Genomic DNA, 57,671 nt, shown 5'->3' on the forward strand with positions numbered 1-57,671 from the left:
GGCAGGCAAAGGCGCTGGTCAACCAGGACACATCGGCAATAAATCCCTCATAGCCTTCAAGATCGCGGCAATTGCCCGCCAATCCTTGCAAATTCGGCACCGCCTCATCGCTGCCCAGTTCCACCACCAACGAATCGGCTACGGGCTCGTTGAGCGAAACCAGCAAGGCGCCGAATTCGGCAATATGCAGGGGTAATTGCCGCTGCCACAGCGCCAGATTTACGCCCTCTTCGAGGATTTCAGACAGCGCCAACGGGGTTTCGCCGCGGGTCTGGCGAATCAGCGGACGCAAGGGCGGCAGTGCAGCGAGCATCAGGCCACCTCGTCGTACCAAGGGCCAAAAGGATCGGCCAGCAAGCGCCATCCATCGACACCCAGGGCCATTTCTTCATCAGTGAGCAAGCATGCATCCAACTCGGCGCGTAGCTGGGCAAAGTCGATGTGTTGCCCGATAAACACCAGTTCCTGACGGCAATCGCCGTTGCTCAGTTGCCAATTGCCCATGATTGCCGCGACGCTTTCTTCATCCTGCGGCCACTGGTTTTTCGGCACGAAACGCCACCAGCGCCCGGCGAATCCATGGCGCATCAAGCCACCGGCCTGGGACCAACTGCCCGCATCCTGATGCTTGCTGGCCAGCCAGAAAAAGCCTTTGGAACGCAGCAATTTGCCGTTGACCCAGGGGCGGTCAATAAAGTCGTAGAAACGCTGCGGATGGAACGGGCGCCGCGCACGATAAGCGGTGGACGCGATACCGTACTCTTCGGTTTCCGGCACATGCTCGCCGCGCAATTCCTGCAGCCAGCCGGGCGCCTGGGCGGCGCGCTCGAAGTCGAAGCGGCCGGTGTTGAGGATCTGGTCCAGAGGCACCTCGCCAATCACCATCGGGATGATCTTGGCGTGAGCGTTGAGGCGCTCAAGGATCGCCATCAACTCCTCGCGCTCGTGCTGGCTGATCAGGTCGATCTTGCTGATCAGAATCACGTCGGCGAACTCGATCTGCTCGATCAGCAGGTCGGTGATCGAGCGCTCGTCCTCTTCACCCAACGTCTCACCGCGCGAGGCCAGGCTTTCGGCAGCCTGGTAGTCGAGCAGGAAGTTGATGCCGTCGACCACGGTGACCATGGTGTCCAAACGTGCGATATCCGCCAGGCTTTGCTGGTTTTCATCGCGGAAGGTAAAGGTTTCGGCCACCGGCAGAGGCTCGGAAATACCCGTGGATTCGATCAGCAGGTAATCGAAGCGCCCGTCCCTGGCGAGCTTGGCGACTTCTTCCAGCAGGTCTTCACGCAAGGTGCAGCAGATGCAGCCGTTGCTCATCTCCACCAGTTTTTCTTCGGCGCGGTTGAGGGTGACATCGCGCTGCACTTGGCTGCCGTCGATGTTGATTTCACTCATGTCGTTGACGATCACCGCCACCCGCAGGTTGTCGCGGTTGCGCAGGATGTAGTTAAGCAGCGTACTTTTACCGGCGCCGAGGAAGCCGGACAGCACGGTAACGGGGAGTCGATTGGGCATCAGGTCATACTCATCAGGCCGCCCGTTCGAATCGGGCTGTTATTAATGTTATAGTATAACAACACAAATAAGCCAACCCCCGCTTGCTCAACGTGATGAAGACGGCAATGCTGGCGCCTGCTGATGTCGAGAACGCCCATGAACTATCTGCCGTATGGCCTGCTGCTGATTTTCGCGACCCAGGCCAATGCCCAAACGCCAAGCCTGTTGGCCAATTGCACGCGCAGCGCCAACCTGCTGGCCTGCGTAGACCCGTTGGGCAACGCCTACAGCGTAGCGACGGTTGGCAGCACCACGTATTTGCGTGGTTTTGAGGTGATAGGTAAACGCTACTGGGCGCAGACCAACAGTCGCTACGGACAATTGACGTTCTTCACCGGGCTGGCGTCGGACGGTGAAGCGTGGGTCGGTTACACACGCAGAGTCGGTTGGACCACGATCAACCGCTTCTCCAGTTCCGGGGGCGCCGGCGCCACCTTCACCTGCAGCCGTCTCACCGGCTGCTAAGCACGGGCGTTTTCTGGTCTTGCACCCAGGCCATATAGCTGTTGATCGGCGGATTCTTCTGGAAGTAATTTCTCAGGCCCTCGAATAATCCGTCAGCCACAGCCTGCTGGTGACGTGCAGTCACCAGCCGCTGCGCGTCCCGGGCATTGGAGATAAACCCGGTCTCCACCAAAATCGACGGCACATCCGGTGACTTGAGCACCGCAAACCCCGCCTGTTCCACACGCTTCTGATGCAACGACGTGATGCTCTGCAAGCTGCCCAGCACCGAACTGCCCAATTGCAGGCTGGAAGCGATGGTGGCGTTCATCGACATATCAAGAATCACCCCTGCCAGCATCGGGTCCTTGTCCTTGAGATTGAGCAGCGTGGTGGCGCCCAGCAGGTCCGCGCCGTTTTCGCGCTGAGCCATAAAGCGCGCCGTGGCGGAGGTGGCGCCGCCTTCGGACAACGCATACACCGAAGCCCCCGACGCGGTCAGGCGTGGCGCGGCGTCGGCGTGTACGGAGATGAACATATCGGCTTTGTGTCGACGGGCGATGTCCACGCGCTTGCGCAGCGGCACGAAGAAGTCGTCGTTGCGTACCAGCTTCACATCAAAGCCCTTTTCGCGCTTCAAGCGCTTGGCCAGCAGTTGGGCGATGGACAACACCACATCTTTTTCGCGCTGGCCCTTGGAGCCAATGGCGCCGGGATCTTTGCCGCCGTGACCGGGGTCGACCACTACGATGATGTCGCGCTTGGGATGGGCTTTGTCCACCGAAGCCACTAACGGCGCCGATTCAGCTGCGATTTGACGGGGCGCCTGGGTCGCGCGGGTCAGGTCCAGCACCAGACGGTGCCCTTGGCCATCCTGGGGCGGCAGCACAAAGCTGTTGAGCTGCATCGGCGCCGCCAGGTCCAGCACGATGCGCGTGTCGTTCTGGCCGAAATGTCCCGAGCGAATCGAAGTGATGCCGCTGTTTTTCAGCACCAGCTGCGAAAAATCCCCACTGAGCCCGGCGCCGCTCAGGTCGATGATCAAACGCTCCGGCGCGGTCAGCGAGAAGGTCTTGTACTGCACCGGGCCACTAAGGTCGAACACCAGCCGTAGCTTGTCGTCCGAACGCCATAAGCGCGCGTTGCGGATTTGCGTGGCGTGAACCGTGAACGGCAGGACGAAAAGGGGGCTGGCCAAGAGCAGGTTAAGAAGCTGACGTCTGTGCATGACAAATACCGCGAATAAAGGAGCGTCCCTGCTCGACATGGCTGAACAAAGGCTGGCGTAGAAAATTCATCGTCGACTTGATTGTTATACTATAACATGTCGAATTATTTCCAACGATGGACCTGCTTATGAACGCGCTGACCTTGCCGGACATTGCCGCGCAGGCTTCACGCCAAGCCTTGCCACTCGACTGGGTCGGCATGTGCGGCATTGCCCTGCCAATTCTGATAGACGGCCAGCGCCTGGCCGCCACCGCCGACGCGGGTGTCAGCCTCGACGACGGCACCGCACGCGGCATCCACATGTCACGCCTGTACCTGGCACTGGAGATGCTCGACCAGCAGCCCCTCACCCCTGCACTTCTGCGCACTGTACTGCAGCGTTTTCTCGACAGTCATGAAGGTTTATCTAAGAACGCTTACCTGCGCATCCACACTGATTTGCTGCTCAAGCGCCCAGCGTTGGTCAGCCCTCTGACCGGCTGGAAAAGCTATCCGGTCAGCATCGAAGCGCAGTTGGAAAACCAGATGTTCCACGTGGAACTAAAAATTGACGTCGCGTACTCCTCGACCTGCCCATGCTCGGCCGCGCTCGCCAGGCAGTTGATTCAGCAGCAATTTATCGAGGATTTCGCCAACACAGCTTTGCAGCATGCAGACGTACTGACCTGGCTCGGCAGCGCCAAGGGGATTGTCGCCACACCCCACAGCCAGCGCAGCAGCGCGCAACTACATGTGCACCTACAAGGTGAGCAGCTGCCCTTGGTCGAACTGATCAACGACGTCGAAGCCGCACTCGGAACCGCCGTGCAAACCGCGGTGAAACGCGCCGACGAGCAAGCCTTCGCCCTCGCCAACGGGCAGAACCTGATGTTCTGCGAAGACGCCGCCCGCCGCGTAAACCTCGCCTTGAAACGCTCGGACGCGATCAACGCCTTTCACCTCAAAGTGATCCACGCCGAAAGCCTGCACGCGCACGATGCCGTGGCTGAAAGCCGCTGGACGAGACACTCTGCATGATCACCTGCACCGCTTTGCGCTGGGGCGCGCCCGGCCAACCGCTGACGCCACCTGTGGATTTCACCCTTGAAAAAGGCAGCCTCACCGGCGTGATCGGCGCCAATGGCACCGGCAAGAGCAGCCTGCTCAAAGTCATTGCGGGCCTGCAAAAGCCGTTGACCGGTAAGGTCAGCGTGAACGTGCCGCGACGTGGCGGCCTGGCGTTGCTGCCGCAGCAACAGCACTTGGACCGGCAGTTTCCCATCAGCCTGCAAGAACTGGTCGCCGCCGGTTTCTGGGGTTTGCAACTCAGCCCGCAACAGCGCAGCCAGCGCCTGCAAGCCGTACTTGAAGACTGGTGCCTCAGCGGCCTGGAACAGCGCCCGTTAATGGCCTTGTCCGGCGGCCAGTTGCAGCGTGCGCTGCTGGCACGCATGAGCCTGTCGGAGTCGCCGGTGCTGCTGCTCGACGAACCCCACGCCGCCCTTGATGAAGAGGGCCAGGCGCTGTGCTGGAAACACATCCATGCCTGGCACGCGTCAGGCCGCACCTTGGTGGTGGTCTGCCATGACCTGGCATCCGTGCGCCATCACACTCAAAACGTGTTGCAGATCAAAAGCACCGGCTGCTTGTTGGGCCCGAGCAAAGAGCTGATCCGACCCCAGCCCCAAATGCAGGTGGCCTGATGCACTTCGCCGCCCACCTGTGGATGCCATTCTTTGACTTCGTGTTTATGCGCCGCGCACTGATTGGCGGGCTGGTGCTGGCGTGCAGCACCGCGCCGCTGGGCGTGTTCCTGATTCTGCGGCGCATGAGCCTGATCGGTGACGCCGTGGCCCACGGCATCCTGCCCGGCGCTGCTCTGGGGTTTTGGTTCGCCGGTTTGAGCCTGCCGGCGCTGACCCTCGGCGGACTCGGTGCCGGCCTGGGCATGGCCGGATTGTCGGCGTGGATCACCCGCCGCACCGGCCTGCGCGAGGACGCCAGCCTCGCCGCCATCTACCCCATTTCCCTCGCCGCCGGCGTGTTGATCCTCGGCATCGCCGGCAAACGCCTGGACCTGTTGCACCTGTTATTCGGTTCTGCCCTGGCGGTGGATGAAACCACCCTTACCGGCATGCTGTGGGTGTCAGGGTTCAGCCTGATCGCCATGGCGCTGATCTACAAACCGCTGCTGCTGGACACACTCGACCCACTGTTCCTGCAAACCGTCAGCCGCCTCGGCCCTCTGGCTCACGGGCTGTTTTTGACCCTGGTGGTGCTGAACCTGGTGATCGGTTTCCAGGCCATCGGCGCGCTGATGGTGGTGGGGTTGATGATGCTGCCGGCCATCGCTTCACGGTTCTGGAGCCGGCGCCTGCCGGTGTTGATCGCGGTATCGGCGGTGCTGGGATGCCTGTCGGTATGGCTTGGCTTGTTGCTGTCGTTCTACTACTCGTTGCCCAGCGGCCCAGCAATCGTGCTGGTGGCGGGCGCCGGGTACTTGTTGTCTGTGGTCTTCGGTCCGGTGCACGGCTTGCTGCGCCGCCCGCCCCTACTGTCATCCCAATGAGGTGTTTGCCGATGCGCGCTCTACTCGTGCTGTTCAGTTTGCTGCTACCGCTGTCGATGGCCCAGGCCGCCGACAAACTCCAAGTGGTCACCAGTTTCAGTATTCTCGATGACATCACCCAACAGATTGGTGGCGATCACATCCAGATCAGCAATATGGTCGGCCCCGACGCCGACGCCCATACCTACGAGCCCACCCCGGACGATGCCAAGGCGCTGCTTAAAGCCAAGCTGATTATCAAGAACGGCCTGGGCTTCGAGCCGTGGCTGGACCGCCTGGTGGCGAGTACCGAAACCCGGGCCACCGTGGTCACCGCCAGCAAAGGCGTGATCTCTCGCACCATGGAAGAAGACGGCGAAACCATCCCCGACCCGCACGCCTGGCACAACCTGGCCAACGCCGAAATCTATGTGAACAACATCACCAAGGCGCTGATAGCCGCCGACCCGGCCAACCAAGCCGATTACCAGCGCAACAGCCAAGCCTATCTGAAACAAATCTACCGCCTTCTGGCCGAAGCCAAAGCCAAGTTCGGCGCGCTACCGCCGGGTAATCGCCGCATCGTCACCTCCCATGATGCCTTCGGTTACCTGGGCCAGGCCTATGGCATTCAGTTCCTCGCCCCCCAAGGTTTGTCCACCGAGCGGGAGCCTTCCGCAGCCGAAGTCGCCGCGCTGATTACGCAGATTCGCAAGGACAAGGTCAAAGCGGTGTTTATGGAGAACATCAAGGACGCGCGCCTGCTCAAGCAGATCGCCGACGAAAGCGGCGCACAGATCGGCGGGACGCTGTACTCCGACGCCCTCGCCGCCGAAGGCCCGGCCAGCACCTTTATCGGGCTGTTCGAATACAACCTCAACACCCTGTGCAACACATTGGGCAAGCCATGATCCGTAAGAACCCTTCAGGCGATCTGCCGGTGATTGCCGAATCGGCCTACGTGGATAAAACCGCGATCATCTGCGGCAAGGTGATCATCGGCGAGAACGTATTCGTCGGCCCTTACGCCGTGATCCGCGCCGATGAGGTCGACGCCAGCGGCGCCATGGACCCGATCACCATCGGCGCCAACTCCAATATCCAGGACGGGGTGGTGATCCACTCCAAGTCCGGCGCGGCGGTGACCATCGGCGAGTTCACCTCCATCGCCCACCGCTCCATCGTCCACGGGCCTTGCACCGTGGGCGACCGCGTGTTCATCGGCTTCAACAGCGTGTTGTTCAACTGCGCAGTGGGTGACGGCTGCGTGGTGCGGCATAACTCGGTGGTCGACGGCCGCGATTTACCGGACGCCTTCTACGTACCCTCCACCACCCGCATCGGCCCGCACACCGACCTGTCGCAGTTCCCGCCGGTCAGCATCAGTGCCTCGGAATTTTCCGAAGACGTGGCGCGCACCAATGTCGATCTGGTGCGCGGCTACAAAGCCCTGCAAAACGAGTTCTGAACCATGAGCCGGCTGCTGATTCGCAACGCACGCTTGGTCAACGAAGGCCAGGTCCGAGACGCCGATGTGCTGGTCGCCAACGGCCGCATCGAAAAGATCGCCAACAGCATCACCGGCTGTAACGCCGCCGTGGCGATCGACGCGCAGGGCCAGTGGCTGCTGCCCGGCATGATCGATGACCAGGTGCATTTCCGTGACCCCGGTGCGCCGGACAAAGGTAGTTTCTACAGTGAATCGCGGGCGGCGGTGGCCGGGGGTATCACCAGCTTTATGGACATGCCCAACACCTCCCCCGCCACCTTGAACCTGGCGGCCCTGGCCGACAAAAAGCGCCGCGCGGGGCTGCATTCGGTGGCCAACTATGGCTTTCACTTTGGCGTCAGCCACGACAACCTCGATAAGGTCGCCGCTCTCGACCCGCGCGAGGTCGCCGGGGTCAAAGTGTTTATGGGTGCCTCAACGGGCAATATGCTGGTGGACGACCCGCGGATTCTGGAGCGGCTGTTCGCCGAAGTGCCGACTCTTCTGCTCGCCCATTGCGAACACAGCCCCAGCATCCAGGCCAATGAGCAGCGCCTGCGCGCACGCTTCGGCGATGGGATCCCAGCGGTGGCGCACCCGCTGATCCGCGATGCCGAGGCGTGCTATCGCTCGTCGTCTTATGCGGTGGAGCTGGCCAGGCGGTACGGCACGCGGCTACATGTGCTGCACCTGACCAGCGCCCGCGAGCTGGCGTTGTTCGAAGACAAACCCCTGACCGAAAAACGCATCACCGCCGAAGTATGCCTGCACCATCTGCTATTTGATGACCGCGACTATCACCGCCTCGGCCATCAGATCAAATGCAACCCAGCGATCAAGACTCGCGCCGACCGCGACGCACTGCGCCAGGCCTTACTCAGTGATCGTCTGGACGTGATTGGCAGTGACCATGCGCCGCATACCTGGGCACAGAAACAGTTGGGTTATCGCGAGGCGCCGGCGGGCTTGCCTCTGGTGCAGCATGCGCTGCCGGCGTTGATGGAATTGGTGGCCGATGGGCTATTGCCGTTGACCACGCTGGTGGCCAAAACCAGCCACCGAGTGGCCGATCTTTTCGCCATCCCGGATCGAGGCTATGTACGCGAAGGCTATTGGGCCGACTTGGTGCTGATCAAACCTGAGCCCCAAGGCAAGCCGGTCAGTGAGGAACCGATCCTGGCCCGCTGCGGCTGGACGCCCTTCGCCGAGCGCCGCTTTCGCCACAGCGTCAGTACCACGTTAGTCTCCGGCCACCTGGCGTGGCACAACGGCCAGGTGGTCGACAGTTGCCAAGGCTTGCCGCTGTACTTCCAGCGTTAGGCGCGCGGCTTGACGGTGCCGCAGTCGTTGCCCAGCCATTGGGCATGGCTGTCCAGGCTGCCCTTTTGTTGCATGCCGGTGGCATTGAAAGTGCCATTGACGGTGGTGGTGAATTCTTTCTGGCTCTGGAAGGTGGCCACGCCCGTACCCTGGGCTTTGGGGCAACTGAAGCGGAATTTCCACTGGTTGCCGGTCTTGTCGGTCACTTCCTGGCGGCAGCCCGATTGTGGGTCGGTCAGGGGGATCGAATCGGACGCCACCTGCGCCGGCGTCAGACACACCTGCACGCCTTTACCGGCCATGGTGATGCCCTGTTTTTCCAGCATGGCGCGCTGTTCGGGGGTCATCTGTTGCTTGAGCTGGCCGAGGATCAGCGACAGATCCGGCAGTTCCTGGTTATCGACTTTCATATTGCTGGTGGTCACTTCCCACAAGCCCGGCGCCAACATCTGGGCCTGCGCCGCCACGGGCAACGACAAACCAACAACCATGGTCATACACAGCAGACGAGCATTCATCGGGTAACTCCTGGGTAAAGGTGGAGCGTTAGACGCCGCAAAACAGCCAGTGTTGCACGGCAAATAAAATAGCGACATTCGTGGCCGAACATGGTCTGTTAGGCACTGGATTGCCTGGAGTAATGTCGTCCATGGATTTTTTTGGCCCGCACCTGCTGGCGTACTTTATCGCCACCCTGCACTTCTTCGGCACCCTAGCTGCAATCCACGCGGTGCTGACCGTCCGGACCGCCCAAGGCTCCATCGCCTGGGCCTTGTCGCTGATGTTCATGCCGTACCTGACCCTGATCCCTTACCTGATTTTCGGCCGCAGCACCTTCGATGCGTATATCCAGGCGCGCCGCCAGGCCAACCAGGAAATGCACAGCGCCATCGCCGCGCTCAACTGGCGCCCGTGGGTCGAGGAAGCACTGGCCGCGCGTCACTCCAGCGCCTACGGCTCATTGCGCGCCATGCCCAAACTGGGCCGCATGCCGTGCCTGGCCAATAACCAAGTGCAACTGCTGGTCAATGGGGATGCCACTTTCACCGCGATTTTCGACGCCATCCGCAACGCCAAGTCCGCTGTGCTGTTCCAGTTTTTCATCATTCATGACGACGAACTTGGCCGGCAATTGCACGCCCTGTTGAAGGAAAAGTCCGCGCAAGGCGTGGCCATTCATGTGCTGTACGACCGCATCGGCAGCCACGCCCTGCCCCATCACTACGTGCAATCACTGCGTGACGCGGGTGTGCAGATCAAAGCCTTCGCCACCCGCAGCGGCTGGCTCAACCGCTTCCAGGTCAACTTCCGCAACCATCGCAAGATCGTGGTAGTGGACGGCATCACGGGGTTTGTCGGCGGGCACAACGTGGGGGACGAATACTTGGGCAAAAAGCCGCCGCTGGCACCGTGGCGTGACACCCATGTGCAAGTCACCGGCCCGGTGGTGGCGTGCCTGCAGGAGTCGTTTGCCGAGGACTGGTTCTGGGCCGCGCGGGAACTGCCGCCGCTGATCCTGCCGGATGCCTATCCCGAGGACGGCGTGCTCTGCCAATTGCTGTCCAGCGGTCCGGCCGACCCGTACGAAACCTGCTCACTGTTTTTCGTCGAGGCGATTCACGCCGCCACCGAACGGGTGTGGATTACCAGTCCGTATTTCATCCCCGACGAGGCCGTGTTCGCCGCCCTGCGCCTGGCGGTGTTGCGCGGCGTGGATGTGCGCCTGCTGCTGCCATCGCGCCCCGACCATCGCATCGTCTACGCCGCCTCCAGCCTGTACGCGATTGAAGCCGTGCGCGCTGGGGTGCGCGTGTTCCGCTACATCCCCGGTTTTCTGCATCAGAAAGTGGTACTGGTGGATGGCGAAATCAGCGCCATCGGCAGTGCGAATATGGACAACCGTTCGTTCCGCCTGAATTTTGAAGTGATGCTGCTGACCGTCGACGAAGCCTTCGCCCAGCAGGTGGAGCAGATGTTGCTCGACGATTTCGCCCAAGCCCATGAAGTCAGCCAGGAAGAAAGCCGCGAAACCCGCCAGTTGCAGCATTTGGGAATGCGCGTCGCGCGCTTGATCTCACCGATTCTCTAACTGCCAACACGGTAGAAAATGGTGGGAGGGGCTTGCCCCCTCCCCCCTCTGTATCACCGGTTCAGCGGTAGATATCTTCCCGCGTCCACGGCAGTTCATGACTGCCATCGGCATGGGGTTTGACCGCCAGGATCTGGTGCAGGTTGATCCAGCCCCGGGCGAACGCATAAGCACAGCCCGCCAGGTACAGCCGCCAGATACGCAGTGCCTGTTCCGGCACCATTTTGGCTGCGGCTTCCAGGTTGTCTTCCAGGCGCTCGCTCCAGTGGTCCAGCGTGCGCGCGTAGTGCAGGCGCAGGCTCTCGACATCGACCACTTCCAGCCCCACTTCGCTGAGCTCGGCGGTCATCATCGCCAGATGCGGCAGCTCGCCATTGGGGAACACGTAGCGCTCGATAAAATCACCCGCGCCGCGCCCGACCGGGCGGCCGTCGGTGTGCTTGGCGGTGATGCCGTGGTTCATCACCAGGCCGCCTTCACGCACGGCGCCGAACAAGGTCTTGCAGTATTGCGCCAGGTTGGCGTGGCCAACGTGTTCGAACATTCCCACGCTGACCACTTTGTCGAAGCGGCCATCCTGGGGCAGATCGCGGTAGTCGAGCAGTTGCAGGTCAACCTGACCCTGCAAACCCTCGGCCTTGACCCGCTCCCTGGCCAGTTGCAATTGCTCTTTGCTCAGGGTGATGCCGTACACCTTGACCCCAAACTCCCGCGCCGCAAACCGTGCCAGCCCACCCCAGCCGCAACCGACATCCAGCAGGTATTCGCCCGGTTGCAACCGCAGCTTGCGGCATAGGTGGCGGAATTTGTCCTGCTGGGCCTGGTCGATGGATTCGCTGCCGGTTTCGAAATAACCGCAGGAGTACGCCATGTCCTGATCGAGCCACAGCTGATAGAAGGCGTTGGACAGGTCGTAATGGTAGGAAATGGCCGCTGCGTCTGTGGCCTTGTCGTGGATCGAGCGCACCGGACGACTGCCTTCGTCGTCATCGACCAAGGCGTGACTTAACTCGTCGCACACCCGGATCACTTCGGTGATGGAGCCTTCAAGCTCCAATTTGCCCACCACAAAGGCTTCGCCCAAGGTATCGAGCGTGGGATGGGAAAGCTGAGACACGACCGTGGGGTCCTTGACCACGATGGTGACGCTGGGCTCTGGGCCCAAGTTGAATTCATGGCCATCCCAGAGTCGAAGACGCAGCGGCAGCTGAAGATTCTGTAAGGCCGGTGGAAGTTGCGCGAGCATGAGTAGTCCCCCCTTGTTTCAGACGTCTGCTGTGAGGGTAGACCATCTCAAGACGCGTAGGAGGCTATCGATTAATAGCGCCTGACTATGCCGCTCGATACTGCAGCAAACCGTCCTGGACCCACTGTTTCAGCCATGTAACAGCCTGCAATGGGGCACCCTCTGCATAAGTGACTGCCAGTTGGGCACACAGTTCTGCAAAACACCCACCGGTCGTCACCATGGCCGCCAGGGCGCTGGCTTCCGCCGGCTCCAGCGTGCGGTAGCGACACACCTGTTCATGGCGCCATACCAGGCAGACCTGCGCAGGTTCCACAGCATGGCTGCCCGGAAAGTCACCGTTATCTTTGGCCGCGCGCCAGATTGCCAGGGAATTGAAATGGCAATCCAGTTGCTGCACCGACGGAACCCACGTCACTTGCAGCCCCGGCCACGCCTGCGGTGGCAGCTCGGCCATGTCCGCCAGGGTCAACGGCTCGCCATGGGGCGCATCGAAGGCCAGAGTAAACGACCATTCCAAACGTGCCAGTTCGGCCAGCGGCGCGCCGTGTTCTTGCGCCAGGTGCTCAAGGATAAACGTCGCGAACCGCTCACCAAGCCAGCGCAAACTGTAATGCTCGGACGGATAACGCCGCACATAAGCGCCGGCCAGCGCGGCAAACTCTTCATCCCCCAACCAGTAGCGCACGGCGCTGAAATCATGCCGCAGCACGTCCAACAGGCGCGCGCGATAAGCGTTGTGGTAGATCGCCAAGCCCGTGTCCACATCCAGGCTCGGCCCGCCGCGCAATGTTGCGGCAAACCCTTGGTCGAGCGCTGGCGCGTCGTTGAGCAGGTGCGCCTCGAACGCCAGCTGCCAGTCGGTCAGGCGCATAAGGCCCTCCCGGCCAAGGCGGATGCGCCTAATTGGCGCGCCTTAGCCAATTCGTCGAGCAGTTCCTGAAACGGCGGGAAATGGTCATCGCGTTCCAATAAGGTCGACACCGGCCCGATGTGCGCGAGGGTTTGTTGATACAGCGCCCACACCGGATCACACACCGGGTGGTCATGGGTATCGACCACGTAATCGCCGTAATCGCGGTGCCCGGCCAGGTGCAATTGGCGGATGCTCTGCGGCGGCAGGTTACGGATAAAGGTCCACGGGTCGAACCCATGGTTACGCGCGCTGACATAGACGTTGTTCACGTCCAGCAGCAATTGGCACCCCGACAAATGGGCCAGGGCATTGAGGAATTCCCACTCGCTGAACTCATCGGCTTTGGCACGCACATAGCTGGAGACGTTTTCCAACACCAAAGGCCGCTGCAATACGTCCTGCACCTGACGAACGCGGCCGGCCACGTAATAGAGACTTTCTTCGGTGTAGGGCAACGGCAGCAGGTCATGCAACTGGTGCGCGTTGCCGCGGCTCCAGCACAAATGGTCGGACACCCACGCCGGCTGGATGCGCTCGGCGAGCTGTTTGATCTGCTTCAGATAATCGAAATCGAGGGCATGGGGCCCACCTATGGACAGGGACACGCCGTGCATCACTAATGGGTAGCGCTCAGCGATGGCGTCCAGGTAGTACAAGGCTTTGCCACCCTGCACCAGGTAATTCTCGGAGATCACTTCAAACCAATCCACTGCAGGGGATTGCTCAAGAATCTGTTCGTAATATTCGTTGCGTAGACCCAGGCCGTAACCCAGGAAGGGAAGAGAGGTGGCCATCATGGACTCCGGAAAAAGTGTCCGCAGCGGTCGCAAAACACGCTGCGGGAGCACTTGGCTTGCGTTTATTCGCCGACTTTGCCGCCCGCCTTATCGCATTCCGCCTTGGTCATGGCCTTGAAACCGTGGCCCTTGCACACCGCCTGGCCTTTGCAGGCGTTTTCCGCGGTCTTGCAGTCGTTCATGCCTTTGCAAGACGTGACGCCGTAGCAATGCACCTGAGCATCAGCCGCTTGTGCCTGGGTGGCGACACCGGCAAACATGGAAGCGGCGGCGATCGCCAGGGCAGCACCGGAAACGGCTTGTTTGATATTCATGGGGTCATCCTCATTGTTCAGTTGGGAAGTCGGCCGAGCACTGCGCTCGGTCCTGACATGCCACTAGAGTGAGGCCCCCCATCGGCGTTACAGCCGCTCGCATGTATTTCTGAAAATTTATTCTTCCGGTTTCAGCAGCGGCTCCTGAAACCGCAGCAAACGCCCGGCATTACCCAGTACCAGTAGCGTGCTGAGGTTATGCAACAGCGCCGCAATCATCGCCCCCGCTGCGCCCAGCCAGCCGAAGGCCGCGAAAACGACGATGGCCAGCGTCCAGCCCAGGCCGATGATCACATTGACCTGCAACGTCTGCCGGCACTGGCGACTCAAGCGCACACAGGTGCCCAAGCGCCGCAGATCGCTGCCGATCAGCACCACGTCCGCCGAGGCCAGCGCGATATCCGCCCCGCCCGCGCCCATGGCCACGCCGACCACCCCGGCCTTGAGCGCCAGGCTGTCGTTGATGCCGTCACCCACCACCATCGGCCGGAAGCCGCTATCGATCTCGGCCAGCACGCGGTTGAGCTTGTCCTCGGGCAACGCCTGGGCGGCGACATCACTGATGCCCACCTCCAACGCCAGGCTGTCGGCGACACTCTGGCGATCGCCGGTGAGCAGCAACTGACGCCCCAAGCCCAACTCGCGCAGCTCTTGCAGGGCCTGGCGGGCCTCCGGTTTGACGCTGTCGGCCAGCAGCAGCCAGGCCAGAAATTGCCCGTTCAGCGCCAACCCGGCAATCGGGCCGTCATGGGTCGGCACGGCGGTGGTCACGATGCCCAATTGCTCGAACAACTCAGGGCGTCCCAAAGCCGCTTCGCCCTCCTCGGTCTGTGCCACCACGCCCAGGCCCTGGCGTTCGCGGATGTCGGTCAACACCCACATCTGTTCCTGCGTCGCCAACCCCGCCAACGCCCGGCTGACCGGATGGCTGCTGGCCGAGCCCAGGCTGGCTGCCAAGTTCAGCAACACCTGCCGATCAGGCGCAGTGGTTTCGATGGATTGCAGGCGCAGGGTGCCAAAGGTCAGGGTGCCGGTCTTGTCGACCACCAGGGACGTCAGGTCCGCCAATTCCTCTAGAAATGCCGAGCTGCGAATCAAAATTCCATGGCGCGCCGCCACGGCAATCCCGGCAATCGCCGTGGCCGGTGCCGACAACACCAACGCACACGGGCACGCCGCCACCAGCACGGCGAGCATCGCCTGGGCGTCATTGGTCACAAACCAGGTGACCGCCGCCAACAGCAACACCAGCACCATGTAACTGCCCGCATAGCGCTCCAGCAGCCGCGTGATCGGCGGCTTGGAGCGTTCCGCGTTCTGCATCAATGCAATGACTTTGCCCAAGGTCGACTCATGACCGGTACGCGTCACTTCAAGACGCAACAAGCCATCTAGATTGATCGCCCCGCCAAACACCTGCACACCGGCGCTGGCCTCCAGTGGCACCGATTCACCGGTGATGGGCGCCGTGTCCAGGCTGGCCTGGCCCGACAGCACCACGCCATCGGCTGGCACCCGGTCGCCCGCGCGCACTTCGACGATATCGCCGGTGTTCAGCGTGCCGTTGTCCACTTCCTGAATGCTGCCGTCGGCCTGCACAAGCCGCGCGTGGCTGCGGGTCAGCTTGCCCAGGGCGTGGATCGCCTCTTGGGAGCCGATCACGCTGCGTTCTTCCAACACATGGCCGAAAATCATGATGATCGGCAGCAACGCCGCGGTCAGCAGATCGCCGGTGGCCCAGGCGCCGAGCATCGCCAAGGCGATCAGTTGGTCGGTGATGCCATGCAGGCTGGGAAAACGCAGGCTGTACCAGGCCGAACGCATCACCGGCACCGCCACCAGCAGCGAGGCCACGCCCAGCAGCAACTGGCTCACCCCGCTCTGGTCCGGCGCCAGCCAGCGCCACACCAAGCCCAGGATCAATAAGCCCAGCGCCAGCATCGCCAGGGTCAATTGCCGCGCTGCGCTGCGCTGCTCGGCGGACGTCAGCATGGGTGCGCTCATTGTTCGGCTCCCTGGATGATCAAGCGGGAATCGTCTTTAGGATCGACCGTGGTCACGGAGCCGGCCTGGCCAAGTATTTTCGGCAGACGCTCGCGGTACAGGCGCAACAGCAGGCCAGGATCTTTGACCTGGGCCAGGCTGGCCACCGTAGCGGTTTGCGCCTGGGCATTGGCCAAGCGTTCGCTGGCCTGGGCGTGGGCCACTTGCACCAACCGGTCGGCTTGCTGAGTGGCAGCCTGGGTGAGTTTCTCGGCTTCGGTGCGCGCATTCGCCACGGCTTTATCGGCCTGTTGGCTGGCGGTGAGCACCGCGTTGAACGCATTCACCGCTGGGCCCGGCAGGCTCGATTGCACATCCACACGGGTGACTTCGATACCCAGGCCTAGCCCGCTGGCGGTCAACTCGGCCAGGCGTTTGTTGATGCCTTGCACCAAATCGCCGCGCAAGCGCTCGCGGCGTTCGGCGGCGCCGTTGTCACTGCCGATCAATTCCGGGCGGGCCACCAGGATCGTGTCCAGATCCCGCGCCGCCGTCAGCGCCACCGCGCTGCGGGTCACCAGGCGATCCAGCGCGGGCAGCACATGTTCGCCCTGCAATACAAAGGCATAGGGTTCGGTGACCTTGTAGAACACCCGCACATCCAGTTGCACCACGCCGGCATCGCCGGTCAACAGATAACCGGAACCGGCCAGGGCGTCGCTGAGCGGCGTGGCGAAACTGGCCACGCGGTCGGCCTGGATTGCCGCGTCTGAGCGCAACAACCCTTCCACCCGACGCTCGATCACGCGATCCGCCGCCGGCAGCAACACCACCTGTTCGAACGGCTGCGGCCAGGCCAGCAACAACCCGGCATTCTGGATGCGGTCCAGCGCGCCGAAGTGCAACACCACCGCGCGATTCTGCGGGTCGATCTGACGCACATTGGAAAACGCCCAGGCCAACGCCGCCAGCACCGTCACCGCGTACAGCGCCATAAAGGTCAAGCGCCCGGCCTGGATCCAGGGGCTGTCCGGGCTGCCACGCTCGGTCATGGCTGAACATCCTTGGGCCCGTCCACCAGCGCGCGAAAAGGCGCGGCATCGGTGCGCAGGATAATTTTGCTGCCCGGCGTGACCACCGTGCCCAGGGTGTCGAGAGAACGCAGCAGGTTATATAGCTGCGGATTGCTGGCGTAGGCGCGCCCGTAGATCTGCGCCGCTTCGACCCGCGATTGGGCTTCGATATCGGCGGCCTTGACCGTGGCATCCGCTTGCACGATCCGTGCGTCACGCTCGGCGGCCGAACGGATCTGCGCCGCTTCACGCTTGCCCACGGCGGTACGTTCGGTGGCGATGGTTTCACGCTCGGCGCGCATGCGGTCGACGGTGGCGGTGAGGGTCACCGACGGCAAGGTCAGCCGTTCGACCCCCACCTGCGCGACGCGCACGCCGTACGTGGCGAGCAATTGTTGATCGATCTGCTGGCGCAACTGCGCCTCGAAATCGGCGATGCGCACCTGGCCGGCGTCGGTGTTGACCAGGCTGGACAGGTCGAAACTGGCGGCGGTGGTTTCCAGCGCCGAACCGACAAACGTACGAATCTGCCGCGCGGCTTCATCCGGTTGGTTCTGCACCGCGCGCATAAAGCGCTGCACATGCTCGGCGTCACCCTGCACCTGCCAGGCCACGTAGGCCTGCACGATGATGCGCAGGCCATCGCGCGTACCCACATCCTGCAAACCGCTGGAAGTGGTGCGCAGGCGCAGGTCCACCGGGATCGCCGCTTCGAACGGCGCCGGCCAGCGCCAGCCCAGGCCAGGCTCCAGCAATACCCGCGACGGGTTGCCGAAGCGGGTGATCACCGTGGCCTCGCCGGAACGCACCTGCACCAGGCTTGCCGCCGCCAGCGCAAACAGCACCAGCAACGCGGCCCAGCCCATGCGCCGCCAAGGGATCGGCCCGGCGGCGTGCTCCTCGCCATGGTGATGGTGGTGATGATGGCCGTGGTGATGACCGTGATCGTGGGAATGAGCGCTCAACAAACAGACTCCTTATTGCACGGCTTTACGCGGCGCCATGGGGTCGGCCGGCAAAGTGAAAGAACGCAGATCGATGGTCGGCGCGCCATCGGCGCCCAGAAGGTGATCCAGAATGAGCAACTTGGCGTGAGCCAGGCCCTGGCTGAGCTGGCTGAAATACTGCTCCAGCACAAACGCCCGGCCCGCCGTGGCATAGGCCTTTTGTTCGGCCGTGAAACGCAGGTCCGCAGCCTGTGCGGCGGCATTCACTTCACGGGCGCTGGCCTGGGCCTGGTCACGGGCGGTGCTGGCTTGCAATTGGGCCTGGTTGGTCTGCTCGCTGGCGGCGCCGCGTTCGCGGGCAATCAGGGCCTGGGCTCCGATCTGCGCGGCCTGTACGGCGTGGTAGGCGTTGGCGGCGCCGGCCGGCGGGTGGATGGCTTCCACCACCGTGGCAAGGATTTCCACCCCGCTGTTCAGACGCTGCAAATCTGCTTGCACGGCGCGGCCGATTTCATCCGCCAGGCGGGTGCGCTGCTCACCGAGCAATTCATCAAGGGTGCGCGAGGCAAACTCATGCACGAGGATGCGGCTGGCGGTGCTACGGATCAGCGTCGGCACATCCGCGCTGTTATAGGTAGCGGCGAGCGCAGCCTGGTCGCTGAGGCCGATGCGGTAGACGAAACGCACGTCCATATTGACGATCTGAAAGCCCTGGGTGTCGCCCCGACGGCTGGCGATGACCTGGGATTTGTCGTTCACATGGCTGGCGTCCCAAAGACGATTGGCAATCAGCGGCGGCGGCCCTTCGGCGGGCGCCAGTGCCGGGGCAGCGGCGTCGCTGGCGCTGGTCGCCAGCTCATGCACCACGCCGTTTTCCACCGGCAACACACGCCCTAATGGCCAGGGCAATCCGGCGTGCAGCCCGGGGCCGAACACCTCGACCGGTTTACCGAAGCGCTCATAAATCCCACGGCCTTGCAGCGGGACTTCATGCACACCGGTCAACGCCCAACCAATCGCCAGCACCACCAGCAACACCGGTAAAAACGCTCGGCGCATGTAGGTAAATGCCCAGATCTGGCGCAGATCGATGCCGAAGCGGTTGTGCAATTCGTGCTGCAGCGCCAGCAACGGGCGCGGCGGCCAACGCAGCAGATTGGCGATAAAGCTCTGCGCCAGCAGGCGCGGTTCCAGCCGTGGCTGGCGCGGGCTGAACAGCGACAGCACGGCCCTGAGCAAAAACTCCAGCGCCACCAGCACCGGCAACAACCCAATAAGGGTCGCCAGACGCAGCGGCCACACCGATGCCTCACTGGCAAACAGCAGGCAAACCGCACTGATCACCAGGCAACCGATCGCCACCCGGCACAATTGCGCCAGCTGCGCGGCTTCTGGCCATTGCGCGGCGGTTTCCTGAGCCAACCGACGCTCGAACACCAGCACGCCAAATGCCAGGGCCAAGGCCAGCGCTGCGCCGATACTGGCGGATTGGCCGACCTGGGCGGCCGGCAACGTCAGGTTCCAGAACTCCACCACGCTGATCAGCGCCAGCAGCGACCAACCGCACAGCCACAACACCGGCGTACCCACCTGCGCCAGTAGCCCGCTACCGAAGCGCTCGAACAGCCGCGCCGACCAGCCGTTGGGCGCCTCGGAGGAGGCGATGGGCTCAGCCGTCGTCGGCTCCAGCGCCTGCGCGCGCCAATCCGCCACCCACCATGCCGATTGCAACCCAGCCACCAGCACCAGCAACGCCGAAGCGCAATTGATCAACACCACCGGCCAGATCGACAGCGGCGCAAACAGCGCGACAAACAACGCCAGTACCCAGCCGGTCACCGCCAGCACCGTCAGGCTGATACCGGCCTGGCGCAATCGACGGGCATGGAACAGCCCCTGCTGAAAACGCGGCAGGCCCTCCACCGAGGCGCCGTCAGCTTCTAGATCCACTTGCATCCCAACACGCCTGCTCGTACACAATTCGTTACGATATAACACAGAGCGTGAAATTTTTGTTCGCTTTGGGAGGGGCTTGCCCCCGATGAGGTGGGGTCAGCCTACACACGCATCGACTGCCAGGCAGCTATCGGGGGCAAGCCCCCCTCCCACCGTTGAGTGTCAGTCAAGAGCGTGATTAACCCCCCATAAACACGCGCTATCACTGGTGTAGGCCCGGAATAATCGGCACACTCCAGCGGGCTCACGGACAAGGAAGCGTCACCTCCCATGATTTCGATCTATCAGCTCAAACCGCGGTTTCAAAACCTGCTGCGTCCCCTCGTGCAGCGCCTCTACGACAACGGCACCACCGCCAACCAGATCACCGTGCTGGCAGGTGTTATTTCACTGCTGGTCGGCCTGTTGATCGCCGGCTTCGCCCAACACTTGTGGCTGTTTGCGCTGATCCCGCTGTGGATGATCCTGCGCATGGCGCTCAATGCCATCGACGGCATGCTCGCGCGGGAATTCGGCCAGCAGTCGCGCCTGGGTGCGTACCTCAATGAACTGTGCGACGTGATCGCCGACAGCGCGCTGATCCTGCCGTTTGCCCTGATCCCCGGCGTCAGCCTGGCGCCGGTATTGCTGGTGACGTTGCTGGCGGTGTTCAGCGAATACGCCGGCGTGCTGGGCCCGATGGTCGGTGCATCGCGCCGCTACGACGGGCCGATGGGCAAAAGCGACCGGGCCTTTGTGCTGGGCGTGTTGGCCACCGGTGTGGCGCTCGGCTGGTTGGGGGCCGTTTGGGTCGACACGGTGATGTGGCTGGTCGCCGCGCTGCTGGCCTACACCCTGGTTAACCGTGTGCGCCAAGGCATTAAAGAAGCTCAAACCACCTCCCCTTCTGCATAAAGGATTCTGCGATGCGCGAACAGCAAGAGCACACCTTCAGTACCCATGATGGCGTCGAGCTTTTCTATCGGCACTGGCCGGCCACCGCCCCAGCGGGCGGCGAGCCGCGTAAGGCAATCGTGTTGTTCCATCGCGGCCATGAGCATTCGGGGCGTATCGCGCATTTGGTCGACGAACTCGACTTGCCTCAGTTCGACTTCTTCGCCTGGGACGCCCGTGGCCATGGTCAGTCACCCGGCGAACGCGGCGACAGCCCCAGTTTTGCTACCAGTGCTCGCGATGTGCAGACCTTTTGCGACCATATCGGCGTCACCTACGGCATCGAGCAAGAGAACTTCGCCGTGGTCGCCCAAAGTGTCGGCGCGGTGATCGCTGCCACCTGGGTACATGATTACGCGCCGAAAATCCGCGCGCTGGTGCTCGCCTCTCCGGCGTTCAAGGTCAAGCTGTATGTGCCGTTCGCGCGGCCGGGCCTGGCCTTGATGCGCAAGTTTCGCGGCAACTTTTTCGTCAACAGCTATGTGAAGGCCAAGTTCCTCAGCCACGACCCGGAGCGCGTGGCGTCCTACGACAGCGACCCGCTGATCACCAAGGCGATTTCGGTCAACGTACTGCTGGGCCTGTACGAAGCTGCCGACCGGGTAGTAGCCGACGCCCAGGCGATCCAGGTGCCGACTCAGTTGTTGGTGTCTGGCGCCGACTTCGTGGTGCACCGCAAACCCCAGCAGCAGTTTTTCGACCGCCTCGGCAGCCTGAAAAAAGAACTGCATATCCTCCCCGGTTTCTTTCACGACACCCTCGGCGAACGCGACCGCGCGGTGGCGGTGAGCAGCGCACGGCGGTTTATTCTGCAGAACTTCACCCAACCGCTGGACCGCGCTTCGCTGCTGGATGCCGACAAACTGGGCGCCACCTGCGCCGAGTCCGAAGCCCTCGCCGCACCGCTGCCGCGCAACTCCCTGCGTGACCTTTACTGGCGCATGACCCGCGCCAGCATGGGCCTGGGCAAGAACCTGTCCGAAGGGGTCAAACTGGGCTTCGACACCGGTTTCGACTCGGGCAGCACCCTGGATTACGTATACCGCAACACCCCCACCGGCAAAGGCGCCCTGGGGCGGATGATCGACACCAATTACCTCAACTCCATCGGCTGGCGCGGCATTCGCCAACGCAAGTTGAACGTCGAAGAACTGCTGCGCCTGGCCATGACCAGGTTGCGCGATGAACAGCGCGCGGTGCGCATCGTCGACATCGCCGCCGGCCATGGCCGTTACATTCTGGAGGCGTTGCAAGGGGTGACACCGCTGCCGGAATCAATCCTGCTGCGCGACTACAGCGACATCAATGTGCGCGACGGTGGCGCGCTGATCCGCGAAAAGGGCCTGGGGGATATCGCGCAGTTCGTCAAAGGCGACGCGTTTGACCGCCAGGATCTGGCGGCGCTGGAACCCAAGCCGACCCTGGCCGTGGTGTCCGGGCTGTACGAATTGTTCGCCGATAACGCCATGGTCGGCGGCTCGCTGGCCGGCTTGGCCGAGGCGCTGGAGCCTGGCGGTTATCTGGTCTACACCGGCCAGCCATGGCACCCGCAGCTGGAGCTGATCGCCCGCGCGCTGACCAGCCATCGCCAGGGTCAGGCCTGGGTCATGCGTCGGCGCAGCCAGGCGGAAATGGACCAGCTGGTGGAAGCCGCCGGTTTCCGCAAAATTACCCAGCGCGTGGATGAGTGGGGCATTTTCACCGTGTCCCTGGCCCAGAAGATCTGATCATGCGCGAACCCGGCCTGTTAAAGCCTGCCGTTCTGTGGCTGCTACTGTTGGCACCGCTGTTTTTCAGCACCTACGGCTTTGCCACATGGGTCACCAGCCAGCGCAGCGATGTCGGCACACTGGTGTTCGATTGGGAAAGCCATATGCCTTTTTGGGCCTGGACCATCGTGCCCTACTGGTCCATTGACCTGCTGTATGGCTTCTCCCTGCTGCTGCCCAACAGCCGCCATGAATTGAAACAACACGCCCTGCGCTTGCTGTCCGCCCAGGTCATCGCTGTCAGCTGCTTTTTGATCTGGCCGCTGCGCTTCACCTTCGAGCGGCCCGAACTGGATGGCGTATTCGGCTGGTTGTTTGCCGTACTGGCGGGCTTCGACAAACCCTTCAACCAGGCGCCCTCGCTGCATATCGCGCTGCTGGTGATTCTGTGGGTGATGTACCAGCGGCACGCTCAAGGCGTGTGGCGCTGGGTGGTACATGGCTGGTTTGCCTTGATCGGTATTTCCGTACTGACTACTTATCAACATCACTTTATCGACTTACCCACAGGCGCCCTTGCCGGCTGGCTGTGCGTGTGGTTGTGGCCGGTGGAGCACCCGAGCCCGCTGCTGAATGCCCACCTGGCCCGCGACCCTAAGCGCTGGCATTTAGGGTTGCGCTACGGGCTGATGGCCGTGGCCCTGGCAATACTGGCATTGGCGTTTGGCGGCGGCTGGTTATGGCTGCTGTGGCCGGCGGTGTCGCTGGGGTTGGTCAGTACGAACTATTGCGTGCTGGGCGCTGCCGGTTTTCAAAAACGCAGCGATGGTCGACTGACGCCAGCCGCTCGCTGGCTGTACGCCCCTTACCTGGCCGGGGCGTGGATAAATTCGCGGCTATGGACACGCAAACATCCCCAGCCGGATCTGATTGTGGATAACGTCTGGCTCGGGCGAATTCCCACAACTGGCGAGCAAACTTCCTTCAACGCCATCGTCGATCTATGCGCAGAGTTACCGATTCATCCACAGGGCCGTGCCTATCAGTGCATTCCGGTGTTGGACCTGACCACGCCCACACCCGCCGAGTGCCTGCAAGCGGCCCAGGCCATCGAGCGTTTGCACGACGACGGCCCATTGCTGGTGTGCTGCGCCCTGGGTTATTCGCGCAGCGCCACCGCCGTCGCCGCCTGGTTGCTAAACAGCGGGCGCGCCGCAACGGTGGATGAGGCGCTGGCTATGATTCGTACAGCGCGGGCCGAAGTGGTCCTGCATCCTGCTCACCGTTTAGCCCTGGAGGGTTTGCCCCTTGCCCGCTGATATGGAACTCCAGATCGTCGCAAGCCTGCTGCGCCGTGGCCGCTCGCTGGATCAGTTATCCACAGGCCTTACGCTGGTCGGTGTATTGTTCGGCCTCGCTCAATTGCTGATGGCCAGCGTGTCGCCGATTTGCCTGTTGCTCAGCCTGTGGATGATTATTCTTGGCTTGCTGCAAAAGTATTGGGCGCTGCGCGTGGCCTTCGATGCAGACCTGTTTGCGTTGCTGGCCCGTGACACCGAACGCACCGCCGACCTCGACCAAGCACTGCAAAGCCTGGGCCTGCAATCGGCCAAGCGCGCCGGCCGGCCTTGGGCCGAGCGCCGTCGCGGCGCCCTCAAACTGCTGCGCAAACAAGCCTGGTTGCTAGGCGCGCAAGCCCTGCTGACCCTGGCCGTGATCCTCGCCAGCCCTTGGCTGCCTTTTGCCGGATAAGGAATTCCCATGTTCGAACCTGTGGTTGCCACGCTGATTACCTCCATGGCCCGCACCGTCACCGGCGCCCGCAGCCTGTGGCTGGGTTGCGCGCCGGTGCCGGTGCAACGTATCTACTTCGCCAACCACAGCAGCCACGGCGACTTTGTGCTGCTGTGGGCCTCGCTGCCGCAAAATCTGCGCGCATTCACGCGGCCCGTGGCCGGTAGCGACTACTGGAACAAGAGCGCCCTGCGTCGCTACATCATCAACCGCGTATTCAATGGCGTGCTGATTGATCGGGAGCGCAAAGAGCCTGTGGATAACCCCTTGCAGCCGATGCTCGATGCCCTTGAGGGCGGCGATTCACTGATCATTTTTCCCGAAGGCACGCGCAATCTGGAAGACGGACTGCTGCCATTCAAAAGCGGCCTCTACCACCTGGCAAAAAGTTACCCACAGGCCGAGCTGGTACCGGTGTGGATAGCCAACCTCAACCGGGTCATGCCCAAGGGCCGCGTTCTGCCGCTGCCGCTGCTGTGTACCACCAGCTTCGGCGCACCGCTGCACCTGGAGGACGGCGAAGACAAAGCCACGTTCCTCGCCCGTACCCGCGATGCCTTGCTCGCCCTCGCCCCGGAGCATTTCTGATATGCCTAGCCAAACCCTGATGTTGTTCGGCGGGATCGGCGCGATCCTGGTGCTGGCGTCGTTGATCGGGCTGATCCTCAAACTGCGCACCCGTGGCACGCCAAACGCGGTGATCGACAACCTCAACGCACGCATCAATGCCTGGTGGGTGATGGTGGTGGTGATCGGCATTGCCTTCTGGCTCGGCACCGGCGCGGTGATCCTGTTGTTCTACGCCGTGTCGTTCTATGCCCTGCGCGAATTCCTGACCCTCACGCCCACCCGACGCAGCGACTACCCCGCGCTGGTGGCCGCGTTCTACCTGGCGCTGCCGCTGCAATACCTGCTGATTTACTCGGACTGGTACGGCTTGTTCTCGATCTTTATCCCGGTGTACGTGTTCCTGCTGCTGCCGATCCTCGCGTCCCTGGGCGGCGACAGTACGCACTTTCTGGAGCGCGCGTCGAAAGTGCAGTGGGGGCTGATGATCGCGGTGTTCTGCGTGTCGTTCGTGCCAGCGCTATTGACCCTCGACATTCCCGGCTACGAAGGCCGCAACTTGCTGCTGATCGCCTACCTGGTGATCGTGGTGCAACTGTCGGACGTGCTGCAGTACGTGTGCGGCAAGTTATTCGGCAAACGTAAGATCGCGCCCAACCTGTCGCCGTCCAAAACCGTGGAAGGCTTCGTCGGCGGGATTCTGCTGTCCTCCCTGATCGGCGCGGCGTTGTGGTGGACCACGCCGTTCAACCCGTGGCAGTCATTCCTGATCGCCTTGCTGATCAATCTGCTCGGCTTCGCCGGCGGGATTGTGATGTCGGCGATCAAGCGCGACCGGGGGGTGAAGGACTGGGGGCATATGATCGAAGGTCATGGCGGTATGCTGGATCGGCTGGATTCGGTGTGCTTTGCGGCGCCGATTTTTTTTCATCTGGTGCGCTACTGGTGGACCTGACATCACCGCACTTAAACAGCTAATAATCAAAAAGTGGGAGGGGTAAAACCCTCCCACTTTTTGTTACAAAGACCCGTGTAAGATACGCCGCACTCAGCCAGGGATGCTCACCATGTTCGATTCGCTTAAAGCCATCAGCCGCCGTGTTGTGGGCGTGTTTCTGACTCTGGTGGGGGCCGTGTTTGGCCAGTGGCATCCGCCGCGCTGGCTGCGTGCTATTGGCCATGGCCTGGCGAATCTGGGCCACAAGGCGCGTGCTTATCCACGCCAAGCCGGTGCCGGGGTTTTGGGCCTGATGCTGCTGGCGGCCATGGGCTTTTATGGCTGGCAGTGGTATTCCAACTTGCCGCAGCCGCACACCGTGGGCTACTCGCTGCACAAACCTAATTTGACCGACTACACACAGCCATCCCCCGTTGTGGATAACTTGCAGGTGCGTTTTGCCGAATCGGTGGCCCCGTTGGCGGCCATCGGCAAAACGGTGAGCGAAGGCATCAGCCTCAAACCTGCCGTGGCCGGCACCTGGCGCTGGGCCGATGACCACACCTTGTTGTTCGTACCGGAGAAAGACTGGCCTGTAGACGCGGGTTACACCCTGGACCTGGCCAAGAAAAACCTGCTGGCCGATGGCGTATTGCTCAGCCAATACAGCAGCCAGTTTTCCACCCAGCCCTTCCGCGCCACCTTGGCGCAAAACGAGCTGTATCAAGACCCGTCCAACCCGACGCTAAAACAGCTGGTAGCCACCTTCCATTTTTCCCACCCGGTAGATGAAGACAGCCTACGTAAGCGCGTGTCGGTCATCCTCGGCAAAGGCCTGGCGTACCGTGATGCGCAGCTGCCCAATCGCCCGGAAATCACCTTCGACGAGCACAAACTCAACGCCTATGTGCGCTCCGCCGCACTGGCCACGCCGCTGGAAAGCACGCCCGTCAGTGCCAAGTTGGATGAAGGCATCAAGGCCCGCGACGGTGGCAACGCCAGCACTGCACCGCTGATAGCGGAAGTGACCGTGCCCGGGCGTTATCGCCTGACGTTTACCGGTGCCGAAGTAAGCTTTGTGGATAACGCACGCGGCGAGCCGGAGCCGGTGCTGATGTTCAGCAGTTCCAGCGCCGTAGCCGATGACACCATCGCCGGTAAGGTGCAGGCCTGGCTGTTGCCGGAAAAAGCCGAGGACGATACCCGTCCCTACACCACCGTCGACATCGACGATGCCCTGCTCGCCCGTAGCACCAAAGTCAGCCTCACCCACGTGCCCAGCGTGGAACCGCTGAACACCCTGCACGCGTTCAAGTTCAAGGCCCCGGCCGGCCGGGCCCTTTATGTGCGCGTACCCGCCAATTTGGAAGCTATCGGCGGCTACTTGGCGAAAAATCCCACGGCGTCCCTGATAAGCATGCCGGCGTATCCGCGCACGTTGCAGTTTCTGTCCGACGGCGCGTTGCTCAGCCTCAACGGCGAAAAGCGCTTGGGCTTCATGGCCCGTGGCGTGCCCGGCGCCCATGTGGAAATTGCGCGCCTGCTGCCTAATCAGCTGCAGCACCTGGTGGATCAGAGCAGCGGCAGCTTCGCCCGCCCCAATTTCGGTAACGAGTACTTCGATCGCATGGTCGAGCGTCAGGCACTGGACATTCCCCTGTCGTCCAACGACCCGGCCAAAACCGTCTACGACAATGTGGACCTGAGCCACTACCTCACCGCCAACGGCGGCCGGCGCGGTATTTTTGTACTTAAGCTCAGCCCCCAGGATGAACAGGCCGAACGCACCTTCGACTATGACCGCAGCGGCACCCGCGACCTGCGGTTTATCGTGGTGACCGACCTGGGCATCATCGCCAAACGTTCCAGCGATGGCAGCCACGATGTGTATGTGCAATCCATCGGCAACGGTTCTCCGGTGGCCGATGCGCAGGTCGACATCATTGGTCGCAACGGCCTGCCGGTCGCCAGTGGCCATTCGGATGCCGAAGGCCACGCGCATTTCGCCAAGCTCGATGAACTGCGCCGTGAGAAAACGCCGCTGATGTATGTGGTCACTCGCGGCAATGACCAGTCCTTCCTGCCCATTGCCCGTCAGTCCCAACAACTGGATTTATCGCGTTTTGATGTAGGCGGCTTGGAAGAAGACGGTGCGATCGATCGCCTCAGCGCTTACCTGTTCACCGACCGCGGCCTGTACCGGCCCGGCGAAACCGCGCACCTGGGCATGATCGTGCGCAGTGGTAACTGGAAAGGCGCCCTGCAAGGCTTGCCGGTGGAACTGCAAATCACCGATCCACGCGGCCTGGAAGTGATCCGCCAGCCGCTGAAGCTGTCCGCCAGCGGTTTTGAGAGTTTTGATTTCCCCAGCAGCGAAGTCGCCCCCGCCGGGGATTACACCGCAACTCTGCAGCTGATCGGCCAGAAACAGACGCGCACCGACCTGGGCAGCGTCAACTTCAAGGTGCGTGACTTCGAACCGGACCGCATGAAAGTCAGCCTGAGCCTGCACGACACCCCGGTGGCGGGTTGGATTGCGCCGGACCAAGTGGTGGCCAAGGTCACTGCCATGCACCTGTTCGGCGCGCCGGCGGCGGACCGTCGCGTCACCGGCAAGATGTCCCTGAGCCCGACGCTCGCGGCCTTTGATCGCTACCCCGATTACCGCTTCCGTCTTAACGACTCTCTGGAAGACGCAAGCACCGAAGACCTCGCCGAAAGCACACTCGACGACAACGGCCAAGCCGTGCTCGACCTAAACCTGCAACGTTTCGCCAACAGCACTTACCGCCTGCAAGTGATGACCCAGGTGTATGAAGCCGAGGGCGGTCGCAATGTGGCAGCGCAGAGTGCCTTGCTGGTGTCGTCCGCGCCCTACTTGGTAGGTGTGAAAAGTCAGGATTCGCTGTCGTACGTTGCCAAGGATGCGCCGCGCCAGGTGCAATGGCTGGCGGTGGCACCGGACCTCACGCCGCTGGCGGTGGATGGCCTGACCAGCGAAGTGGTCGAGCACCGCTATGTCTCGGTGCTGGTGAAACAATCCAACGGTACCTACAAGTACGAGTCGCGCATCAAGAACATCAGCCAGCCGGCCTCACCGCTGGCGATGACCAAGGACGGCGCTACACAGACGTTGAACACCGCGACACCGGGCGACTTCACCCTGCAAGTCAAGGACGCCAACGGCAACCTGCTCAACCAGATCGACTACAGCGTCGCTGGCCATGGCAATACCTCACGCTCTCTGGAGCGCAACGCCGAACTGCGATTGCGCCTGGATAAACGCAGCTATGCCACCGGTGACGAGATCGCTATCAGCCTGCGGGCGCCGTACACCGGGGCGGGTCTGATCACCATCGAACGGGACAAGGTCTACACCCAGCAGTGGTTCAAGGCCGACAGCACCACCAGCGTGCAACATATCCGCGTGCCTGCGGGCCTTGAGGGCAATGCCTACGTTAACGTGCAGTTCGTACGCGATATGGGCTCGCCGGAGGTGTACATGAGCCCGTTGTCCTACGGGGTGGTGCCGTTCAGCATCAACCTGGATGCACGGCGCATGGCGTTGAAAGTGGAAGGCCCGGCGAAGATCGAGCCGGGGCAGACATTGGACATCAAAGTCAGCACCGATCGGCCGGGCCGTGCAGTGGTGTACGCGGTGGACGAAGGCATCTTGCAGGTGGCGCGCTATCAGACGCCGGACCCGCTGGGGTTCTTCTTCCAGAAGCGCGCGTTGGAGGTCGGCACCAGTCAGATCCTTGACCTTATCCTGCCGGAATTCAGCCACCTGCTCAGTGGCGCGGCGCCCGGTGGCGATACGGAAGGCGCCCTGGCCAATCATCTCAACCCGTTCAAGCGCAAGCACCAGCCACCAGTGGCCTGGTGGTCCGGCCTGGTGGATTTGCCGGCCGGTGAAACCATGCTGCACTACCAGGTGCCGGACAGCTTCAACGGTAAGTTGCACCTGTTCGCGGTAGCGGTGGACAGCGACAGCGTTGGCGTCAGCGAAGCCAACACCGAAGTGCGCGGCCCCATCGTGATCACGCCAAACATACCCGCCTTCGTGGCGCCGGGTGACGTGTTCAATGTCAGCGCCGGGGTGTTCAGCAATCTCGACGCGGCGGCGGACGTGAAGTTTGAACTGCAAACCAGCACCGGTCTGGTGGTACAGGGTGACAAGGGCAGCACGTTGTCCTTGCAACCGCGCAAGGAAGGCACCGCCGAATTCAAGATCAAGGTCGGCGAAACCCTGGGTTCGGCAGACCTGCGCTTTGTCGCGGTGCTGCCGGACGGCAAACGTATTCAAGTGGCCGAAACCACGTCGGTCCGTCCTCTGAGCGAGCATCGCGTGGCCCTGAGCCTGGGTCGCTTCGACAGCGCCAGCAAAGAACTGAAACCGACCCGCGAACTGTTCGGCCAACTGCGCGACGTGCAACTGGGCGTGGCTGCTTCGCCGCTGGTATGGGCCAACGGCCTCAAGCATTACTTGGATGACTACGGCTATGCCTGCACCGAGCAATTGGTGTCCAAGGCCATGCCGGCGTTGATTTGGGGCCGCACGGCACCGGAGGCTGAGCAAGCCTTCGGCAGTGCGGTACGCATGCTGCGCCAGCGCCAGAACCAGGCCGGTGGCTTCGGTTTGTGGGCTGCCAACCCCGACGTGGCGCCGTACGCCAGCCTATACGCCACCGACTTCCTGATCGAAGCCAAGGAGCGCGGGCTGCCGGTACCGGAAGACCTGTTGGTTCGCTCGAATGCTTATCTGACAGACCTGGCCAATGGTCCTAGCGAGGGCCTGTCGGAATTGCGCAATCGCGCCTACGCCAGTTACCTGTTGAGCCGTCAGGGGATTCTGGTCAGCGGCGCCTTGAGCGATATCCGCGAACGTTACGAAAGCTACTTCAAAGACACCTGGCAGAACGACCTGGGCGCAGCTTACTTGGCCGCCAGCTACAAGTTGCTCAAACAGGATCGTCAGGCCGATGCCTTGTTCCGCAAAATCCCATGGCGCGCCCTTGTGGATAAGTGGGACAGCGACGGCCTGTATTACGACCCGCTGGTACACGATGCTGAACACCTGCACCTGCTGGCCCGGCACTTCCCGCAAATGCTGGACGACGTACCGACAGCGTTGCTGGATAAACTCGGCAAGCGCCTCAACGAACAGCGCTACAACTCGCTGTCGGCCGCCCTGCTGCTGCGCGCCCTGGACAACTACGGCCAGCGGGCGCAAAGCGACATGACCCTCAAGGCCAGCGCCTGGTTGAGCGACAAGCAGCAACAACTGTTGGAGATGGCCGGCCAGCCGCCGCGCGCTGCCGTGCCGGCGGCCACGAAGAAGCTGGTGATGGAGAAGTCCGACGGCCCGGCGGCGTTTTACATGCTCAGCGAAGCCGGTTTCGACAAGGGTGCCAAGCTCAAGCCAATCAACAATGGCCTGGAAATCATCCACGAGTACCTCGATCTCAAGGGCGAGCCCATAAGCAAGGTGGCCGTGGGCGATGAATTCTTGGTGCGCCTGCGTCTGCGTGCCACTGACCGCGACCAAGTGCAGCAAGTGGCGGTGGTCGATCTGCTGCCTGGCGGCGTCGAGCCTGTGTATAACTTGCCGCCGGAGCCGGAAGCGGCGAGCACTGAGGAAAGTGAAGGCGAAGGTGACGACGCCGAGTACGTGGAAACCAGTGAAGACAGCCAAGAGGCGGACACGTGGCAAGCCCCCATCGGCGAAACCGAGCTGAGTAACTGGCAGCCGGATTATGTGGACGTACGCGATGATCGAGTGGTGTTGTACGGCACTGCGCTGCGTGACGCAGGCACCTTCGTGTACCGCGTGCGCGCCACCAACGCGGGGACCTTCAATACCCCGCCGGCCTACGCCGAAGGCATGTACGAAACCACCCTGCAAGGGCGCGGCAAAGTAGGCCAGCTTGAAATTACCAAGCCTTAAGCGCCTGACGCCGCTGCTCGCAGCGGCGGTGGTGCTGGCGGGGCTGCGCCTGTGGCCCCATGCCCCGCTGGAACGGGCCGTTACTTCATCACGGGTGGTGCTGGCCGACGACGGCGCGCTACTGCGCATGACCTTGGCGGATGACGGCCAATACCGTCTATGGCTACCGCTGGAGCGGATATCGCCTTCATTGATCGAAGCCTTATTGCTCAAGGAGGATCGCAACTTCTACTGGCACCCGGGGATCAATCCCCCGGCATTGCTGCGCGCGGCCCTTGCTACCTACAGTGGCGGCCAGCGCCAGGGTGGGTCGACCCTGAGCATGCAACTGGCGCGGCGCCTGTGGGACCTGAACACTCGCCAGGTACCGGGCAAGTTGCAGCAGATGGCCTTGGCGCTGTGGCTGGAGGCGCGCTACAGCAAGCACGACATCCTTGAGGCCTACCTCAACCTGGCGCCCATGGGCGGCAATATCGAGGGGGCCGAGGCGGCCAGTCGTATCTACTTCGGTAAATCGGCAGCGCAGTTGTCACTATCCGAAGCGCTGGCGCTGGCGGTGATTCCGCAGCAACCGGGGCGGCGTGCGCGTTTCGGGCCGTCGCTGCAAAACGCACGGCTGCGCTTGATGGCCGACTGGCGCGAGACTTATCCACAAGACCCGCGCAACGACAGCCTGCTCGACCTGCCGCTGGAGGCGCGCAATCGCCAGCAGATCCCGTTTCTGGCGCCGCACCTGAGCGAACAGCTGCTGGCCTCCGAGATCGGCACGCAAATCAACAGCACCCTCAACCTGCCGCTCCAGCAATTGCTGGAACGTCTGATCAGCGGTTTTATCGCCGAGCGCCGCAGCACCGGCGTGGAAAACGCCACGGCCATCCTGATCGACAGCCGCGACCAGAGCGTCAAGGCGCTGGTGGGCTCGGCGGATTACTTATCCACAGGCATCCACGGCCAGGTCAACGGCGTGTTGTCGCGACGCTCGCCGGGGTCGACGCTCAAGCCCTTTCTGTACGGGCTGGCGCTGGACCAGGGGATTATCCATCCCATGAGTATCCTCAAGGATTTGCCCAGTAACTTCGGCTACTTCCAGCCGGAAAATTTCGACGGCAGTTTTGTCGGCCCGCTGACGGCGCGGGATGCTTTGATCCGTAGTCGCAATATCCCGGCGGTGTGGCTGGCCAGCCAGGTCAAGTCGCCGTCGTTGTATGGTTTGCTGCAACGCGCCGGCATCAAAGGCCTGCGCGATGAGAGCCATTACGGCCTGGCCCTCGCCCTTGGCGGCGGCGAAATGACTCCGGAAGAGTTGGCGCGGCTGTACGTGATGCTAGCGGGCGACGGGCATCTGCGGGCGTTGCGCTATGTGCAGGAACAAGCGCCATCCACAGGGGCGCAATTGCTCACCCCTCAGGCCGCCTTCATGGTGCGCGATATGCTGCGCCGCAACCCGCGTCCGGATGGCCTGCCCGCGCGCCATTGGCGCACCGCATGGAAAACCGGCACGTCCTGGGGCTTTCATGATGCGTGGAGCGCCGGCCTGGTGGGTCCGTATGTGTTGGTGGTGTGGGTAGGTAACTTCGACGGTCGCCCGAACCCGGCGTTTATCGGCGCCAAGACCGCCGCGCCGCTGTTCTTCCGTATCGCCGACGCCTTGCCCCTGGCCTTGCCCAACGTGGTGATCAAACCCGACAAACCGCCCGCCGGGCTGGTACGCATCGACGTCTGCGCCGCCTCCGGCGAACTGCCCAACCGCTGGTGCCCGCAAACCCGCAAGACCTGGTACATCCCAGGCGTCTCACCGATTCGCGTGTCCAACCTGCACCGCCCGGTACTTATCGACACTCGCACCGGCAAAGCCGCTTGCCCACCGTTCGAGGCGCAATACACCCGCGAGGAAGTCTTCGAATTCTGGCCCAGCGACGTACAACGCCTGTACCGCGCCGCCGGCCTGCCGCGCCGCACACCGCCCAACGTGATGAAAAACTGCCAGCCCAACCGCATCAGCGACCAGAGCGAAGCGCCGCAGATTCGTTCGCCGTTGACCCAAGTGAGTTACCAACTGCGCCTGTCCCAGCCCCAGGAAAGCATCCCGCTTAACGCGAACGCGGCCAGCGACGCCGCAACGCTGTATTGGTTCGCCGACCAGACCTTGATCGGCCAGGGCCCGCCACAGGCCACGCTGAATTGGCGACCGGGAAAGTCGGGGAATTATCGGTTGCGGGTCAGTGACGATCAGGGCCGCAGTGCGAGTCGGGGCTTGCGGGTGGAGTTTGTGCCTTAGGCATGCCGCTTGTTCTCAACAACCTCTACGTAGCTGGACTCCCCTCCTCCCACAGCCCCCGACAACCAACCCCATACAAAACTCAGGATAGTACGCCCGGTCTGATCCACACCCACCGTGCCCCGCGACCAACCGGACAGCAGTTCACCGTCCAGTGTCAGACAATGAAAAAGCAGCTCGATGGTATCGACTCCGGTTACGCGTCCGACTTGCATGCCTAGGCGAATTCGACCGCCCTTGTAGGTGCTGGAAATAGCGTCACCCTCAACAAGGTAGTGAAACACCGTGCCGGCACCGGATAGCCCGTGGGTATTGTTGGTGACCGCAAATCGACGATTGTGCAAACGCTCGCCAAGTTGGGAAAAGGTTGGTGTCATCTGCGTCGCGTCCTTGCATAGGCGCCTGGTGACCCAGAATGTGGTTACCAACAACATAGTTTGACACAGCCCATCCAGTAAACCGGGGCCTGTAGCTTGATCCTGGATCCATACAACAGCAACATAGACTGACACAGACACGTCACATTTCAAATACGACGCTCGATTGGTAACAACATAGATTGACACAACAGCAACGGCGTTCATTCATGCCTGAACGCTATGCGAGAGCGACTTGGCACTCACCTGTGTGGGAGTGAGTTTTTCAGCACAGGCTCAGTGCGATGTCTAAATCTGTACGCACCCTTCGACCGGCCCCCATCAGCACATAAACCGTGTTTTTTGTTAGAAACAAGCAGTTGTGGGTGAAAGAAACACCCAGTGTTGTTTTGACCCAATCACCAGGTGCGAAGCGACCTTTACTGTCTTGGATAACGGTCGAAGCGTAAACGAGAGCAGGAATTAGCTCCCTGTCCGTAATGGCTTTCCGCTGACTTGTTGTGACGTCGAGATCCAATATTGCCCAATCAGCAACAAGACAATAGGCACGGGAAGGGAAATGCAGGCGGGCGATCGCTACAGCATCTGGTGTGGTGATTTGGCATCCGTCTATTTTCTCACCATCAGAAAGCACTGAAATATAATCTGCCAAATTCATGACTACCTCCTGCCGATCAAAAAACCCGATTCGAACGAGAAGCATCACTCAGCTTAGCTGCCAGCGGATCATCAGGTTCCGATGCCGACGGATAGCAGCAGGGTGACATCATGGCTGTTTCGTCTTCTCCCTTCATCTCACTGAACGGGATGATTTCTATCGAGCTGTCACCGGATAGAGTGGTTTGCGCCAGTACCCAGCTATGCCATTGCCGTGCGTGTATCTTTCTCAGCGGTAGGTGCCGATGTGGGTGAAACCTAGTGCTTCAATGGATGCCCGTGGATGCCGTATCGGCAAGGCAACCCCGGTATAGGCGCCTGAAATCCATGTTACTCAAGGAGCGGTAGATGCCGTTTGGCTGCGGCTGAATCAAAATGACATGCCCTCCGACACTTGAATCAGCATTTCTTCGACTAGATGTGTGCCAAAGGTTGAAGCGACCATCGACGATGGGCTTTCTCCCAAAAAGCGGGCTTTTGGTTTGGAAAGCCATTGTTTGGCCTTAACTTTGTCACCGAAGATCACCTCGGCCATGGCGGTAATATGTACAAACCGGAAAAGGCGATCGCTCACAGGCAGGGTTAAGAGCTGATTGGCTGACAGTTTTGTTTTTAGCGTTTTGGGTTGAATGATTCTGTCGCGTTCTTCGTCGCTTAGGGTTCCATCATCACAGAGCACCTTGATCAGGCTGGCCGAGAAGCCAGCTACTATCATGTCGTGAATGTCCAGATCCGAAGCATTGACGGAGATATGAAGAAGCGCCTCCAGACGCGTGCGGTAAGCATGATAGGCATCATGACGCAGGACGCCAGCAAACATGGGCCGCACTGATGCTGCATTGTCCATGGGCGTCAGCACTAATGTGCCATTCGCTACCGTTAGCTCCAGGTCGTCCCCAACACCTAACCCCATTTGGTCAAGCAACTCTGGAGGTAGGTCAATGATGATGTCGCCAGTACCGTCCTCAGTATTCTGGCACTTGACTATCCAACGCTCGCTCATGATTGTCCGCCCCTCATCCGCGATTAGAGAATGACACACATCATTATGCTCGGGCGCAGAGCTGACCAAAGGAACGTGCACTCCTCCGGTAGACATGCACTGCCGCTGCTCGAACGCCGGATAGCGAGTGCAACAGCAAAAAATTGGGCAATGGCTTTGCCGCCTTTCCACCGTCACATGGTTACGAGCTTGAGCGTGATCTGGCAACTACACGAAAAGGATATGACATGAACCCTGATGAGCTTTATGTTTCCGTCGACGTCGAGACTTCTGGACCTATACCAGGCGAATACAGTCTGCTTTCCATTGGAGCTTGCCTTGTAGATCAACCTGCCACGTCCATCTATCTTGAACTACGACCTGACAGTCCAAAACACGACCCAGAAGCACTGGCAGTATCGGGGCTGAGTCTGGAGAAGCTGGAGCGCGAAGGACTCACTCCGCAACAGGCGATGCTGACATTTGGTGAATGGCTGAAATCATCCTGCCAAACGGGGCAGAAGGTCATTTTCGTAGGACTCAATGCACCGTTTGACTGGTCATTCGTCAACTACTACTTCCACAAATACTTGGAAACCAACCCCTTTGGTTTTACCGCTATCGACATGAAGGCCTACTTCATGGGAGCTGTAGGTTGCAGCTGGCAGGAAACAAAATCATCCAAGATGACCGCTGCGCTGAAGCCACTCAGCGAACCGAACCATAATGCATTGGATGATGCTCGCTTTCAGGCAGAGCTCTTCGCGCTAATGCTGGCGGGTAAGGGTAACCGCTGACGTGCCTCCCATGGCACCGACTTGAAGCTTATCTAAGCCAGGTTGCCTCAATATATCTGCCGCCCCTGAACGACCAAGCCTTGATGCCTTCTGGTTTTTCGGACTTGCCAACGATAACGGCTATTGGGTGCGGCAGATCCTGCGTGTAACGCGCAGCAAATCTGGAGAAACTTCCTATGTCTGCCGGAGAAATCACCGGAACAGATTGGGGATGCGTATGCCAATAGCCCACCAGACGTAACCCTTGTTCGTTGGCAGCTTGGATCTCCTGACGGCACCGCTCCGCATCCAACTCTAGCCAAGACCAGCCTGACCGATCGGCGCGATGAGGCAACGTGGCCAAGGCCAGCAGCAACCCTTCCGGATTAACCGGGTTGACGAATAACTGTCCCCCTCGCTCCACGCCAAAAAGGCCCTGCCGATGACTATCCAAGATGTCCACGACAGCTTGCGACACCAATAGCTCGGAATCCACCTCCGCCCATCTCCAGCGCCAAGCTATATCCGTCATACCGTTTCGTCCTTATCTTCCGGCCATCCGCGCTCGAGTAGGATTTGCTGCGCTCCCTCTGGCAGTTTGGGACCATGGTATTGGCCTCCTAGGCTCAGAACATCTTCAGGCCTGTAGATACTGCTGACCCAAGATGCAGTGGCGATGTTGCCGGTCAAAGCGCGTAAAGCCACGTGCGACACCATAGAGGCGATATTGGTCATGCCCAGTGAGCCGCCGGGAATAAAGCTTTCCCCACAGGCGGGCAGTGGAACCACACCTCCTCCCGGCCACTCTGTAAATCTATGCAGAAAATCGCCGATATCCGTGAATAAATGACGACCATCAAAAGTGCCGGCTGGTGCGAATAACGCATGGCCTACCTGGGTGTACGGTTCGCTCCAGGCTTGTAAAAGCCCCCAAGTAACGCCGCTGGATTTGGCTCGCCATACAGTGACCTCCGACTGCCAGTCTGCTGTCGTGATCACCACCAGATCTGCGGTATCGAACACTTCTGGTTTGCTGCTCATCACTACTTCGGCAAAAGTCGAATAAGCTGTGCATTCTGTCGTCGGAAGATCTAACAGAATCTTGTCCCTCAACGCTGAGGCTTTCAGTCTACCTAGGCTATCCGCTCCCAGAACGTGCCTCCCCAGATTGGCTGACACCAAAGTGTCAGGATCGATGAGGGTAAGGTGGCCGACACCGGATCGTGCCAATTGTATTGCCACCGCACTGCCTAACGAGCCAACGCCAACACAAACGACTCGAGCATTTTCAAGGTGCTGTGCAGTACCGCTTATATCGCGGGACAGAATGGACGCTCGATCAAGCACGTCCAGGGCAGTTGCTCGGACGAGTGCCGGAGGATGTGCATTTGCGATAGCTGGGCGGCGCCGCGCTGTACGCAAGCCAAACTTTGCCCCCCGCTCCTGCTGTACACCGAGCGAGCGCACATTGAGGCAATATGTTGGAGCATCTGTCCCTCCTGGAAGCTCCAGAACAATCCATCGACTCGCCAACGTTCCATGCTGCTCAAACCATGCCAGCAATTGCTCGGCATCGTCTGGTTGAAGGTGGGGCGTTAGCCACGGCAATAAATTTTCTGGATCCGGGGTGCGGATATCCGGATAAGTCTGAAGCTTGACGTAAAAACCGGGAGTTTCGGCCGCGCGAATGACAGCGGAGCGCCCCACAACCCGTCGGTAATGCCCTTTGAGTGCAGCTATGTTCGATGCTAGCCAAACCGTTTCCTGACCGGATGGCACAGCCCGGCGCGGATCGCTGAGAGCAAACAACTGCGAGGCAGCCTGAGGTCGATCCAAAAGTAAAAGGTTCTGATACGACTGTCCGTGCTGAAAAGACCAGTAGGTAGTGATCTCATTCTGAAATTCGATATCGCGCGTTGCCTGGCTTGATCCCATCTTGGACAACGAAACGATCTGGGCCAAGCGAGCAAGGCTGTCCTCTACCACAACCTCCGGGGAGCCCATGATGGGGCGTTCCTGAAAGCCATGAAGGCAAAGCCCCGACTTGGTGGCATGCGGCCAAACCAGCCATGGAGAGGGTTCGACGTTCAGCCGCAAGAGCCCACGGGGAAAGTTGGAGGGGAAACCAATACGCAGGCGCCGCTCCTGCCCCGTGTAATCGATGGGCAAGGGGAAGTGAAAGCACGCCGCTTCGTCAGCCCGCATGGGTGCGGGCTGGAGCAATGCATCGGCAGCATCCTGACCTAGGGTGTTTCGCAGTGCGGCGATTCCGCGCTGCAATGGCGTCTTAATGGGATCAGCCAAGGCGTCCAACTGGCTTTACGCTCGACTGAGAGGTTCCTCCACCGCTGGCACCTCCGAAGAGCGAACCCATCGAAGCAGAGTTTCGAGTAGTGCCATCCGGTCGGCCGGGCATCGTCCAATTCGCAGGGATCTCATTGTTCACTGCCGTGATGAATGCCGGTGCAATACCGAAATTCTTTTTCACTGCCTCGGCAAAGGAATCGTTGGATTCAAAACTTTCCAAACCCAATGATACGGATGCACTGGCGTCCGCATGCCACTTGGTAAATGCTTGACGATAGCCTTGCCCCTCGCCTGGCCGATTCCACTTTTCTGCAAAGTTTTCGCCGTTATCGGCAGGGTTGCAGACAAAGCAATCGTTACCTCTATGCGCGATGTGCTGCGGCATTCTGCGGACAATTTCCAAAATTGCATCGAGCGGAGCCAAAGGCTTCGACTGCGATTCCTTCACGACATCCAGGTATGCGTGAGTGGCCAGGGTGGTGATGACCGCCGATATGGGGCGAGTATCAGCGCTCCTTGTATTGATGGCCCATTCATCGCGATGCCGCTTAAGCAGCTTTATGGTCGCACGCAGGGGATCTTGATCGATGTAGTCCTGATAATGCGGCAAAGGATCTTGTGTCGCGGCATCAAGCATTCGCTGGCTTTTGGCAATCACCAAGCTTTCCAGGGAGATTTCCTGGGCGGATGCGACCTGCAACCAATTCGAGTAAGGAATAGGGCTGCTTGCTTTCCACCCTGTGTCCCGATCCGGAACCTCCAGCTTACCCTCGCCGTTTGCTTCACCATTTCCGTTGATCGCGCGGGCAGGTGTGACATCAATGTGGAAACCTGGATTTTCGTCGGCATAAACGATCCGAATACCACGACGTAGTTGCTTAACTTCTTCCTGAACGCGGGAGCCTTCTCTAAAACGCTGTTCGATCGCCTCTAGAACTTCCTTCGCACCAGCGCCTTGAGCGTGAGGGAGCCAGATAATCGCGTCCGCATCAATGGTGTCCAGATCCGCAGGCGCACCGGTAATTGGCTTAATGGTGGTTTTCAGCCGCATTGAGCCCTGAACGAAGATATGGGCCTCAGCGAGCAACGGATTGTCAGAAGCCGAGAGGATTTTTTCCAATTGGGAGTAGCGGTCATTGATTTTTTCGTACTGCGCTTCCGACAGCGAGATTTCCCGCGCGGCGCGAAGCAGAAAATATTCCCAACTGCTGCGCTTGGTCTGTTCGTTGCTCAAAAGCATTTACATAGCCTCCTGGGCCACCGAGCCCAATTGCAGTGTTTGCGTAAACCGATCGTGGTTTTCTTTGTCCCGATCGAAGATCAGGTACGTATGTTGATGCTGCGTTGTGAGCAACGCGCCAAACTCGATGGCCAGTGCCGCAGGAATGGCGGCGAAGACGTGGATAGGATCAGGAGTCAGAGCCTCAAGCTGGCTCAGTCGTATTTGGAGTGCGTCGCGAAAGGCATGAATCACCCGACGGTTCTGTACCATCGCGTAGCTAGGTTCCGGAATCGACAGCTCTGCAATGCGCGCACCTGGAATGGCGTCAGTCACGTCGCGAATTGGAACTTGCGCAGAAATGGAGAGCACTAGCGCCAGTGGGCCATCACCGTCCGGCGGAGGAGTAAACAGAAACTTGGGCGGCTCAGCGGACTGATCGGGCCAGCGCAGAAGATGCTCGCGGTTAAAAGAGAAGATCAAGCGTTTAGAACGGTCGCCGATGCTCTGACCCAACATCATCAAAGCTGGAATATCGGCCAAGCCCACTACAGCTAGTGCAGGCGCATCGCCATAGGTGCCGCCGCGACGCTTGAGTTGCTGCTCCAGCTCATACTGGACGCTGTCTTTGATATTCTGCCAATAGGTCGCGTCCCTACCTCGCGGTCCGGGCGCAGGGAAAGTGATTTTGATGCCTTGATCGAAGGCCGTTAGTCCTTCAGCAGACATCGCAGTCAACAGATCGCGAACGGGAATGTCGTTGATAGTCTGGAAATGCTGACTCTGGACAATTAGGGGAATGGCTCTGCCACCCTCGGGGGTCGTTGCAGCGATTCGGATGCGTTCTAGGTACGCTTGGTGTAAACCACTCAAATCATTTTCAGGATAACCATCTGCGTCACGATCAATTTTGTCATGACAACCTGGGCACAGGAGCATCAGATTAGCGGTATTGTTTGTGTGCGCCTCAGCATCATGATCCGCGCGTCCCCGAGGGCCTTTGGGACTGGCGGGCAGGATATGCGCCACTTCTCCCCATTTCATTGGCTTGCCGGCACGATAATCGAACGTCAGATCCGTGCCGCACAGTTCACAATGACCAGCGGTCTGGGTCCATACGATCCGCTTCGTCTCATCATTTGTGTTGAAGCGCCCGCTTGCGGGCTTAGCGTCTTCTTGTTCTGCCATTTCGACCTACCCCCGAGAAACATCCATGATTGAAAACGATGATGGCAAGATAAGATCATATTAAGGTCATTTGCCTCGTTTTCAAGAGAGATCTTGAGGGTAACGAATGCTGAGTCGGCATTGAGCATGATGCTTTTTTTGGCTCATCGAAATGGAGTGGTGGCAGCGTTCGTTTTTCTGGCAAGTGCTGGTGGGTAATTGCACTGACCACAGCGTATGTATCGAAATTAGCGAGTTTATGCAAAAGACATAAACTTGCTAATTTCGATACATACCACGCGTAGGACTGATGAAAACGGGCTATGCAGCTCAAACGAGGCTGCAAGCGCAGCCCCTTTCGTATGCATTTTTACGCGTCAGTGCTTGCCAGGCTCAACGGACAAGTGTCGACGACGCATGAGGTGATAGGCCGCCGGGATCACAAACAGCGATAGCAAGGGTGCCGTAACCATACCGCCAATCATCGGGGCGGCAATGCGGCTCATAACCTCGCTACCGGTACCGCTTCCCAAAAGTATAGGTAACAAACCAGCGATAACCACTGCCACGGTCATAGCCTTAGGTCGAACGCGCTGGACAGCGCCTTCACGAATCGCGGCCATCAACCCGCGTTCTGTGTTGTCAACGAGGTCTTGACGCTCGGTCCATGCATTTTTCAGGTAGAGCAGCATGATCACGCCAAATTCGGCAGAAACACCGGCCAAGGCGATAAAGCCGACCCCGGTGGCAACCGACAGGTTGAATCCCAACAGATAGAGAAACCATGCCCCACCAGTCAGTGCGAATGGCAGAGTGGCCATGATCAGCAAGGCCTCATCAAATCGAGAAAACGTTAGGTAGAGCAGCACGAATATGATCAACAGCGTGGCAGGCACCACCAGTTTGAGTCGTGCGTTGGCCCTTTCGAGAAATTCGAACTGTCCTGAGTAGCTCAGGCTCATACCGGGCTGCAACTTAACCTGCTCGCTGACGATCCGTCGAAGATCGGCGACTACTGAGGCAATGTCCCGGCCACGCACGTCGATATACACCCAGCCTGAAGGTCGTGCGTTCTCACTCTTGAGCATAGGCGGACCATCGCTGACCTTGATCTTCGCCACAGTGCCAAGGGTGATCTGACTACCCAAAGGTGTGTAGATCGGCAACTGCTCCAGGGCACCGAGTGAGTCACGCCACTCGCGAGGGTAACGGACGTTGATCGGGAAACGAGCCAGCCCTTCAATCGTCTCCCCGACGTTTTCACCGCCTATTGCGCCGGCCACGATCGACTGCACATCGGCAATATTTAACCCATAGCGGGCCGCAGCGTTACGATCTATATCCACGTCAATATAGCGGCCACCGGTCAGTCGTTCGGCCAACGCTGAACTGACACCTGGCACGTCCTTGGCTACACGTTCGACGGCTTGGGTTACGGCATCGATCTCCGTCAGGTTGGTACCGGCAACTTTCACACCAATCGGGCTTTTGATACCGGTAGCCAGCATGTCAATGCGGTTACGAATCGGCGGTATCCAGATGTTGGTCAAGCCTGGGACACGCACCACTCGGTCCAGCTCCTCCACGAGTTTTTCCTGGGTCATGCCTGGCCGCCATTGCTCGTGCGGCTTGAATTGGATGGTGGTTTCGAACATTTCCAAAGGTGCGGGGTCAGTCGCGGTTTCAGCGCGGCCGGCTTTTCCGAATACGTGTTCGACCTCTGGAACTGTCTTTATCAGACGGTCAGTCTGTTGAAGCAGTTGCGCGGCCTTCTGAGCCGATAATCCCGGCAGAGCTGATGGCATATAGAGCAGGTCCCCTTCGTCCAGCGGGGGAAGAAACTCACCACCCAGACGAGAGATCGGCCACAACGCGCTGACAAAGACCAGCAACGCAACCAGCAGTGTTACTTTGGGTCGACGTAATACGGCGTCCAGAGCGGGCTCGTAGATCCGGATCAGCCAGCGATTTAGCGGATTCTGTTGCTCATTGGGAATTCGTCCACGAATCCAATACCCCATCAGCACCGGTACGAGAGTTACCGACAGTCCAGCCGCTGCGGCCATAGCGTAGGTTTTGGTGAACGCCAATGGACCGAATAGACGTCCTTCCTGAGCCTCCAGCGTGAACACCGGAATGAACGACAGGGTGATGATCAGCAGACAGAAGAACAATGCAGGTCCTACCTCGGCAGCCGCTTCGGTCATCACGTGCCAGTGATGCTCACCCTTGAGTTCCTCCCCTGGGTGGGCCATGTGCCAGGCCTCTACCTTCTTGTGGGCATTCTCGATCATCACCACTGCGGCGTCGACCATGGCGCCGATAGCGATGGCGATCCCGCCCAAGGACATGATGTTGGCATTGATGCCTTGGTAGCGCATGACGATGAAAGCAATCAACACCCCCACTGGAAGGGAGATAATTGCTACCAGGGATGAGCGCAGGTGCCAGAGAAAGATCCCGCAGACCAACGCGACGACGATGAACTCTTCGATCAGCTTGTGGCTGAGGTTTTCCACGGCACGATCAATCAACTTGCTGCGGTCGTAGGTGGTGACGATTTCTACCCCGGCCGGCAAACTGCTTTTCAGCTCGTCGAGTTTGGTTTTGACCGCCGCAATGGTTTCACGAGCATTCTTACCGCTGCGCAGAATCACCACGCCGCCGACAGTCTCACCTTCGCCATCCAGTTCGGTGATGCCTCGACGCATCTCAGGCCCCAACTGAATCGTGGCAACATCGCCCAGGGTGACCGGCACACCGCCGGTGCCCAGTTTGAGTGGGATAGCGCGAAAGTCATTGAGCGTCTTCAGGTAGCCGGAAGCTCGTACGATGAACTCTGTCTCCGCCATTTCCAGCACGGCCCCACCGGTTTCCTGATTGGCCTTGCCGATCGCCTCGGTCACCTCAGACTGCGTGATACCCAAGTTCGCCAACTTAAGCGGATCGAGTTGGACCTGGTACTGTTTGACCATGCCACCCACGGTGGCCACTTCCGCAACGTTCGGCAGTGTCTTGAGCTCGAACTTGAGAAACCAATCCTGTAGGGCTCGCAGTTGCGCCAGATCGTGCCCACCACTGCGATCAACCAGCGCGTACTGAAAAATCCAGCCAACCCCTGTGGCATCAGGTCCTAAGGCGGGCTTGGCACTGGCCGGAAGGCGACTCTGTATCTGGCTCAGGTATTCCAACACCCGCGAGCGGGCCCAGTACAAGTCAGTTCCGTCTTCGAACAGCACGTAAACGAAGCTGTCGCCAAAGAAGGAATAACCGCGCACAGTCTTGGCCCCAGGCACTGAGAGCATGGTGGTTGCCAATGGATAGGTCACCTGGTTCTCGACGATCTGTGGGGCTTGGCCTGGATAAGGTGTACGGATAATTACCTGAACATCCGACAGGTCTGGCAATGCATCGATGGGCGTACTTTGAACCGCCCAGATACCCCATGCCGTGACGAACAGCGTCGCCAGCAACACAAGAAAGCGGTTGGCCACCGACCAGCGAATAAGGGCCGCAATCATGGCTGGCTCCCAGAGCGTTCCAGACGCTCAACGCGCAGACCATCATCCGTCTGGCTGACAGCAATCCGAACCTTGTCGCCCGTTTTTAGGCCCTTCATCAGAGCTGGAGTGGCGAGAGGGAAAGTCATCGTCATGCCTGGCATACCCAATGTCTTGAAGGGACCGTGGGCGAGCGTGACTTCTTTGTCGTTGATCTCAACGATCTGACCATCGGCCTCATGCAAAGCTCCGACGGTTACAGTAGATGGCGAAACGTCCAATGAGCTTGCGACAACGCCCTTGAGACTGGCCTCCGAGTCGAGCAGGAACTGGCCAGAGGTCACCACTTTCTGCCCCTCTTCCAAGCCTTTCAATATAGCCGTCTTGCCATCGTTATCCTGTCCTAACTGCACCTCCACCGGGCGATATCGACCAGCGTCTTCAGAGAGCATCACCAACGCACGTCGACCGGTACGAATGACGGCCTCGCTCGGCACCCACAAAACACTTTGCTCCGTCGAACGGTTGAGGCTTACCTGTGCGGTCAAACCTGGTCTAAGTCGACCATCCGGATTGGGTAACTCGACTCGAACGCGAAGTGTGCGACTGTCCGAACTGGTTTCCGGAAGAATCGCACTTACGACGCCCTTGAGCACAACTCCAGGGAACGCGGACAAACGCGCTTCGGCTGCTTGCCCTATGACGATTGACCCAGCTTCCGACTCTGGTACAGCCACGGCCAGCCAGACACTGCTCAAACCATTAACACGAGCCAGCGTCTCGCCTGCGGCCACCGTCATACCTTCACGCACACTCAGTTCTTGAAGCACACCACCAATAGGGGTGGTCAGAGTCAGGTTCGGCTGAACCTTGCCACTGCGCTCAACTTGAGCAATTAACGAAGTTGGCATTCCGGTTAGCCGCAATCGCTGCCGGGCCGCTGTAAGCAAGCCAGCATCGCCACTACGCTTGAGGGCGAGAAATTCCTCCTGAGCAGCTGCCCAATCCGGAACCAACATATCTGCCAAGGCGGCATTCGCTTTCAGCACATCACCAGGTGCATGGGCATACACGCGCTCGACAAAACCCGCCGTACGGGCCTGAATGACTGCAACGTCCCGTTCGTTGAAGGCCAGCACACCTACCACGTTCAGTGTCGAGGCAAATAAGCCTCGACTGACACTTGCCAATCGCATACCAAGGTTCTGAGTCAGGCTTGGATCAATTCGAATGGCAGCGCTGTCCCCCTTGGTATCTGCGTATTGAGGGATCATCTGCATGTCCATGAAGGGTGACTTACCCGGTTTATCGAATTTCTGTTGTGGGTACATTGGGTCATACCAATACAGAACTTTTCGATCAGCAGAGGCTTTGGGTTCCTGATCCTGCACAACACCAGCTACTCCGCTCATTCGCGGTTGAGCTAACCAGTAACCACCGGCAACACCCAAGGCAATCGAGATGCCGACGACTAAAGTCCCTTTCCATACTTTAAAAATCATTGAGCGGACTCCCCGTAGGAGAAATACAGGCGAGCGCTGGTAAGAGCACGTTGCTCTTCAACGTCAATCTGCTTGAGACGGGCTTCGATGAGTTCGCGTCGGGCGGCCACAACCGATTTCAAATCACCCTTGCCGGAGCGGTAGCTGGCCATGGTGAGTTCGACCTTTTCTTTAGCCAGCGGCAACAAGCTTTCCTGATTACGGTTGACTGAACGATTGAGGCGCTCGTAGTCGGCCAGTTCATCCTCTAGTTGCTGGGTATGCTCGCGTGACAGGGCTTCGCGCTCAGCCTCAAGCTGGTTTAGTTCGGCGTGCTTGGCCGCAATCTTGGGGTTTTGCCGAGAGTCAGGAAACAGCGGGAGATCCCATGAAAACTGCACGCTGACCATATCACCGAACTGTTGGCCGCGATGCTGATAGTCGAATTCCCAGCTCCAGTCAGATTGCTTTTCCGCCTTAGCTTCACGAATCTTGGCTTGTGCTTCTCGGGTCATCGGCACAAAAGCAGCTAGTTCGGGGTGATGTTGCAGCTTATGGGAGTAACCAGAGGTTTCGATGGGCCAATCAGGCAAGCTGCCCACCGGTTTGTCATTGGCGGCAGGGCCAATCCAGCGCTTGAGGGCAGCCCGGGCCTGCGCACGTTGGCGAACTAAATCATCCTGCAGCTCGGCCAGTTGAGCAGCTTCCTGTTTAGGTGTGACCGCATCGGCGGGTTGAGCGCGGCCACCCGCAATCTGTGACCGGACGGTATCGCTTAGAAGACGGTTTTCTTTATAGAAGTCCTGGAACATCACATCTTTACGCTCAACCGAGTAGCTACTGATCCAGGCCAGTGCCGTGGACTGTCGGACGTTCAGACGCGCCACTCGACGCTCGGCGGACGCTCTATCAACAGCCGCATCCGCGACCTCGATACGTGCTTTGCGCTTGTCGCTGTTAGGCATCTCCTGCCTGATCCCGACCACTTGCATGGTCATGAAGTCCTGGTCGATGCTCCATCTGTCCGGACCACCAATGGGGTAGTTCTGGACGCCCAGCAGTAGCTTGGGATCTGGTAGTTCGCCAGCGGGAATGGCCGCGCTGGTGGCTGCTTGAATTTTGGCGTCTTGTGCGGTCAACGACGGTGCATTGTTTTCGGCCAGCCGCAAAGCTTCATCGAGTGTCAATACGCCAGCGAGGCACGGCAATGCCAGTACGCTTGCCGCCAGGCCGGCCACAAGGGACCAACCTGTGCAATAGCACTTGAAGTTCATGTTCACGATTCCTGTGATGATCCACCGCGCGCTTCATAAGACATGCGCGCAGATATGCCATCCCGCTAAAGCGGAATGAGGCTCAGTGTGGTACAGGAATCAAGTACGGGGCGGTCGCCATACCCCTGAAGGGGTTTGTACGAGTGGGAAATGGCTGGAGAAGGGCAGAACGAGAGGACTGGACAAGGTGATAGGAGGCTTGATGATCGAGACTTGCAGCATACCGCCAGTTTTGCATTCCTGGCCCGGCTTACAGGGTTTTCCATGCTCGGTGGGACTTTTCATGTCGTGGCAGCAGTCTTGCCCCATACCATCCATCATCGCCATGCCCATGGTTTTCATCGGGCATGGTTCAGTCGATGCCTGAACACCCGCCATCCCGCTGAGGGGAAGCGCCAAGCTAATCAGGAAAATTAGGCAAAACCGCAGGTAGCGTTTCATGAGCTGGAGTGTAGACGGTGCAAATGGCCCTTACAATTCACCCTTGAGACTCCTTTGTCGGCTATCACCAACCGCTATGCGGCGCTCATTTCCATTACTGGGCTTAAAGTACCTAACCATGCTATGAGACAAATAATGATGACTGCCATTGAAAATTCGAGCTTCATGCTACGGCGCAAGGCATTGACCGCGACAGCATAGTCTCCATTTCGAACAGAACGTTCCAAGAGCGGGCTTAGGTGAAAACGGTTGAGCGTCGCTAATACGATCATCCCGGCAAAGAGCAGGACCTTCAAAAATAGCAACTCGCCATAAGTGCTGAGCATCACCTCATCGAGATTTGGCCCAACGATAAATAGGTAGTTCGCCACTCCCGTAATGCTGATGATCACTACAATCACCGCGCCGGCCGATTCAAACCCTGTCAGTACCCGAGCAAGAATTCGTGCTTCTCGCTCACCTTTCAGTGATTTCAAACGCAGCAGCAGGGCAAATGCCGCTAGCGCACCCAACCAACCGCCTGCGGCCAAAAGATGGAAGATGTCGCTAATAAAGTGCCAGTAGCGACGGCTTCCCTCGTCCATTGCTCCGTGCCCCGTCCATGCCAGCGTCGCTAGCGCAATCGCGCCACAGACAGTGACAATCCAAAGACTCAGTGTTGGAAAGCGCTTGTTCAGGGAAACGCCAATAATTGCCGTCACCAACGCCCCTATTCGGACCATCCAGGTCAAACCGACGTCAGTCCCCATGAGAACCATTTGAAAAATATGGTGATGTAGCTCCATAAAGCCCGATACGCCACTCATTGCTTTCGCAAGCAACAGCATGGCTGCAAGGGACAGAGCTACACCTACAACAGATGTACCGTAAAGAAGCGACTCAAAATTCAAAACCGCTCCCGATACTCTTTCTTTACCCCTCAGGCTATAAAGACCGAAAATTGCCAGTCCAAATAAGAGCATAAGATCGAAATAAAGGGCAAAGCGAACAGCGATATTTATTGAGTCGCTCATGAATCATTTCACTTTGAAGGAAAAGTTACCGGTAATCGGGTGAGTGTCCGAGGAGACGGCACGCCATTCGACTTTATAAGTACCCGTGGTCAATGGCGATGCGGGCGTGATAACCATCGTCTTCGGATCACTGCCACCTGCAACGCCGGCTTTTACGCCCATAGGAGAGTTCGGCATGCCAGGCATATCGGTCATGATCAGTTTGGCACCAGAGAACTGAGTCGTTAGATTCTCAGAAAAGTGCAGTTCAATTTTAGAAGGAGCCGCCGCATCCGACCCTTCAGCGGGAGTAGAAGAAACCAGCTTTGGATGCGCCTGAGCAACTGCACTCAGAAGCAAACCCGCAGTCAGCGCAACAGCTACGGTGGTAGTTTTAAGGAATGACATGCAAGACTCCTCACAGCAAGAGCTGTTGGTTCTAGGTTTTTTAGGGAATATCTAGTTTTTACTTTTTGACGCTTGTTAAAGCCACTGGCGAATACCTAGCAGATTCCGTGTCCTAGGGCGGGCTGGACAGGAAGAAATCACAAGAACTCTAACGTCACAGTGCGAGTACACGATGCCACATGAACGCAAACTATTCGATTACATTTCAGTCAGCTTGAGGTGGGATTTTGGACACTGATAAGCGCGTATACAGGGCCGAATACGTGACTCCCTTTGCGACGCGCCAAGAGGTTTCCGTCATCCACGAACGTTCCCTTTGAGCTAACCACATGCTGCTATATATATATGAGCAACGGGCCTTACGCCTTTTTTTCATCCGCACAAGGGAGTTCAATATGAAAGGCTGTTTTTCCGCTTGATGACGTACACCAAATCTTGCCGTCATGCGCTTCTATGATTGATCGAGTGATCGACAAACCTAGCCCTGCATTGCTTGGGCTCCCTTCTCTGCGAGCCGGGTCCACGCGATAAAAACGATCGAACAACTTTTCAAGATGCTCAGGCGCGATTGGCTTTCCAGAGTTCTCCACGGAGACCGATATTGAAGTTCCTTTCTGCCGGATATCGACACTAATACACTCCCCTTCGGGGGTGTACCGGAGTGCATTTGAGAGCAGATTAGAGATGGCCCTGTCGAGCATAAGGACGTCACCTCGGACGCTCCCCCTCCCTGTGACTTTGAGGTCGATCCCTCGCTCATCAGCAAGCAAGCGGTAGTATTCGAGTAATTTCTCTACTACCGCTACCAGGTCTATCGGTTTGTTTTCATGTGTAATCAGACCGTTGTCTGATTTCGCCAGAAAAAGCATGTCATCAATCATCCGGCCCATACGTTTTAAATCATCAAGATTTGAGTACAGATTATCTTCGTAGTCCTCAATATTCCTTTTTCTAGATAAAACCACTTCAGTGTGAGTCATCAAATTACTGACCGGCGTTCGTAATTCGTGAGCAATGTCCGCAGAGAAGTTCGATAAACGAACAAACGCATCGTCCAATCTGGATAACATTGCGTTGAACGACAACACCATCTGCTGGAGCTCTTTAGGAACGGGACCTAACGGAATACGCTCTTTGAGTGATTTAGCTGACATTGAAGCCGCGACCTGAGTAACTAGGCGGATAGGCCGTAGGCCACTACTCGCGACCATCCAGCCCAGTGCAGCACTGACCAGCGCGCTGATCACCAGCCCTATCCAAAACCAGCGTTCAAGCGTCTCGAAGAAAGCCATATGTTGAGTAACATCAAAGATCAACATCACGGTCAATGGCTTGTCTTGCCCTGTCACAATGGCTTGTGCCGTCACTCCTCGAAATACCTGCTCCTCATCTCGCCACTCCCAGACATTGCTGTTTGTGATTGTTCGGTAGTCTTCCGGCACTACGATCGGACCAGGATCAGCAAACAGGAGCTTGCCGTCACCATCGATGATAAGTGCTGTCAAATCACGATGAGCACCAAGCAGCGCCTCCAGCTCGGGCTTAACATCACTGAACTGATCAATGCTATTCAACCCAGTCAAAATTCTTTGCGTCGAGTGAAGCTTTTCGTTCAGCGCCTGCTGATCCAGCATCTTGAAGTGATGCCGGCTAAGGTTGTTAAAACTGAGTCCGGCGACGGTGAGCACAGCTGTTACAGCAAGCATGAACATCAGGCTCATGCGGGTAGTCAGTGACATTCGCTTCATTCCGACCCCGAGTCCGGTGCGTCCAACATGTAACCCATCCCCCGAGAGGTGTGGATCAGCTTGACCTCAAAATCATCATCAATCTTCGCTCTGAGCCTCCTGACCGCGACCTCGATGACGTTGGTATCGCTGTCGAAGTTCATATCCCAAACTTGGGAAGCAATAAGTGACTTGGGGAGAACCTCGCCTCGACGACGGAGCAGCAATTCGAGTAACGCAAACTCTTTGGCTGTGAGATCTATACGTTTGCCTCCACGGACAACCCTGCGCTTGAGCAGGTCAACCTCAAGATCCGCCAATTTCATGTGGGTTTGGGAGGGGGCTGTGCTCCCTCTTCGCAGCAGCGTTCTGACGCGGGCCAGCAATTCAGAAAATGCGAAGGGTTTTATAAGGTAATCGTCTGCCCCCAGCTCAAGTCCTTTGACGCGATCCTCAACGCGGTCTCGCGCCGTGAGAAAAAGCACGGGGACATTTTTTCCGGATGCTCGCACCTTCTGAAGTACTTCCCATCCGTCCAGCCCAGGCATCATCACATCGAGAATCAGCAGGTCATACGCCTCGCTCAAAGCGTGCTGAAGCGCGTCTTGGCCATTGGTAAAGCGATCAACATTGAACCCCGCCTCAGTGAGTCCTTGCTGCAAATAGATACCTATTTTGGGTTCGTCTTCCGCAACCAGAAGTCTCATGGGGGTGGCTCTCAAATAATTGTGAGGCTGAGTCTGCAACGAAATGCTTCTGCCAACCAGCAACTGACAGAAAAGTAATATTGGCTTCAGGTAGTTGTCAGCGAGCGCTGTCTAGGGTTCAAACATGAGTACTTCTTGGTGCTCGACCGACTCTTCAGCATGAAACCTAAGGGAGCCGGAAAATAAATCCATAAGGAGCTGTCCTATGAATCGCCTAAAAGTCCTTTTCTTTGTGAGCTCGATACTCGTCTCGGCTTCTGCGTTGGCTGAAGGTGGCGCAGACCGGATCGCGGAGCGTATGGAGAGCCTGCGCGACAAAGCAGAAGCAACCTTGGTACAAGCTGAAAAAGCCCCTGAAGGACAGCGCCATGTACACATGGCCGAGCATATGAAAATGCTGGGCGAAATCATGAGCCAGCTCCATCAAGATCACCCAAACGCATCAATGTCACCTCAGCAGCACCTCGCCTGGATGGAAAAACACGATGCTATGGTTGATGACGTTTTGAGCCAAATGCAGCGCGAGCACAAACTGATGCTTTCTGAAAACCATCAGTGACCAACCAGGTCTCATTGGTTTTTTGAACCGGTCCTCTAAACACGGCGTCATTCGGGCGCCGCGTTTTCTTTTGAAAACTTACAGAAATGTAGTGTTCAGGTCAGTTAAGTGGCAGCTCCGCCCCTTTAGCATAGCCAGTGATTCGCTCTTAACCCACGAGGTCACCATGAAAAATAAGCTTATTACCCCAGTTATTGCGGCAATCACCCTACTCTTCGGTGCTACAGCGATGGCCAGCGCAGGTCATGGGAAAGAGGATATTGGCCAGCCTGGAGTCGCCTCTGAGGTTACTCGCACGGTTGATGTGGAGATGGGTGATATTTTCTTCAAAACTAAAAACATCGACGTAAAGCCCGGTGAAACAGTTCGCTTTGTACTTCACAACAAAGGGGCGCTGCTGCACGAGTTCAATATCGGTCAGGCCGCTGCTCATGCGGCGCACCAAAAAGAAATGGCGAGCATGTTCCAGAATGGAACGCTTACACCCATCGGTGCTGGGAAGATGACGGGCAACATGGGCCACAGCATGGGAGGGATGAAGATGGTCGGAATGGAACATAACGACCCGAACAGCGTGCTGGTCGAGCCAGGAGCAACCAAGGAGTTGATCTGGACCTTCAACAACAGCGCCGGACTTCAATTTGCCTGCAACGTGCCAGGTCATTACCAGTCGGGGATGGTCGGTCAATTTGACTTGAAGTAAGCCTGAGCTGACAGCTAAAACCGCGTCGACGCGAGAGTTGACTACGCTCTGAGGCAGAGATCAGAGCAACTCGCTCACACTGGGGTCTAGATCATGAATAACCATCAGCATCCGTTTGGAAGCACCACCCCTCCATTTTGGAGGCGCAAAACAGGCGTTGTACTGATCATGCTCATCGCGATCGGTGCCTTCTACGTGGTGCGGGAACACTTCAGCCACGTTTATCCGTATTTGCCCTATCTCATTCTGTTGATCTGTCCATTGATGCATTTTTTTGGGCATGGACATGGCGGACATGATCATGGCGATCAGGCAGCAACCAACAAGGACGAAAAATAGCTATGCCCACTACACCGAGCCATCACGATCACGGTCCCGCCCACGCTGCCTCGCCCCCTGACGGTGATCTACGTGACCCGGTGTGCGGTATGGCGGTTACGCCTCCAAGTAAATTTGGCGAGTCTTATCAGGGACAGATGTATCAATTTTGCAGCCAGAAATGCCAAGAGAAATTTCGGGCAGATCCAGACCACTACAGTGGTAATCATCCCAGCACTGAACCCAGCATCTCCGCTACAGAGCCTGTGCTACAAGTAGCCACTGAATTTACCTGTCCTATGCACCCGGAAATAAGACAGCCAGGGCCCGGCAATTGCCCTAAATGTGGCATGACATTAGAACCGGTCATGCCCGCGCTAGATGACGATGACAAAACCGAGCTCCGGGATTTCGCTCGCCGCTTTTGGTGGTCGCTGCCTTTAACCGTGATAGTGACCCTTCTAGCCATGGCGGGTCATTCATTACAATTCTTCCACGGCTCGGTTCAAAACTGGATCGAGTTCGCTCTGGCGACGCCGGTCACCTTATGGGCAGGTTGGCCCTTTTTTGTAAGGGCCATAGCATCTGTTAGAAATCGCAGTCCAAACATGTGGACTCTGATTGGGCTGGGGACTGCCGCAGCCTATCTTTACAGCGTCGCGGCAACCCTATTTCCCCAAAGTTTTCCCACCACCTTCATGCAAGATGGACGCATCGGCGTCTACTTCGAAGCCGCTGCGGTCATCATCTCGCTCACCTTGCTTGGGCAGATTCTTGAGCTCAAAGCACGTTCACAAACCTCCGCCGCCATTAAGTCCCTTCTAGGCCTGTCTCCCAAGACTGCACGCAAGATCAACGCCGATGGTCAGGAGGAAGACATTCCTCTTACCCATGTTCACTTGGGAGACCATTTGCGGGTCAGACCTGGTGAAAAGGTGCCAGTTGATGGCTCCGTACTCGAGGGAGAAAGTGCGGTGGATGAATCCATGCTCACTGGTGAACCTGTGCCGGTAATGAAAAGAGCAGGGGATAGTTTGATCGGCGCCACGCTTAATACTCATGGGAGCTTGGTGATGGAGGCGCAAAAGGTCGGCGCCGACACCATGCTGTCGCAGATAGTACAAATGGTCGCTCTAGCCCAACGCTCCAAAGCGCCAATGCAACGAATGGCCGACTCGATTGCCGGCTACTTTGTGATGGGGGTTATCGCGATTGCGTTGCTGACACTCTTAGGCTGGGGGCTATTCGGCCCAGAACCCAGCTGGGTCTTCGGCCTGATCAACGCTGTCGCCGTACTTATCATCGCTTGCCCCTGTGCACTGGGTCTCGCAACGCCCATGTCGATCATGGTTTCGACGGGTAAAGCCGCCAGTATGGGTGTGCTGTTCAGGGATGCCAGAGCCATCGAAAACCTTTGCAAGATCGACACACTGATTGTCGATAAAACTGGGACCCTGACAGAGGGACGGCCGGTATTTCACAGTGTGGAGGCCACACCAGATTTCAACCCACACGATGTTCTTCAACTGGCCGCTAGCCTTGATCAAGGCAGCGAACACCCTTTGGCTCATGCCATCGTCGATCACGCCCGAACTGAAAATGTTGCGCTCACCAAGCCTGAATCGTTTGAGTCCGGGTCAGGGATTGGAGTCAGTGGCCTCGTTGATGGTAAGAAAGTACAGCTGGGCAACACTGCACTGATGGAAGCTGCCGGCGTGAGCACTAAGGTCTTACAAGACCGTGCAGAGTTGTTGCGCCTTGAAGGCATCAGCATCATCTATCTAGCAGTTGACGGGGTCTTGGCAGGATTACTGGCGGTCTCAGACCCGATAAAACCGACCTCTAAAGAAGCAGTCACCAAGCTTAAGGCTGATAACGTAAAAATCATCATGGCCACCGGAGACGGGCTCACCACCGCACGTGCTGTCGCCAGGGAGATGGGTATTGAAGAGGTTCATGGTGAAGTGAAACCTCAGGACAAGGAGCGCCTGGTGGCGGACCTCCAGCAATCCGGTCGAAAGGTTGCCATGGCCGGCGACGGTATCAACGACGCACCGGCCTTGGCGCGAGCAGACGTGGGCATTGCCATGGGTACAGGGACTGACGTCGCGATGAATAGCGCGCAGCTCACGCTGGTAAAAGGCGACCTGATGGGGATTTTACGAGCACGGGCACTTTCGGTTGCAACGGTGAAAAACATGCGGCAAAACTTGGGGTTCGCCTTCCTTTACAACTCAATGGGTATCCCCCTCGCCGCAGGCCTGCTCTACCCACTGACGGGGCACCTTCTGTCGCCAATGATCGCTGCGTTAGCCATGAGCGTCAGTTCTGCATCTGTAGTTTTCAATGCTTTGAGACTGAGGAATACCCGAATAGATTGAGCGTAACCGATGCTCGCAGCCCGTTAATACATAACCCTTGACCTTGCCATTGTGTCAACGTTGATGCTGGTGTTGCGGTGAAAAGAGACCGCTCAGCACAAGAGGAATAACCATGTTCGTCTTAAACGTATCAGGCATTGGTTGCGGTAGCTGCGTCAGCAAAATCACCAAAGCAATTCAGTCACTGGACAGCAAGGCTACGGTTTCCGTGGATCGCGCGGCAGGTAAGGTAACCGTTGAAAGCAGCGAACCCCCAGAGCAGGTCCGTAAAACTGTGGAAGCACTCGGTTTCCCTTCCCAAATCAGCGCCTGAGGCGCTGATTCCCTCGCTGGGTGAGGTTTATTAGTCACCTCGTAGAGCTTTAAGTAGCCCCTTAAATGCTCCATTCAATCGAGTAAAAGCAGTTTCGAAATGAATCGAATTTTCCGTATATTTTGCCACCTCGACCTGTTGATCCACAGTATTTTGATCAATGGAAGGTTGGTTCGGCGTGCTGTAAAGCAAAGCGCCGCTGTGAATATCACTTGCTAATTCGTTTACGGCAATATGTTTTGGGTTTGTTGTTTTCAAAGAGAACGGAGTAGCAAAACCTCCTTTTGTCTGGCTAGCCAGGACAGCGGAAAAGTCCAAATCTCTGGCCTTAAAGTTAGGAGTGTCGACATTAGCGATATTATTGCTAAGCACCTCAGCTCGTTGGCTGCGAAAAAGTAATGCTCTTTCTGCGGAGCCAAGCGCTTTTTCAAAATTAATACTCACCGGTGGCCACCTTTAGTTACGCTAAGTTACGCTGCCATTTAGCATTCCCACCTATATCGAACACTCAAGTGCTTAACGTAGTGCATCCGAGTCGAGATACAATTCAAGTGCGAACGAAAAAACGTCAAACCTCCGCGAAAGTGACCGGAAGATTACACAACCGCACAGGTAAGTTTTAAAGAGTAAATGGCGGTTATGTGACGCTGGATGGCTTAGACCTTACGGACTATTCACTCTGTATCTCAAGAGAAATATCGCAACCTGACACAACTGTAATATTGGCCTAAGCTTCCTGTCAGGGGATGAGTCTTATAGTCCTATTGAGCCTCAAGCTCACCTCTTAGAGTCAACGATTGATGTGGATTCAGGGGGCATCAATACTCATCCGAGGAACCCCAAATGAATCCTATCAAAACCTTGTTCGTCATCGCTGCTCTGACCGTTTCTTCTTTGGCTATGGCTGAAGGCGGTGGTGACCGGACTTTCGCACGCATGGAAGTGGCCAGGAATAATTCGATGGAATCGTACCGAGTGGCTCAAACGCAAAATGCCCAACCTCCTGTCGCTGAAAGCAAAGCCAAGGCGATGGACCACAAGAATTGCTAAATAGCTGGGCCCTCCAAGCTGACAGAAATGTAATCACTGCGGTGGTTTAAATGTGGCAATTTCTGAACTCGCTTGCCGTAAGAGTTTGTCTTTTGTGACGGTGGGCAAAGCTGATCCGGGCAACTCATGATCGGTTGTTTCGCACGGCTTCCCTTTTGACTGATTGGAAATAAACGGCATGCATTCCAAAACCTCTAGACGGACATTCGTAAAAGGCTTGGCCGCTGGTGGCATTCTCGGCGGCTTTGGCCTTTGGCGCACTCCTGTATGGGCGGT

52 protein-coding genes (2 of these 52 cut by a window edge) are annotated in these 57,671 nt (G+C 58.7%); 24 read left to right on the forward strand and 28 right to left on the reverse strand.

The features are described 5' to 3' along the window. Positions 1 to 313 carry the beginning of a DUF1826 domain-containing protein gene (locus tag ABX75_RS16200; RefSeq protein ID WP_040266677.1) on the reverse strand. The gene continues 332 nt to the left of window position 1, outside the view, so the window shows 313 of its 645 coding nt (coding positions 1-313); the start codon lies at positions 311 to 313; its stop codon lies beyond the left edge, outside the window. Continuing rightward, complete coding sequence (zigA, locus tag ABX75_RS16205; protein ID WP_047882285.1) at positions 313 to 1,518, reverse strand: zinc metallochaperone GTPase ZigA; 1,206 nt, start codon at positions 1,516 to 1,518, stop codon at positions 313 to 315. The genes ABX75_RS16200 and zigA overlap by 1 nt, the downstream gene beginning before the upstream one ends. Before the next feature lie 138 nt (positions 1,519 to 1,656). Between zigA and ABX75_RS16210 the strand changes: the two genes are divergently transcribed. Beyond that, the gene (locus ABX75_RS16210; RefSeq protein ID WP_047882286.1) at positions 1,657 to 2,025 is read left to right on the forward strand and encodes a hypothetical protein; all 369 of its coding nucleotides are present in this window, start codon (positions 1,657 to 1,659) and stop codon (positions 2,023 to 2,025) included. On the opposite strand, the gene ABX75_RS16215 is transcribed toward ABX75_RS16210, so the two are convergent. After that, positions 2,012 to 3,232: an N-acetylmuramoyl-L-alanine amidase gene (locus ABX75_RS16215; protein ID WP_047882287.1), complete on the reverse strand. Its 1,221-nt coding sequence runs from the start codon at positions 3,230 to 3,232 to the stop codon at positions 2,012 to 2,014. The two genes, ABX75_RS16210 and ABX75_RS16215, sit on opposite strands and share 14 nt — an antisense overlap. Before the next feature lie 128 nt (positions 3,233 to 3,360). Between ABX75_RS16215 and folE2 the strand changes: the two genes are divergently transcribed. From folE2 to ABX75_RS16245, 6 genes are read left to right on the forward strand one after another with little or no spacing between them, the layout of a single operon-like run. Further along, positions 3,361 to 4,251 (forward strand): GTP cyclohydrolase FolE2, encoded by an 891-nt coding sequence (gene folE2, locus ABX75_RS16220; protein ID WP_047882288.1) that lies wholly within the window; start codon positions 3,361 to 3,363, stop codon positions 4,249 to 4,251. Continuing rightward, positions 4,248 to 4,916 carry a metal ABC transporter ATP-binding protein gene (locus ABX75_RS16225; RefSeq protein WP_047882289.1) on the forward strand — a complete coding sequence of 223 codons (669 nt, stop codon included), beginning with the start codon at positions 4,248 to 4,250 and terminating at the stop codon, positions 4,914 to 4,916. Before folE2 ends, ABX75_RS16225 begins: the two co-directional genes overlap by 4 nt. Next, a complete protein-coding gene (locus ABX75_RS16230) occupies positions 4,916 to 5,782 on the forward strand; it encodes a metal ABC transporter permease (protein WP_034115491.1) in 867 nt (288 codons plus the stop codon). The genes ABX75_RS16225 and ABX75_RS16230 overlap by 1 nt, the downstream gene beginning before the upstream one ends. Before the next feature lie 11 nt (positions 5,783 to 5,793). Continuing rightward, entirely contained in the window at positions 5,794 to 6,672 is an 879-nt protein-coding gene (locus ABX75_RS16235) for a metal ABC transporter substrate-binding protein (RefSeq protein ID WP_047882290.1), read from the forward strand. Further along, positions 6,669 to 7,229, forward strand: coding sequence for a DapH/DapD/GlmU-related protein (locus tag ABX75_RS16240; protein WP_034115493.1), 561 nt, complete (start codon positions 6,669 to 6,671; stop codon positions 7,227 to 7,229). The genes ABX75_RS16235 and ABX75_RS16240 overlap by 4 nt, the downstream gene beginning before the upstream one ends. Positions 7,230 to 7,232: 3 nt before the next feature. Next, positions 7,233 to 8,570: a dihydroorotase gene (locus ABX75_RS16245; RefSeq protein WP_047882291.1), complete on the forward strand. Its 1,338-nt coding sequence runs from the start codon at positions 7,233 to 7,235 to the stop codon at positions 8,568 to 8,570. Here the strand turns inward: ABX75_RS16245 and ABX75_RS16250 are convergent. Continuing rightward, a complete protein-coding gene (locus ABX75_RS16250) occupies positions 8,567 to 9,088 on the reverse strand; it encodes a DUF3617 domain-containing protein (RefSeq protein WP_034139875.1) in 522 nt (173 codons plus the stop codon). The two genes, ABX75_RS16245 and ABX75_RS16250, sit on opposite strands and share 4 nt — an antisense overlap. 131 nt (positions 9,089 to 9,219) lie before the next feature. On the opposite strand from ABX75_RS16250, the gene cls reads away from it, so the two are divergent. Further along, the gene (gene cls, locus ABX75_RS16255) at positions 9,220 to 10,659 is read left to right on the forward strand and encodes a cardiolipin synthase (protein ID WP_047882292.1); all 1,440 of its coding nucleotides are present in this window, start codon (positions 9,220 to 9,222) and stop codon (positions 10,657 to 10,659) included. Between the two features lie 61 nt (positions 10,660 to 10,720). Here cls and cfaB read toward each other — a convergent pair whose 3' ends face one another. From cfaB to hflK (ABX75_RS16295), 8 genes are all read right to left on the reverse strand, one after another. Further along, complete coding sequence (gene cfaB, locus ABX75_RS16260; RefSeq protein WP_034101569.1) at positions 10,721 to 11,905, reverse strand: C17 cyclopropane fatty acid synthase CfaB; 1,185 nt, start codon at positions 11,903 to 11,905, stop codon at positions 10,721 to 10,723. Positions 11,906 to 11,990: 85 nt separating this feature from the next. Then, positions 11,991 to 12,779 carry a DNA-binding domain-containing protein gene (locus ABX75_RS16265; RefSeq protein ID WP_034115494.1) on the reverse strand — a complete coding sequence of 263 codons (789 nt, stop codon included), beginning with the start codon at positions 12,777 to 12,779 and terminating at the stop codon, positions 11,991 to 11,993. Beyond that, positions 12,770 to 13,615, reverse strand: coding sequence for a DUF692 domain-containing protein (locus ABX75_RS16270; protein WP_034115495.1), 846 nt, complete (start codon positions 13,613 to 13,615; stop codon positions 12,770 to 12,772). Before ABX75_RS16270 ends, ABX75_RS16265 begins: the two co-directional genes overlap by 10 nt. Before the next feature lie 65 nt (positions 13,616 to 13,680). Then, positions 13,681 to 13,932 (reverse strand): membrane protein, encoded by a 252-nt coding sequence (locus ABX75_RS16275; protein ID WP_034101572.1) that lies wholly within the window; start codon positions 13,930 to 13,932, stop codon positions 13,681 to 13,683. Positions 13,933 to 14,049: 117 nt separating this feature from the next. Continuing rightward, positions 14,050 to 15,936, reverse strand: a complete 1,887-nt coding sequence (locus ABX75_RS16280; RefSeq protein WP_047882293.1) for a cation-translocating P-type ATPase — start codon at positions 15,934 to 15,936, stop codon at positions 14,050 to 14,052. Beyond that, positions 15,933 to 16,967, reverse strand: coding sequence for a protease modulator HflK (hflK, locus tag ABX75_RS16285; protein ID WP_034115497.1), 1,035 nt, complete (start codon positions 16,965 to 16,967; stop codon positions 15,933 to 15,935). Before hflK (ABX75_RS16285) ends, ABX75_RS16280 begins: the two co-directional genes overlap by 4 nt. After that, positions 16,964 to 17,956, reverse strand: coding sequence for a protease modulator HflC (gene hflC / locus ABX75_RS16290; protein WP_177329689.1), 993 nt, complete (start codon positions 17,954 to 17,956; stop codon positions 16,964 to 16,966). Before hflC ends, hflK (ABX75_RS16285) begins: the two co-directional genes overlap by 4 nt. Before the next feature lie 9 nt (positions 17,957 to 17,965). Next, positions 17,966 to 19,891, reverse strand: a complete 1,926-nt coding sequence (gene hflK, locus ABX75_RS16295) for a protease modulator HflK (RefSeq protein WP_047882294.1) — start codon at positions 19,889 to 19,891, stop codon at positions 17,966 to 17,968. A 270-nt stretch (positions 19,892 to 20,161) separates the two neighbouring features. On the opposite strand from hflK (ABX75_RS16295), the gene ABX75_RS16300 reads away from it, so the two are divergent. From ABX75_RS16300 to pbpC, 8 genes are all read left to right on the forward strand, one after another. Further along, a complete protein-coding gene (locus ABX75_RS16300) occupies positions 20,162 to 20,785 on the forward strand; it encodes a CDP-alcohol phosphatidyltransferase family protein (RefSeq protein ID WP_047882295.1) in 624 nt (207 codons plus the stop codon). A gap of 11 nt (positions 20,786 to 20,796) precedes the next feature. Next, positions 20,797 to 22,551: a bifunctional alpha/beta hydrolase/class I SAM-dependent methyltransferase gene (locus ABX75_RS16305; RefSeq protein ID WP_034101578.1), complete on the forward strand. Its 1,755-nt coding sequence runs from the start codon at positions 20,797 to 20,799 to the stop codon at positions 22,549 to 22,551. Between the two features lie 2 nt (positions 22,552 to 22,553). Continuing rightward, positions 22,554 to 23,852 (forward strand): phosphatase PAP2/dual specificity phosphatase family protein, encoded by a 1,299-nt coding sequence (locus ABX75_RS16310; RefSeq protein ID WP_034115501.1) that lies wholly within the window; start codon positions 22,554 to 22,556, stop codon positions 23,850 to 23,852. Beyond that, a complete protein-coding gene (locus tag ABX75_RS16315; protein WP_040266648.1) occupies positions 23,842 to 24,285 on the forward strand; it encodes a hypothetical protein in 444 nt (147 codons plus the stop codon). Before ABX75_RS16310 ends, ABX75_RS16315 begins: the two co-directional genes overlap by 11 nt. A 9-nt stretch (positions 24,286 to 24,294) precedes the next feature. Then, entirely contained in the window at positions 24,295 to 24,915 is a 621-nt protein-coding gene (locus ABX75_RS16320) for a 1-acyl-sn-glycerol-3-phosphate acyltransferase (RefSeq protein ID WP_034101581.1), read from the forward strand. A 1-nt stretch (position 24,916) separates the two neighbouring features. Continuing rightward, positions 24,917 to 25,849: a phosphatidate cytidylyltransferase gene (locus ABX75_RS16325; RefSeq protein WP_034101582.1), complete on the forward strand. Its 933-nt coding sequence runs from the start codon at positions 24,917 to 24,919 to the stop codon at positions 25,847 to 25,849. Between the two features lie 112 nt (positions 25,850 to 25,961). Further along, positions 25,962 to 31,778, forward strand: coding sequence for an alpha-2-macroglobulin (locus tag ABX75_RS16330; RefSeq protein ID WP_047882296.1), 5,817 nt, complete (start codon positions 25,962 to 25,964; stop codon positions 31,776 to 31,778). Further along, the gene (pbpC, locus tag ABX75_RS16335; protein WP_047882297.1) at positions 31,759 to 34,056 is read left to right on the forward strand and encodes a penicillin-binding protein 1C; all 2,298 of its coding nucleotides are present in this window, start codon (positions 31,759 to 31,761) and stop codon (positions 34,054 to 34,056) included. Before ABX75_RS16330 ends, pbpC begins: the two co-directional genes overlap by 20 nt. Here the strand turns inward: pbpC and ABX75_RS16340 are convergent. From ABX75_RS16340 to ABX75_RS16350, 3 genes are all read right to left on the reverse strand, one after another. Then, positions 34,053 to 34,433, reverse strand: coding sequence for a hypothetical protein (locus ABX75_RS16340; RefSeq protein ID WP_034115504.1), 381 nt, complete (start codon positions 34,431 to 34,433; stop codon positions 34,053 to 34,055). The genes pbpC and ABX75_RS16340 overlap by 4 nt on opposite strands. Positions 34,434 to 34,698: 265 nt before the next feature. After that, complete coding sequence (locus ABX75_RS16345) at positions 34,699 to 35,091, reverse strand: hypothetical protein (RefSeq protein WP_010565122.1); 393 nt, start codon at positions 35,089 to 35,091, stop codon at positions 34,699 to 34,701. A 369-nt stretch (positions 35,092 to 35,460) separates the two neighbouring features. Further along, on the reverse strand, positions 35,461 to 36,093 hold the full coding sequence (locus ABX75_RS16350; protein ID WP_016963488.1) for an antitoxin Xre/MbcA/ParS toxin-binding domain-containing protein: 633 nt from the start codon (positions 36,091 to 36,093) through the stop codon (positions 35,461 to 35,463). 227 nt (positions 36,094 to 36,320) lie between these two features. Between ABX75_RS16350 and ABX75_RS16355 the strand changes: the two genes are divergently transcribed. After that, positions 36,321 to 36,869, forward strand: coding sequence for a 3'-5' exonuclease (locus tag ABX75_RS16355; RefSeq protein WP_010565120.1), 549 nt, complete (start codon positions 36,321 to 36,323; stop codon positions 36,867 to 36,869). Between the two features lie 28 nt (positions 36,870 to 36,897). On the opposite strand, the gene ABX75_RS16360 is transcribed toward ABX75_RS16355, so the two are convergent. From ABX75_RS16360 to ABX75_RS16410, 12 genes are all read right to left on the reverse strand, one after another. Beyond that, complete coding sequence (locus ABX75_RS16360; protein ID WP_010565119.1) at positions 36,898 to 37,380, reverse strand: Mov34/MPN/PAD-1 family protein; 483 nt, start codon at positions 37,378 to 37,380, stop codon at positions 36,898 to 36,900. After that, complete coding sequence (locus ABX75_RS16365) at positions 37,377 to 39,161, reverse strand: ThiF family adenylyltransferase (protein ID WP_017848899.1); 1,785 nt, start codon at positions 39,159 to 39,161, stop codon at positions 37,377 to 37,379. Before ABX75_RS16365 ends, ABX75_RS16360 begins: the two co-directional genes overlap by 4 nt. Further along, a complete protein-coding gene (locus ABX75_RS16370) occupies positions 39,145 to 40,395 on the reverse strand; it encodes a nucleotidyltransferase (protein WP_010565117.1) in 1,251 nt (416 codons plus the stop codon). The genes ABX75_RS16365 and ABX75_RS16370 overlap by 17 nt, the downstream gene beginning before the upstream one ends. Next, positions 40,396 to 41,562, reverse strand: coding sequence for an SAVED domain-containing protein (locus ABX75_RS16375; RefSeq protein WP_010565116.1), 1,167 nt, complete (start codon positions 41,560 to 41,562; stop codon positions 40,396 to 40,398). Positions 41,563 to 41,918: 356 nt separating this feature from the next. Then, the gene (locus ABX75_RS16380; RefSeq protein WP_010565115.1) at positions 41,919 to 45,062 is read right to left on the reverse strand and encodes an efflux RND transporter permease subunit; all 3,144 of its coding nucleotides are present in this window, start codon (positions 45,060 to 45,062) and stop codon (positions 41,919 to 41,921) included. Further along, complete coding sequence (locus tag ABX75_RS16385; protein WP_010565114.1) at positions 45,059 to 46,543, reverse strand: efflux RND transporter periplasmic adaptor subunit; 1,485 nt, start codon at positions 46,541 to 46,543, stop codon at positions 45,059 to 45,061. The genes ABX75_RS16380 and ABX75_RS16385 overlap by 4 nt, the downstream gene beginning before the upstream one ends. Beyond that, on the reverse strand, positions 46,540 to 47,796 hold the full coding sequence (locus tag ABX75_RS16390; protein ID WP_010565113.1) for a TolC family protein: 1,257 nt from the start codon (positions 47,794 to 47,796) through the stop codon (positions 46,540 to 46,542). Before ABX75_RS16390 ends, ABX75_RS16385 begins: the two co-directional genes overlap by 4 nt. 99 nt (positions 47,797 to 47,895) lie before the next feature. Next, positions 47,896 to 48,237 (reverse strand): hypothetical protein, encoded by a 342-nt coding sequence (locus ABX75_RS29725; protein WP_080752870.1) that lies wholly within the window; start codon positions 48,235 to 48,237, stop codon positions 47,896 to 47,898. A gap of 74 nt (positions 48,238 to 48,311) precedes the next feature. After that, positions 48,312 to 49,250, reverse strand: coding sequence for a copper homeostasis membrane protein CopD (copD, locus tag ABX75_RS16395; RefSeq protein WP_010565112.1), 939 nt, complete (start codon positions 49,248 to 49,250; stop codon positions 48,312 to 48,314). Positions 49,251 to 49,253: 3 nt separating this feature from the next. Then, positions 49,254 to 49,637 (reverse strand): copper homeostasis periplasmic binding protein CopC, encoded by a 384-nt coding sequence (copC, locus tag ABX75_RS16400; protein WP_010565111.1) that lies wholly within the window; start codon positions 49,635 to 49,637, stop codon positions 49,254 to 49,256. A 359-nt stretch (positions 49,638 to 49,996) separates the two neighbouring features. After that, positions 49,997 to 51,385 carry a copper resistance membrane spanning protein CopS gene (copS, locus tag ABX75_RS16405; protein WP_047882298.1) on the reverse strand — a complete coding sequence of 463 codons (1,389 nt, stop codon included), beginning with the start codon at positions 51,383 to 51,385 and terminating at the stop codon, positions 49,997 to 49,999. Then, on the reverse strand, positions 51,382 to 52,071 hold the full coding sequence (locus tag ABX75_RS16410) for a heavy metal response regulator transcription factor (RefSeq protein ID WP_010565109.1): 690 nt from the start codon (positions 52,069 to 52,071) through the stop codon (positions 51,382 to 51,384). Before ABX75_RS16410 ends, copS begins: the two co-directional genes overlap by 4 nt. 205 nt (positions 52,072 to 52,276) lie before the next feature. Here ABX75_RS16410 and ABX75_RS16415 point away from each other — a divergent pair, with 205 nt between their 5' ends. The 5 genes from ABX75_RS16415 to ABX75_RS28485 all read left to right on the forward strand — a co-directional run bounded on the left by ABX75_RS16415 (position 52,277) and on the right by ABX75_RS28485 (position 56,345). Further along, positions 52,277 to 52,630: a co-regulatory protein PtrA N-terminal domain-containing protein gene (locus tag ABX75_RS16415; RefSeq protein WP_010565108.1), complete on the forward strand. Its 354-nt coding sequence runs from the start codon at positions 52,277 to 52,279 to the stop codon at positions 52,628 to 52,630. 166 nt (positions 52,631 to 52,796) lie between these two features. Then, positions 52,797 to 53,333, forward strand: coding sequence for a plastocyanin/azurin family copper-binding protein (locus ABX75_RS16420; RefSeq protein WP_010565107.1), 537 nt, complete (start codon positions 52,797 to 52,799; stop codon positions 53,331 to 53,333). 93 nt (positions 53,334 to 53,426) lie between these two features. Next, positions 53,427 to 53,672 (forward strand): DUF2933 domain-containing protein, encoded by a 246-nt coding sequence (locus ABX75_RS16425; RefSeq protein WP_026140267.1) that lies wholly within the window; start codon positions 53,427 to 53,429, stop codon positions 53,670 to 53,672. Between the two features lie 2 nt (positions 53,673 to 53,674). Continuing rightward, a complete protein-coding gene (locus ABX75_RS16430) occupies positions 53,675 to 56,032 on the forward strand; it encodes a heavy metal translocating P-type ATPase (protein ID WP_080943238.1) in 2,358 nt (785 codons plus the stop codon). Positions 56,033 to 56,144: 112 nt separating this feature from the next. Further along, the gene (locus ABX75_RS28485; RefSeq protein ID WP_010565104.1) at positions 56,145 to 56,345 is read left to right on the forward strand and encodes a heavy-metal-associated domain-containing protein; all 201 of its coding nucleotides are present in this window, start codon (positions 56,145 to 56,147) and stop codon (positions 56,343 to 56,345) included. 30 nt (positions 56,346 to 56,375) lie between these two features. On the opposite strand, the gene flgB is transcribed toward ABX75_RS28485, so the two are convergent. Continuing rightward, entirely contained in the window at positions 56,376 to 56,789 is a 414-nt protein-coding gene (flgB, locus tag ABX75_RS28490; protein ID WP_010565103.1) for a flagellar basal body rod protein FlgB, read from the reverse strand. 399 nt (positions 56,790 to 57,188) lie between these two features. Here flgB and ABX75_RS16435 point away from each other — a divergent pair, with 399 nt between their 5' ends. Both ABX75_RS16435 and ABX75_RS16440 read left to right on the forward strand, forming a co-directional pair. After that, a complete protein-coding gene (locus tag ABX75_RS16435) occupies positions 57,189 to 57,395 on the forward strand; it encodes a co-regulatory protein PtrA N-terminal domain-containing protein (protein ID WP_010565102.1) in 207 nt (68 codons plus the stop codon). A gap of 178 nt (positions 57,396 to 57,573) precedes the next feature. After that, a protein-coding gene (locus ABX75_RS16440; RefSeq protein ID WP_016963499.1) for a copper resistance system multicopper oxidase crosses the window boundary here: on the forward strand, positions 57,574 to 57,671 show its start. It continues 1,855 nt past the right edge of the window; 98 of the gene's 1,953 nt are visible here — the first part of the coding sequence; the start codon lies at positions 57,574 to 57,576; its stop codon lies off the right edge, out of view.

Origin of the sequence: Pseudomonas sp. ARP3 (genome assembly GCF_001029595.1) — a bacterium.
Lineage (GTDB): Bacteria > Pseudomonadota > Gammaproteobacteria > Pseudomonadales > Pseudomonadaceae > Aquipseudomonas > Aquipseudomonas rhodesiae.

Coding starts and splice junctions, on each gene's coding strand:
- zigA (WP_047882285.1), bottom strand. CDS start 1,518: ATGCCCAATCGACTCCCCGTTACCGTGCTGTCCGGCTTCCTCGGCGCC.
- ABX75_RS16210 (WP_047882286.1), top strand. CDS start 1,657: ATGAACTATCTGCCGTATGGCCTGCTGCTGATTTTCGCGACCCAGGCC.
- ABX75_RS16215 (WP_047882287.1), bottom strand. CDS start 3,232: ATGCACAGACGTCAGCTTCTTAACCTGCTCTTGGCCAGCCCCCTTTTC.
- folE2 (WP_047882288.1), top strand. CDS start 3,361: ATGAACGCGCTGACCTTGCCGGACATTGCCGCGCAGGCTTCACGCCAA.
- ABX75_RS16225 (WP_047882289.1), top strand. CDS start 4,248: ATGATCACCTGCACCGCTTTGCGCTGGGGCGCGCCCGGCCAACCGCTG.
- ABX75_RS16230 (WP_034115491.1), top strand. CDS start 4,916: ATGCACTTCGCCGCCCACCTGTGGATGCCATTCTTTGACTTCGTGTTT.
- ABX75_RS16235 (WP_047882290.1), top strand. CDS start 5,794: ATGCGCGCTCTACTCGTGCTGTTCAGTTTGCTGCTACCGCTGTCGATG.
- ABX75_RS16240 (WP_034115493.1), top strand. CDS start 6,669: ATGATCCGTAAGAACCCTTCAGGCGATCTGCCGGTGATTGCCGAATCG.
- ABX75_RS16245 (WP_047882291.1), top strand. CDS start 7,233: ATGAGCCGGCTGCTGATTCGCAACGCACGCTTGGTCAACGAAGGCCAG.
- ABX75_RS16250 (WP_034139875.1), bottom strand. CDS start 9,088: ATGAATGCTCGTCTGCTGTGTATGACCATGGTTGTTGGTTTGTCGTTG.
- cls (WP_047882292.1), top strand. CDS start 9,220: ATGGATTTTTTTGGCCCGCACCTGCTGGCGTACTTTATCGCCACCCTG.
- cfaB (WP_034101569.1), bottom strand. CDS start 11,905: ATGCTCGCGCAACTTCCACCGGCCTTACAGAATCTTCAGCTGCCGCTG.
- ABX75_RS16265 (WP_034115494.1), bottom strand. CDS start 12,779: ATGCGCCTGACCGACTGGCAGCTGGCGTTCGAGGCGCACCTGCTCAAC.
- ABX75_RS16270 (WP_034115495.1), bottom strand. CDS start 13,615: ATGGCCACCTCTCTTCCCTTCCTGGGTTACGGCCTGGGTCTACGCAAC.
- ABX75_RS16275 (WP_034101572.1), bottom strand. CDS start 13,932: ATGAATATCAAACAAGCCGTTTCCGGTGCTGCCCTGGCGATCGCCGCC.
- ABX75_RS16280 (WP_047882293.1), bottom strand. CDS start 15,936: ATGAGCGCACCCATGCTGACGTCCGCCGAGCAGCGCAGCGCAGCGCGG.
- hflK (WP_034115497.1), bottom strand. CDS start 16,967: ATGACCGAGCGTGGCAGCCCGGACAGCCCCTGGATCCAGGCCGGGCGC.
- hflK (WP_047882294.1), bottom strand. CDS start 19,891: ATGCAAGTGGATCTAGAAGCTGACGGCGCCTCGGTGGAGGGCCTGCCG.
- ABX75_RS16300 (WP_047882295.1), top strand. CDS start 20,162: ATGATTTCGATCTATCAGCTCAAACCGCGGTTTCAAAACCTGCTGCGT.
- ABX75_RS16305 (WP_034101578.1), top strand. CDS start 20,797: ATGCGCGAACAGCAAGAGCACACCTTCAGTACCCATGATGGCGTCGAG.
- ABX75_RS16310 (WP_034115501.1), top strand. CDS start 22,554: ATGCGCGAACCCGGCCTGTTAAAGCCTGCCGTTCTGTGGCTGCTACTG.
- ABX75_RS16320 (WP_034101581.1), top strand. CDS start 24,295: ATGTTCGAACCTGTGGTTGCCACGCTGATTACCTCCATGGCCCGCACC.
- ABX75_RS16325 (WP_034101582.1), top strand. CDS start 24,917: ATGCCTAGCCAAACCCTGATGTTGTTCGGCGGGATCGGCGCGATCCTG.
- ABX75_RS16330 (WP_047882296.1), top strand. CDS start 25,962: ATGTTCGATTCGCTTAAAGCCATCAGCCGCCGTGTTGTGGGCGTGTTT.
- ABX75_RS16340 (WP_034115504.1), bottom strand. CDS start 34,433: ATGACACCAACCTTTTCCCAACTTGGCGAGCGTTTGCACAATCGTCGA.
- ABX75_RS16345 (WP_010565122.1), bottom strand. CDS start 35,091: ATGAATTTGGCAGATTATATTTCAGTGCTTTCTGATGGTGAGAAAATA.
- ABX75_RS16350 (WP_016963488.1), bottom strand. CDS start 36,093: ATGAGCGAGCGTTGGATAGTCAAGTGCCAGAATACTGAGGACGGTACT.
- ABX75_RS16355 (WP_010565120.1), top strand. CDS start 36,321: ATGAACCCTGATGAGCTTTATGTTTCCGTCGACGTCGAGACTTCTGGA.
- ABX75_RS16360 (WP_010565119.1), bottom strand. CDS start 37,380: ATGACGGATATAGCTTGGCGCTGGAGATGGGCGGAGGTGGATTCCGAG.
- ABX75_RS16370 (WP_010565117.1), bottom strand. CDS start 40,395: ATGCTTTTGAGCAACGAACAGACCAAGCGCAGCAGTTGGGAATATTTT.
- ABX75_RS16375 (WP_010565116.1), bottom strand. CDS start 41,562: ATGGCAGAACAAGAAGACGCTAAGCCCGCAAGCGGGCGCTTCAACACA.
- ABX75_RS16380 (WP_010565115.1), bottom strand. CDS start 45,062: ATGATTGCGGCCCTTATTCGCTGGTCGGTGGCCAACCGCTTTCTTGTG.
- ABX75_RS16385 (WP_010565114.1), bottom strand. CDS start 46,543: ATGATTTTTAAAGTATGGAAAGGGACTTTAGTCGTCGGCATCTCGATT.
- ABX75_RS16390 (WP_010565113.1), bottom strand. CDS start 47,796: ATGAACTTCAAGTGCTATTGCACAGGTTGGTCCCTTGTGGCCGGCCTG.
- ABX75_RS29725 (WP_080752870.1), bottom strand. CDS start 48,237: ATGAAACGCTACCTGCGGTTTTGCCTAATTTTCCTGATTAGCTTGGCG.
- copD (WP_010565112.1), bottom strand. CDS start 49,250: ATGAGCGACTCAATAAATATCGCTGTTCGCTTTGCCCTTTATTTCGAT.
- copC (WP_010565111.1), bottom strand. CDS start 49,637: ATGTCATTCCTTAAAACTACCACCGTAGCTGTTGCGCTGACTGCGGGT.
- copS (WP_047882298.1), bottom strand. CDS start 51,385: ATGAAGCGAATGTCACTGACTACCCGCATGAGCCTGATGTTCATGCTT.
- ABX75_RS16410 (WP_010565109.1), bottom strand. CDS start 52,071: ATGAGACTTCTGGTTGCGGAAGACGAACCCAAAATAGGTATCTATTTG.
- ABX75_RS16415 (WP_010565108.1), top strand. CDS start 52,277: ATGAATCGCCTAAAAGTCCTTTTCTTTGTGAGCTCGATACTCGTCTCG.
- ABX75_RS16420 (WP_010565107.1), top strand. CDS start 52,797: ATGAAAAATAAGCTTATTACCCCAGTTATTGCGGCAATCACCCTACTC.
- ABX75_RS16425 (WP_026140267.1), top strand. CDS start 53,427: ATGAATAACCATCAGCATCCGTTTGGAAGCACCACCCCTCCATTTTGG.
- ABX75_RS16430 (WP_080943238.1), top strand. CDS start 53,675: ATGCCCACTACACCGAGCCATCACGATCACGGTCCCGCCCACGCTGCC.
- ABX75_RS28485 (WP_010565104.1), top strand. CDS start 56,145: ATGTTCGTCTTAAACGTATCAGGCATTGGTTGCGGTAGCTGCGTCAGC.
- ABX75_RS16435 (WP_010565102.1), top strand. CDS start 57,189: ATGAATCCTATCAAAACCTTGTTCGTCATCGCTGCTCTGACCGTTTCT.